52 protein-coding genes, 1 tRNA gene and 1 pseudogene (1 of these 54 running past the window's edge) are annotated in these 57,671 nt (G+C 41.6%); 9 read left to right on the plus strand and 45 right to left on the minus strand.

Going from position 1 to position 57,671, the window contains the following annotated elements; genetic code table 11:
* From DXB43_RS11900 to DXB43_RS11950, 13 genes are all read right to left on the minus strand, one after another.
* Positions 1 to 380 (minus strand): T7SS effector LXG polymorphic toxin (locus DXB43_RS11900; protein ID WP_147343692.1); only part of this gene is annotated, 380 nt, incomplete at its 3' end.
* A 450-nt stretch (positions 381 to 830) separates the two neighbouring features.
* The gene (locus tag DXB43_RS11905) at positions 831 to 1,622 is read right to left on the minus strand and encodes a sporulation initiation factor Spo0A C-terminal domain-containing protein (protein ID WP_117698818.1); all 792 of its coding nucleotides are present in this window, start codon (positions 1,620 to 1,622) and stop codon (positions 831 to 833) included.
* Positions 1,623 to 1,736: 114 nt separating this feature from the next.
* A complete protein-coding gene (locus tag DXB43_RS15035) occupies positions 1,737 to 1,922 on the minus strand; it encodes a hypothetical protein (protein WP_147326048.1) in 186 nt (61 codons plus the stop codon).
* Positions 1,912 to 3,180: a Y-family DNA polymerase gene (locus DXB43_RS11910; RefSeq protein ID WP_117698836.1), complete on the minus strand. Its 1,269-nt coding sequence runs from the start codon at positions 3,178 to 3,180 to the stop codon at positions 1,912 to 1,914. The genes DXB43_RS15035 and DXB43_RS11910 overlap by 11 nt, the downstream gene beginning before the upstream one ends.
* A gap of 72 nt (positions 3,181 to 3,252) precedes the next feature.
* A complete protein-coding gene (locus tag DXB43_RS11915) occupies positions 3,253 to 3,759 on the minus strand; it encodes a DUF2798 domain-containing protein (protein ID WP_117698819.1) in 507 nt (168 codons plus the stop codon).
* A gap of 123 nt (positions 3,760 to 3,882) precedes the next feature.
* Positions 3,883 to 4,317 (minus strand): MarR family winged helix-turn-helix transcriptional regulator, encoded by a 435-nt coding sequence (locus DXB43_RS11920; RefSeq protein WP_117698820.1) that lies wholly within the window; start codon positions 4,315 to 4,317, stop codon positions 3,883 to 3,885.
* Positions 4,318 to 4,382: 65 nt separating this feature from the next.
* Positions 4,383 to 7,811 (minus strand): ABC transporter ATP-binding protein/permease, encoded by a 3,429-nt coding sequence (locus tag DXB43_RS11925; RefSeq protein ID WP_117947663.1) that lies wholly within the window; start codon positions 7,809 to 7,811, stop codon positions 4,383 to 4,385.
* A 333-nt stretch (positions 7,812 to 8,144) separates the two neighbouring features.
* Positions 8,145 to 8,288 (minus strand): hypothetical protein, encoded by a 144-nt coding sequence (locus tag DXB43_RS15320; protein ID WP_199535094.1) that lies wholly within the window; start codon positions 8,286 to 8,288, stop codon positions 8,145 to 8,147.
* Between the two features lie 33 nt (positions 8,289 to 8,321).
* Positions 8,322 to 8,753: a hypothetical protein gene (locus DXB43_RS11930; RefSeq protein WP_117947664.1), complete on the minus strand. Its 432-nt coding sequence runs from the start codon at positions 8,751 to 8,753 to the stop codon at positions 8,322 to 8,324.
* A gap of 318 nt (positions 8,754 to 9,071) precedes the next feature.
* A complete protein-coding gene (locus tag DXB43_RS11935) occupies positions 9,072 to 11,708 on the minus strand; it encodes a cation-translocating P-type ATPase (RefSeq protein ID WP_117947665.1) in 2,637 nt (878 codons plus the stop codon).
* Positions 11,709 to 12,069: 361 nt separating this feature from the next.
* On the minus strand, positions 12,070 to 16,338 hold the full coding sequence (locus DXB43_RS11940; RefSeq protein ID WP_117947666.1) for an EAL domain-containing protein: 4,269 nt from the start codon (positions 16,336 to 16,338) through the stop codon (positions 12,070 to 12,072).
* A 123-nt stretch (positions 16,339 to 16,461) separates the two neighbouring features.
* Positions 16,462 to 18,225, minus strand: a complete 1,764-nt coding sequence (locus DXB43_RS11945; RefSeq protein WP_117947667.1) for a S8 family peptidase — start codon at positions 18,223 to 18,225, stop codon at positions 16,462 to 16,464.
* A gap of 106 nt (positions 18,226 to 18,331) precedes the next feature.
* Positions 18,332 to 19,564, minus strand: a complete 1,233-nt coding sequence (locus DXB43_RS11950; protein ID WP_117841834.1) for a CapA family protein — start codon at positions 19,562 to 19,564, stop codon at positions 18,332 to 18,334.
* A 210-nt stretch (positions 19,565 to 19,774) separates the two neighbouring features.
* Between DXB43_RS11950 and DXB43_RS11955 the strand changes: the two genes are divergently transcribed.
* Entirely contained in the window at positions 19,775 to 20,341 is a 567-nt protein-coding gene (locus tag DXB43_RS11955; RefSeq protein WP_022244388.1) for an ECF transporter S component, read from the plus strand.
* 86 nt (positions 20,342 to 20,427) lie between these two features.
* On the opposite strand, the gene DXB43_RS11960 is transcribed toward DXB43_RS11955, so the two are convergent.
* The 4 genes from DXB43_RS11960 to DXB43_RS11975 all read right to left on the minus strand — a co-directional run bounded on the left by DXB43_RS11960 (position 20,428) and on the right by DXB43_RS11975 (position 23,215).
* Positions 20,428 to 21,210 carry a DUF4097 family beta strand repeat-containing protein gene (locus DXB43_RS11960; protein ID WP_117947668.1) on the minus strand — a complete coding sequence of 261 codons (783 nt, stop codon included), beginning with the start codon at positions 21,208 to 21,210 and terminating at the stop codon, positions 20,428 to 20,430.
* A complete protein-coding gene (locus tag DXB43_RS11965) occupies positions 21,207 to 21,899 on the minus strand; it encodes a DUF1700 domain-containing protein (protein WP_158564722.1) in 693 nt (230 codons plus the stop codon). The genes DXB43_RS11960 and DXB43_RS11965 overlap by 4 nt, the downstream gene beginning before the upstream one ends.
* Complete coding sequence (locus DXB43_RS11970) at positions 21,896 to 22,219, minus strand: PadR family transcriptional regulator (protein ID WP_117841831.1); 324 nt, start codon at positions 22,217 to 22,219, stop codon at positions 21,896 to 21,898. Before DXB43_RS11970 ends, DXB43_RS11965 begins: the two co-directional genes overlap by 4 nt.
* 354 nt (positions 22,220 to 22,573) lie before the next feature.
* The gene (locus tag DXB43_RS11975) at positions 22,574 to 23,215 is read right to left on the minus strand and encodes an HAD family hydrolase (protein ID WP_117698828.1); all 642 of its coding nucleotides are present in this window, start codon (positions 23,213 to 23,215) and stop codon (positions 22,574 to 22,576) included.
* 128 nt (positions 23,216 to 23,343) lie between these two features.
* Here DXB43_RS11975 and DXB43_RS11980 point away from each other — a divergent pair, with 128 nt between their 5' ends.
* On the plus strand, positions 23,344 to 23,583 hold the full coding sequence (locus tag DXB43_RS11980; RefSeq protein WP_022244383.1) for a hypothetical protein: 240 nt from the start codon (positions 23,344 to 23,346) through the stop codon (positions 23,581 to 23,583).
* A 1-nt stretch (position 23,584) separates the two neighbouring features.
* Positions 23,585 to 24,835: an HlyC/CorC family transporter gene (locus DXB43_RS11985; protein WP_022244382.1), complete on the plus strand. Its 1,251-nt coding sequence runs from the start codon at positions 23,585 to 23,587 to the stop codon at positions 24,833 to 24,835.
* Between the two features lie 32 nt (positions 24,836 to 24,867).
* Here the strand turns inward: DXB43_RS11985 and DXB43_RS11990 are convergent, their stop codons facing one another.
* From DXB43_RS11990 to DXB43_RS15325, 9 genes are all read right to left on the minus strand, one after another.
* Positions 24,868 to 25,647, minus strand: coding sequence for a hypothetical protein (locus tag DXB43_RS11990; protein ID WP_117947669.1), 780 nt, complete (start codon positions 25,645 to 25,647; stop codon positions 24,868 to 24,870).
* 77 nt (positions 25,648 to 25,724) lie between these two features.
* Positions 25,725 to 28,391 carry an InlB B-repeat-containing protein gene (locus DXB43_RS11995; RefSeq protein ID WP_118705048.1) on the minus strand — a complete coding sequence of 889 codons (2,667 nt, stop codon included), beginning with the start codon at positions 28,389 to 28,391 and terminating at the stop codon, positions 25,725 to 25,727.
* Positions 28,392 to 28,401: 10 nt separating this feature from the next.
* Positions 28,402 to 29,037 carry a hypothetical protein gene (locus tag DXB43_RS12000; protein ID WP_117947671.1) on the minus strand — a complete coding sequence of 212 codons (636 nt, stop codon included), beginning with the start codon at positions 29,035 to 29,037 and terminating at the stop codon, positions 28,402 to 28,404.
* Positions 29,034 to 29,477 (minus strand): hypothetical protein, encoded by a 444-nt coding sequence (locus tag DXB43_RS12005; protein ID WP_117947672.1) that lies wholly within the window; start codon positions 29,475 to 29,477, stop codon positions 29,034 to 29,036. The genes DXB43_RS12000 and DXB43_RS12005 overlap by 4 nt, the downstream gene beginning before the upstream one ends.
* A gap of 5 nt (positions 29,478 to 29,482) precedes the next feature.
* Complete coding sequence (locus DXB43_RS15155) at positions 29,483 to 29,626, minus strand: hypothetical protein (protein ID WP_156454680.1); 144 nt, start codon at positions 29,624 to 29,626, stop codon at positions 29,483 to 29,485.
* A gap of 116 nt (positions 29,627 to 29,742) precedes the next feature.
* Positions 29,743 to 30,117, minus strand: a complete 375-nt coding sequence (locus DXB43_RS12010; protein ID WP_117698834.1) for a hypothetical protein — start codon at positions 30,115 to 30,117, stop codon at positions 29,743 to 29,745.
* An 8-nt stretch (positions 30,118 to 30,125) separates the two neighbouring features.
* Positions 30,126 to 31,388, minus strand: a complete 1,263-nt coding sequence (locus DXB43_RS12015) for a hypothetical protein (protein WP_117947673.1) — start codon at positions 31,386 to 31,388, stop codon at positions 30,126 to 30,128.
* Entirely contained in the window at positions 31,375 to 32,457 is a 1,083-nt protein-coding gene (locus DXB43_RS12020; RefSeq protein WP_330408398.1) for an ATPase, T2SS/T4P/T4SS family, read from the minus strand. Before DXB43_RS12020 ends, DXB43_RS12015 begins: the two co-directional genes overlap by 14 nt.
* 11 nt (positions 32,458 to 32,468) lie before the next feature.
* Complete coding sequence (locus DXB43_RS15325) at positions 32,469 to 32,636, minus strand: hypothetical protein (protein ID WP_022244373.1); 168 nt, start codon at positions 32,634 to 32,636, stop codon at positions 32,469 to 32,471.
* Between the two features lie 233 nt (positions 32,637 to 32,869).
* On the opposite strand from DXB43_RS15325, the gene DXB43_RS12025 reads away from it, so the two are divergent.
* Positions 32,870 to 33,742: a DegV family protein gene (locus tag DXB43_RS12025; protein WP_117841824.1), complete on the plus strand. Its 873-nt coding sequence runs from the start codon at positions 32,870 to 32,872 to the stop codon at positions 33,740 to 33,742.
* 244 nt (positions 33,743 to 33,986) lie between these two features.
* Here the strand turns inward: DXB43_RS12025 and aspS are convergent, their stop codons facing one another.
* The 5 genes from aspS to DXB43_RS12050 form a co-directional block, all read right to left on the minus strand.
* Positions 33,987 to 35,810: an aspartate--tRNA ligase gene (aspS, locus tag DXB43_RS12030; RefSeq protein ID WP_117699154.1), complete on the minus strand. Its 1,824-nt coding sequence runs from the start codon at positions 35,808 to 35,810 to the stop codon at positions 33,987 to 33,989.
* Between the two features lie 64 nt (positions 35,811 to 35,874).
* Positions 35,875 to 37,131, minus strand: a complete 1,257-nt coding sequence (gene hisS / locus DXB43_RS12035; protein ID WP_117947674.1) for a histidine--tRNA ligase — start codon at positions 37,129 to 37,131, stop codon at positions 35,875 to 35,877.
* A gap of 108 nt (positions 37,132 to 37,239) precedes the next feature.
* A complete protein-coding gene (gene hemZ / locus DXB43_RS12040) occupies positions 37,240 to 38,733 on the minus strand; it encodes a coproporphyrinogen dehydrogenase HemZ (protein ID WP_117947675.1) in 1,494 nt (497 codons plus the stop codon).
* A 9-nt stretch (positions 38,734 to 38,742) separates the two neighbouring features.
* Complete coding sequence (locus DXB43_RS12045; protein WP_117947676.1) at positions 38,743 to 39,375, minus strand: MBL fold metallo-hydrolase; 633 nt, start codon at positions 39,373 to 39,375, stop codon at positions 38,743 to 38,745.
* A 70-nt stretch (positions 39,376 to 39,445) separates the two neighbouring features.
* Complete coding sequence (locus DXB43_RS12050) at positions 39,446 to 41,761, minus strand: RelA/SpoT family protein (protein WP_117699158.1); 2,316 nt, start codon at positions 41,759 to 41,761, stop codon at positions 39,446 to 39,448.
* 172 nt (positions 41,762 to 41,933) lie between these two features.
* Between DXB43_RS12050 and DXB43_RS12055 the strand changes: the two genes are divergently transcribed.
* The gene (locus DXB43_RS12055) at positions 41,934 to 42,308 is read left to right on the plus strand and encodes a DUF3783 domain-containing protein (protein ID WP_158565790.1); all 375 of its coding nucleotides are present in this window, start codon (positions 41,934 to 41,936) and stop codon (positions 42,306 to 42,308) included.
* Between the two features lie 126 nt (positions 42,309 to 42,434).
* On the opposite strand, the gene DXB43_RS12060 is transcribed toward DXB43_RS12055, so the two are convergent.
* Genes DXB43_RS12060 through DXB43_RS12070 form a run of 3 tightly spaced genes read right to left on the minus strand, consistent with a single transcriptional unit; the run spans position 42,435 to position 43,847 of the window.
* A complete protein-coding gene (locus tag DXB43_RS12060) occupies positions 42,435 to 42,764 on the minus strand; it encodes a hypothetical protein (RefSeq protein WP_117947678.1) in 330 nt (109 codons plus the stop codon).
* Positions 42,748 to 43,341 carry a M48 family metallopeptidase gene (locus DXB43_RS12065; RefSeq protein WP_117699161.1) on the minus strand — a complete coding sequence of 198 codons (594 nt, stop codon included), beginning with the start codon at positions 43,339 to 43,341 and terminating at the stop codon, positions 42,748 to 42,750. Before DXB43_RS12065 ends, DXB43_RS12060 begins: the two co-directional genes overlap by 17 nt.
* Positions 43,342 to 43,397: 56 nt before the next feature.
* On the minus strand, positions 43,398 to 43,847 hold the full coding sequence (locus DXB43_RS12070; protein ID WP_117947679.1) for a hypothetical protein: 450 nt from the start codon (positions 43,845 to 43,847) through the stop codon (positions 43,398 to 43,400).
* Between the two features lie 111 nt (positions 43,848 to 43,958).
* Here DXB43_RS12070 and DXB43_RS12075 point away from each other — a divergent pair.
* Together DXB43_RS12075 and DXB43_RS12080 are read left to right on the plus strand one after the other, a co-directional pair.
* Positions 43,959 to 44,031 (plus strand) — tRNA-Gly (locus DXB43_RS12075).
* Positions 44,032 to 44,161: 130 nt separating this feature from the next.
* A complete protein-coding gene (locus tag DXB43_RS12080) occupies positions 44,162 to 46,285 on the plus strand; it encodes a hypothetical protein (protein WP_117947680.1) in 2,124 nt (707 codons plus the stop codon).
* A 23-nt stretch (positions 46,286 to 46,308) separates the two neighbouring features.
* Here the strand turns inward: DXB43_RS12080 and DXB43_RS15800 are convergent.
* From DXB43_RS15800 to hisA, 6 genes and pseudogenes are all read right to left on the minus strand, one after another.
* Positions 46,309 to 46,425: pseudogene (locus DXB43_RS15800) on the minus strand (SpaA isopeptide-forming pilin-related protein); the annotation flags it as partial.
* Positions 46,426 to 46,493: 68 nt separating this feature from the next.
* Positions 46,494 to 46,964: a helix-turn-helix transcriptional regulator gene (locus DXB43_RS12085; protein ID WP_330417882.1), complete on the minus strand. Its 471-nt coding sequence runs from the start codon at positions 46,962 to 46,964 to the stop codon at positions 46,494 to 46,496.
* Positions 46,965 to 47,299: 335 nt separating this feature from the next.
* Entirely contained in the window at positions 47,300 to 48,514 is a 1,215-nt protein-coding gene (locus tag DXB43_RS12090; RefSeq protein ID WP_117841815.1) for an LL-diaminopimelate aminotransferase, read from the minus strand.
* Positions 48,515 to 48,570: 56 nt separating this feature from the next.
* The gene (locus tag DXB43_RS12095) at positions 48,571 to 49,119 is read right to left on the minus strand and encodes an ANTAR domain-containing response regulator (RefSeq protein ID WP_117698948.1); all 549 of its coding nucleotides are present in this window, start codon (positions 49,117 to 49,119) and stop codon (positions 48,571 to 48,573) included.
* A gap of 33 nt (positions 49,120 to 49,152) precedes the next feature.
* A complete protein-coding gene (gene glnA, locus DXB43_RS12100) occupies positions 49,153 to 50,481 on the minus strand; it encodes a type I glutamate--ammonia ligase (protein WP_117947681.1) in 1,329 nt (442 codons plus the stop codon).
* A gap of 19 nt (positions 50,482 to 50,500) precedes the next feature.
* On the minus strand, positions 50,501 to 51,280 hold the full coding sequence (gene hisA / locus DXB43_RS12105) for a phosphoribosylformimino-5-aminoimidazole carboxamide ribotide isomerase (RefSeq protein WP_022244358.1): 780 nt from the start codon (positions 51,278 to 51,280) through the stop codon (positions 50,501 to 50,503).
* Positions 51,281 to 51,482: 202 nt separating this feature from the next.
* Here hisA and guaB point away from each other — a divergent pair, with 202 nt between their 5' ends.
* Positions 51,483 to 52,940 (plus strand): IMP dehydrogenase, encoded by a 1,458-nt coding sequence (gene guaB / locus DXB43_RS12110; RefSeq protein WP_117947682.1) that lies wholly within the window; start codon positions 51,483 to 51,485, stop codon positions 52,938 to 52,940.
* 125 nt (positions 52,941 to 53,065) lie between these two features.
* Here the strand turns inward: guaB and DXB43_RS12115 are convergent, their stop codons facing one another.
* The 3 genes from DXB43_RS12115 to spoVAD form a co-directional block, all read right to left on the minus strand.
* On the minus strand, positions 53,066 to 53,446 hold the full coding sequence (locus DXB43_RS12115) for a hypothetical protein (RefSeq protein WP_197420834.1): 381 nt from the start codon (positions 53,444 to 53,446) through the stop codon (positions 53,066 to 53,068).
* Positions 53,447 to 53,525: 79 nt separating this feature from the next.
* Entirely contained in the window at positions 53,526 to 53,882 is a 357-nt protein-coding gene (gene spoVAE, locus DXB43_RS12120) for a stage V sporulation protein AE (protein WP_117947683.1), read from the minus strand.
* Positions 53,883 to 53,952: 70 nt separating this feature from the next.
* Positions 53,953 to 54,966, minus strand: a complete 1,014-nt coding sequence (spoVAD, locus tag DXB43_RS12125; RefSeq protein ID WP_117698952.1) for a stage V sporulation protein AD — start codon at positions 54,964 to 54,966, stop codon at positions 53,953 to 53,955.
* Positions 54,967 to 55,034: 68 nt separating this feature from the next.
* On the opposite strand from spoVAD, the gene DXB43_RS12130 reads away from it, so the two are divergent.
* A complete protein-coding gene (locus DXB43_RS12130; protein WP_022244353.1) occupies positions 55,035 to 55,928 on the plus strand; it encodes a hypothetical protein in 894 nt (297 codons plus the stop codon).
* A gap of 360 nt (positions 55,929 to 56,288) precedes the next feature.
* On the opposite strand, the gene DXB43_RS12135 is transcribed toward DXB43_RS12130, so the two are convergent.
* On the minus strand, positions 56,289 to 56,813 hold the full coding sequence (locus tag DXB43_RS12135) for a SpoVA/SpoVAEb family sporulation membrane protein (protein WP_117841809.1): 525 nt from the start codon (positions 56,811 to 56,813) through the stop codon (positions 56,289 to 56,291).
* Between the two features lie 111 nt (positions 56,814 to 56,924).
* Positions 56,925 to 57,671, minus strand: the 3' portion of a protein-coding gene (locus DXB43_RS12140) for an iron-containing alcohol dehydrogenase family protein (protein ID WP_022244351.1). 315 nt of this gene lie beyond the right edge of the window; only the last 747 of its 1,062 coding nucleotides appear in the window; the start codon falls outside the window, past its right edge; it ends in the stop codon at positions 56,925 to 56,927.

The raw sequence follows: 57,671 nt of genomic DNA on the forward strand, positions 1-57,671 counted from the left end.
CTCTCAATATCCGCCACTTCCTCTGCTACCGCATCAAAGTCTGACCTGGCTCCCTGGATATTTTCCTCCAATCCCTCCATGGAATCCTGGGACATCTCTGCCATCTGGTCAGAATCAATGTTATAATACCAGTCTGTATAGAGTATAAAGCTGCTCCGGTAGGTTTCTATCGTATCTTTTATCATATTTGCAAGATTCATATGATAATCCCACATATAGCTTCTTACATGCTCTGCTGCCTCTCCATGCATCTCCGACATGGCAGCAATCTCTACAATACTGCTTCTTACCACATCTATCTGTTCTATCCACCGGTCAAGCTGTGCCAGAATCAGTTCCCGAATGCTGGTAATTTCTTCATACTTTACCTGAAATCCCATAACTTTCTCCACTTTTATTATTCTGTTTTTATCCTGTCTGTTATCTATTTTTCCCCTTTTCCATTCGACTTTCAAGGAAAAATATTCGACTTATTTTTGTCTGAAATTCGACTTTTCAGCACCCTATATTCGACTTTTATGCCACTCTTATTTTTATTATTTTTTCTTCCAAATTCCTTGTTTTATGCTGTTTTTCTCAAAATTTCCTTTACCGCTTTCCAGCAGATTCAAGGTCGAGCCAAAAATTTTTTAAGTCGAATTATATATAAAAACCGGTTACACTCATGCACGAAGTACGAATTGGTTGTGCATTTTTACCAATAACTATAACCACAATTTCTTACAATGCAGGGCAACTACGAAAAGCACACTTCGTGAGTTTCTCGCGTAAAAAAAAGAAATCTGAATCTCCTTAGAAATTCAAATTTCTTCTATTTTGTAAGTATTTATTTAATGTAAAACATTCCGCAATCGTCTGACCACACACTGAATATACTCTGTATTCGATGGTTTGTTCTGTATTGAGCCTCTCCATTCTGGATTCTTGAGGTATGATGTCTCCTTATCTGGCTTTGACCATACCCGTTCTATTACATTTCGAATTGATTTTTCCACACCACTTACTGATGTCTGATATACTTGTGCAACCTGCGGATAAACATCATTCGTTATCTGGATTGACGTACCATTGGGAACAGCCAACAGAATCCCAATTGCTCTTGCAAGATATTTGGTTCCTTTTCGGTCCGGCTCAAAACCGCTTTTTATCAGTTCACCCCATGCCAGTACATACTGAATTTCGGTTTCTTCCTGTTCCGTATAGATTACCTTTCTTCCATTATGATATTCGCTTTCTACATCTGCAGTCGTTGGTGCGGTCAGCTTAATTATTTCAATAATTTTCTTTGGTGAAAATAATTCGTTATTTTTCTTATAAACCAAATCTATATCTAACTTATTGATGCTATGCAGAAAATGCTCCGAACCATAATTTGTTGTTACGATAATTTCCGGATGTTTCTTTAACTTCCGTTTCATCTCTATAATGAGATGGATTCCGTCACCTTCTTCTAACTCCAAATTTACAATTACTGCATCTACTTCCTGTTCTGTCAGAATATTGATTGCATCACTCTGCCGCCCCGTTACCGCTACCAATGCAAATTCTTCATCCCGGGCTATTTCTAATGCATATTCCTTGCACAAAAGTTTATCACCTTCTACAAGCATGATTCGAATCATTCTTTCTTTTCCTCCCTCAGCATTCCGATTCAGCTTCCTAGCTGTTTTGTGGAATCTACTCCCTGTATCTATACAATGCTACAGATATATATTTATATCATTTTGTCAAAAAAATCAATACCCTTTCTCTTTTTCCTTCTTCCGCAGTGCTTCCTTAAAGCCCTTCAGGGCATCGAAGGGCATAAACTGCTTGGCACGGTCTTCGATGTCCATTTTCTCTCTTCTCAGATTCTCTCTCTCATTCCAGCCGGATGCGTTTTCCTGCTGTCCGGCTCCCATGGTGTCTCTTCTATACGCCACTCTTATGCCCTCCAATCTGACCGTTTCGTTCTATTGTCGTTGCACTCTCTTCCAAATTCATTCCCTTTAAAATAGCATTCTTACCGTAGCGCTGCTTGATGGAGATTGCTGCACGCTGTGCCTTCACATCCTTCTCTGTCTCTTCCGGATTTGAAAACAAATCAAATTGCTGATAATCTTCTGCCATTACGCCGGTATAAGTCAATGTAATCCGCCGGATATATGCTCCCGGTCTTACAATTCTCCGATAAAGCTGCTCTACATAAGACAGCAGCCGGCGGTTGGAGCTGGTTGCACTGCGCAGCGTTGTGCTTCCCTTCGCCGGTTCAAAGCATTTCTGATTGCTGTAACCGATTACCAGACTGATATGGGATGTTACAAGACCCTGGTCTACCAGGTCAAGGCACAATAAATCTGCCATCTCTTTTACCACCAGTACACCTTCCTCATACTCATAATCCCGCGGCAGCACCTGACCGCTGGAAAAGGATGTATTCTTCGGCCGATATGCCTTGATGTCCGCTATCGTTACCGGTTCTCTTCCCCATGCGTGATCAATTAACAGCTCTGCATCTATGCCAAAAGACTTATATAATAAAGACTCTCTGGCATGGGCAATCTCTTCCATTGTGCAGATGCCCATATTCGATAGACGCTCTACCGTTCCACGCCCCACCCGCCAGAAATCAGTCAGCGGTTTATGTTTCCAGAGTTTCTCCCGGTAGCGTGCTTCATCCAGATAGGCAATCCGGTCTGTCTCATGCTTTGCCATAATATCTAAAGCAACCTTCGCTAAATAGAGATTGGTTCCTACACCACAGGCAGCCGGAATCTTCGTGGTATCTAAAATATCCTGCATGATTGTCCTGCCCAGTTCCACTGCTGTCATCTGGTAGAGATGCAGATAATCCGTCACATCCAAAAATGCTTCATCAATGGAATAGACCTGAATATCTTCTTTTGCAATATATTTTAAATATACGCCATAGATTTCCGCTGCATAATCAATATATAGCTGCATACGGGGTGGTGCCATCTTATATGGAATTTCTTTGGGAATCTGAAAGACACGACACCGGTTGGGAACTCCCATCTGCTTTAACGCCGGTGATACGGCAAGACAGATGGTTTTCTCTGAGCGTTCCGGGTCTGCGACCACCAGCCTGGCAGTCAGCGGATCCCATCCCCATTCCACGCACTCCACCGATGCATAAAAAGATTTTAAATCAATACATAAATAGATTTTATTTCCATTCATATCAATGCCTTTCAAGAACATTTGTTCTTGTTTTATATTAGCACATATGTTTGGATTTTACAAGAGGAATTCTTATACAGGATTTCCACTTTCTGCTTCTAATAATACGGTTCCAACCGGAAATGCTGTCCGAAAAATCTTTCTTACCAACGGACCTGCAATCAGAAGCTGAAACGGCAGTGCCATAATAAAATTCTTTGGAATATTGGTAAGCCAGATAATCAGAAGCATATTCCATGCTCCGCTTTTTACGCAGGCTTCCAGTCCACCGTATAAGGACATGAAAATTACCATCGGAACTACCATACAGCAGGAAACTGCAATCACTTTTTTCGTTGTGCTGCTTTCCGGTTTTACCAGAAAACGAAATGCAAATCCCTTTGCAATTTTAGATACCAGAAACCAATCCAGACACATTGCGCATACATATGCCAGTGGGAATCCCAGCCAGCCTTCTCTTATTACTTCCATATTCAGTGTTCCCATATGCAGTGCTACATTATACATACTCATCCATAACACCATGGAAAAACACATTAACACCGTATAAATCAAACTTTCTCTCTTATGCATTGGCATAATCATTACCTCCATTTTTTATTAAGTCGCAAAGCTACCTATTAGTTCAAAACGAAAGTGAAATCAGAAAAGAAAATTTACACGGTAACTTCCTCCTCTTCCGATTTCACTTTTATTTTATGCTTAGGAAATATTCTGTAACATCATCTCTGTCATTTGCAGAAATGTTTCCATCTGCTCCGGTGTAAAATCCTTACACATTTCTTTTACAACCAGTGCTTCCTTCTTCGCAATCTCCTTATGAATTCCACGGGATTTCTCCGTACAGGATATTTTCTTATAACGCCGGTCATTCTCACTTGGTGCACAGATTAAAAATCCTTTTGCCTCAAGCCTTTTTATAATTCCCGTCATTGTCGGATGTGTCACCTGCTCGATATGTTCTAAGTCCTTCTGATTTACTTCTTCCACTCCATTATCTTCCATCAGACTGACTTCTCCTAATACCCGAAGCTGGACGGCAGTAATTCCGATTTCTTCTGCCCATTCATCCATTTTGCGACGGAATGCCCGGTCTATAATTGCAATCCGAAGTCCAAGCGGCATCTTCACTGCCATAATTTCACTCCTTTTAGGTAGCTTTGCTACTTATTATAAATGTTTTTCAAAAAATGTCAACCTCATTATTCCGTCCGGAGTGCTGTTACCGGGTCACTCTTCGATGCTTTCTTTGATGGGATCAGACCACCCAGAAGTGTCAAAAGGATACTGAGTAAAATCAGCACCAGTGCCGGAACTACCGGAAGCACCGCACTTACATCGGTTGTATTTGCAAGATTATGGATAATCGCATTGACCGGAATAATCAGAAGCAGTGTAAATCCGATTCCAATCAGTCCGGCACACAGTCCGATAATAAAGGTCTCTGCATTAAATACCTGGGAAACGTTCCGCTTCGATGCTCCGATAGCTCTTAGGATTCCGATTTCTTTTCTTCGCTCTAGCACACTGATATAAGTAATGACACCAATCATAATTGAAGATACCACCAGCGAAATTGCCACAAATGCAATCAGTACATATGTGATAATATCCACAATATCGGTTACGGAAGACATCAGCGTTCCTACCATATCGGTATAGGTTATCACCTGCTCGTCCCTGCCTTCCTTTTCCATGCGGTTATTGTATGCATCTAAAATTTCTACCACATGCTCCTTGCTTTCAAAATCCTTCGGATAAATATTAATTCCGCTTGGCACTGCAAAATCCACATAGCCTAATTTCTTTAAGTTATTCTCATAGGTTGTTCCGGTTGCAGAACCCATAGACATCAAAAGCTCTGTCAGCTCATCCTCATTCATATTAATCTGAAATGCATTTAAAAATGCTTCTTCATCCACCTGCATGCCGGATGCCATGGCACTTTGCAGCTTGTTTCCCATCTGTGTCACTGCCTGCTGCATATACTGCTGTATTGCCGTCATCATCTGCTGCTGTACTGCGTCCACATTCATAACATTCGAAAGTCCGGCTGCAATTCTCTGCTGACCATCTGCTGTATTCAGATATGCCGCAAAAGAATCTCCCAATTTTGCCGGGTCAGGTAATCCATTATTCTGTGCATAAGTCTGATAACCTGCAAATAATTCAGAAGACAATTTCTGCATCTGCTCCTGCGTAATCTCAATATTTCCACTACCTGTAAATATCTCAGATGCCCACGCTGTTATGATCCCCTGGGCTTCCTCTGTCTGCAAATATTCTGCTAAGTACTCATCAAATTTCTCCGGGTCGGTATAACCATGGTCTATGACATATTGCTGATATCCACCCATAATCTGCTGGATGAGGCTCTGTATCTGCTCCGGTGTAATAGTTACCATGCCATTTGCCGTAATAATCTCTTTGATATTATCGGATAAAATTTTCCGGGCTTCTTCCGTATTTAAATAGTTCATAAAATACTGGGACAGATTCGAATAATCTGCCTGCGGATTATCCTTTGCATACTGCTGGTATCCCTCTAAGAGACTGCCTGCAATTGTCTGCATTTCTTCCGCAGAAATTGACTGACCCATGGAAGAAGCATCCATGGAAAATGCCCCGGACAAATCGGCACTTCCCATATCCCCCATAGAATTTTCCAACCCGCTTAAGGCACTTTCATCAAAGGAAAATGCTTTTTCCAATGCTTCACTGTCTACGGTAAACAATGACTGCATATCAAATCCGTTTTCCTTATCTACCTCACCAAACGCTTCATTGGTAAAGACATTTACGGATGGATTTGCAAGCTGCTGTTTTACTATCTCACTCTTTGCCGATTCCTCTGCCACATGCTTTGTCAGAGATTTTGGATATGCAATTCCTGCATTTAAGGATGCGGCATTACTTCCTTCTGCCGGCTGCACCACACCTACAATCGTAAGCTCTTCTCCGTCTGCCACCAGTTGTTTCATAAAGTCTTCATTATCCGACTTATCCTTCCAGACCTGATACTCTTCATCATAAGTATAATAATCCGCACTGTTCACCAGCTTAAACCGGATTCCTACCAGATCTTTATAAGTATAAGTTCCAAAATCAGATGGCGTCTCGATATTTTCCTCACTGGCAAACTGCTGTATCATTTCATCTAATTCCAGCGGGTCACGAAGACCTAATGTATACAGTAAAAAGTCACTAATTCCGCCATTGGAAGTAAGCACCACCACACACTCATTATAATTTTCCGGCCAGCGTCCTTCCTTAATATCATACTGCTTTTCATATAACTTACTGTTTTCCGGCATCTCATAAAAAACATCCGTGCTCATCATGGATGACATCAGACTATTGGAACCAGATGAAGTTCCAAGACCTACTGCATCAAAAGATTTGTCCGGATTTACCTGACGTATCCCGTCTTCATTTTCCTTAAAAATCTGCGGACTGATATTATAAGTATACTCCACCGCTGTAGTATACTGCTCAATTCCACTGTCTCCTTCATCAAGATACTTTTTCAAAGCCTCCAGGTCATTAGATGCCATCGTGGAAAACATATTGGTTACCATCTTAATGACTTTTACTTTATCCCCGGAATTTTCTTTATCTGTTTCGGCATTTTCGTCATCACTTTCCGTATTCTTTTCAGAATCTGCCATTCCAAGGCTCATGGATGCAAGGCTGAATCCCGTACTCTGAATCTGCAGCGGATACTCGGATAAGGTCTCTTTCTCTACATTTTTGATATATTTATTTACACCGGTAGAAAGAGATAATATCAGTGCAATACCGATAATTCCAATAGAGCCTGCAAAGGAAGTCAGCAGGGTTCTCGCCTTTTTCGTTTTTAAATTATTAAAGCTTAAGGACAATGCCGTAAGAAATGACATGGAGGATTTTCCCATGTTTTTATGCTCTGGTTCCTTCAGCATTGCCTCATCCACTTCATAAGGATTGGAGTCAGCACGAATTTTTCCATCACTTAATCTAACAATTCTGGTAGCATACTGCTCTGCTAATTCCGGGTTATGGGTTACCATAACTACCAGCCGGTCTTTTGCCACTTTCTTCAGCAAATCCATGACCTGCACACTGGTGTCACTGTCTAATGCTCCCGTCGGTTCATCCGCCAGCAGAATATCCGGGTCATTGACCAAAGCTCTTGCAATGGCTACACGCTGCATCTGTCCACCGGACATCTGGCTTGGCTTCTTGTGTAACTGGTTTCCCAGTCCCACCTGCTCTAATGCCGCAACGGCTCGTTTCTTCCGCTCTGCCTTACCGATACCGGAAATGGTCAATGCCAGTTCCACATTTGCAAGTACCGTCTGATGGGGAATCAGATTATAACTTTGAAACACAAAACCAATGGTATGGTTCCGGTAAGAATCCCAATCCCTATCCTTGTATTTCTTCGTGGATATTCCATTGATAATCAAATCTCCGCTATCATAACGGTCGAGTCCTCCGATTATATTAAGCAATGTGGTCTTTCCCGAACCACTCGGCCCGAGGATTGCCACGAACTCATTATCCCTTAAATTTAAGCTGACATCATCCAGTGCCTTCTGCACCAGACTTCCGGTCTTATATTCCTTATAAATGTGTTGAATCTGAAGCATATGATATTCTCTCGTTTTCCATTTTTTATTTTTCTATTTTACTTTTTCTTTCTCACTCTGTTTTTTATATTACCTTATTCCGAACATTTTTACATCTCACTTTCGAAAAATATCATGATTTTCATAAAAATTTTAGAAAATGCATAACAAAGAATGTGCCTTGGCACATTCTCGCGCCTGCGGCGGTCGCTTGCGACATCTACCTTATACGCCGCAGTGCACATCCTCGCGGAGCGTTTTTTACTTTGCAGGAAAGCAATTTCCTGTAAAGTAAAAAAAGGACTCTGTTTTCTGACCTGCCGCCAGATTCCAGAATCCTCTTTTCTTTATCTTCTAATCAAATAATCCAATGTGATATTTTACCTTCCGGCCAATCTTCCATACCAGAAGTACCGGCATTGCCAGTACCAGATAAGCACAGGAAAGAATTCCTACTCCACCACCTAAGATTATCATAATCCAGATAAAAATATTCATTTCTTACACCTCGCATATTATTATTTTATGTATTTAATATGCGGGTGCCAATGCTTCCTTCTTTCCGTCCGCCTTCCGCTCAAACCTTGCTAACATCAGGCTCCTTAGTACATTATCGCCATGCTTCTTCCGGTTCCTCTGAATGCGTCCCATAAAAAGCTGTGGCAGTACCACCAACAGCAGCCAGAACATCATTCCAATATTTCTCCTATGGTTCGCCAGTCTACCGCTGCAGCCTAGTGTCAATGCCGCAATGCCTGTATTCTGCATCTGCTCCTCTCTGGATAACATCTTATCCGGAGTATCTAAAAGACGGACATTCTTTAATTCTATGTAATTTACTGCAAAGGCTTCTTTCTCTGCCGGGGAAACCTGTTCTGTTCTGGTGGATGCGCCTGCAATGGCTACCAGAAACAGGATGCTCCACAACAGTGCCAAATGCCTGATTATCTTTTTCCGATACATCTGTCTCATTCCTTACCCTGTGATTAAGCTTAGTATATGTCGCAGGACAGCTTCCGTCAAGAGTTGATGCAGCCAGATGGGCTAAGGACAGAGAAAAAAATACAAGCACAAATTTGCAGCCGGTGTCCGGGAAGAAATTTTTGATGAAATGCGTTATCGTTCTTGAAAGTGTTTTTTCTGATAATAAATTGTCTTTCCGCTGCTTTGACTGCTCACCCCATCTGTCCGTCGGAAGCGGATGCGAACTGGAATCTGCAAGGGCACATAAGAATTTCGATATTGTGTTTGATTTCGGCTGGCAACCGGCGCAAATTTGGCTTATTTTTTTAACTCTCTCACTCCTCTGACCATCTGGATGACAACGGTCGGAAGTGCTGCCAGCAGAATAATCTCAATCACAGCAGGACCAGACAATGATTCTACTGAAAATAATCCCCGGAGCAGCGGTACAAAAAGCACCAGTCCCAGCAGCACACTTCCAGACACAAATGCAAGGATACTGTATGGATTTCCGGTAAAGCCCAATGCAAAAATGGTCTTGTTTCCACGACAGTTAAATCCATGGAAAAGACGCGCCAATGTCAGTGTTGCAAATGCCATAGTGGATGCCATTGCCGCACCCTTTCCATTTCCGATATAAAATGCTGCCATGGTGGATGCCGCAATACATAAGCCCTGCAACATAATTCGCCGGAATGTCTCTCCAGATAAAATTCCTTCCGATGCCTGCCTTGGTTTTTCTTCCAATAAACTTTCATCCTGCGGTTCCACGCCAATGGCAATTGCCGGAAGGGAATCTGTCAGCAGGTTAATAAACAGTAAATGCACCGGAGCAAATGGAACCGGAAGCCCCAAAAGGGATGTATACAATACAGATAAAATTCCTGCCATGTTGCCGGAAAGTAAAAATAAAATAGCATTTTTTATATTACGGTAAATGTTTCTTCCGTTCGTTACTGCTTTAATAATCGTAGCAAAGTTATCATCTGTTAATATCATGGCTGCCGCATCCTTTGCCACTTCCGTTCCGGTTATTCCCATGGCTACTCCGATGTCTGCCTGCTTTAATGCCGGTGCATCATTTACACCGTCTCCGGTCATGGAAACGATATTGCCCCTCTTCTGCCAGGCTTTTACAATCCGTATCTTATGCTCCGGTGACACTCTCGCATAAACAGATATTTTATCAATCTTTTCTTCCAGTTCTTTTTCCGGGCAGGCATCCAGCTCTGTTCCGGTTAATGCCAGATCCCCCTCTTCATAGATTCCAATACGCTTTGCAATCGCAACGGCTGTGATTTTGTGATCTCCGGTAATCATTACGGTGCGGATTCCCGCCCGCTTCGCATCTGCTACTGCCTGTATGGATTCTTCCCTTGGCGGGTCTGCCATGGCAGCTAATCCTAAAAAGGTAAGTCCATTTTCATTTTCCACCGTCAGTTCTCCCCCGGACTTCTTACATGCAAATGCCAGTACCCTGAGTCCCTTTTCAGAAAAATGCTGATTCTGCTTCTGGATTTTTGCGATTTCTACATTATCCATCGGTCTTATCTCTTCTTCATATGCCACATTTATGCAACGGTTTAAAAGGACATCTACTGCTCCTTTTGTAAAAATAATTTCTTCTTCGCCATGCAGCCGGTATTTACTGCTCATGCATTTCCGTTCAGAATCAAATGGAATTTCTTCTAATCTCGGAATCATATTTCGAATCGTTTCTTCCTGTATGGTAAGCTGCCCTACATTTTCCGTTCTGTCCTGATTCAGGCGGACTTCGTGGAACATTTCCAACAGGGCAGATTCTGTCGGATCTCCCAGTACTTTTCCATCCGTTATGCTGGCATCATTATTTAAAATAGCATTGTATAAAAAAAGCCTTTGCAGGCTGGACTCCAAGGTCATCTCATCCGGTTTACAAGTCATACCATTCAGATAAACCTCTTCCACATGCATCTTATTCTGTGTCAGTGTTCCCGTCTTATCGGAGCAGATTACCGATACACAGCCTAAGCTTTCCACAGCTTTTAATTCTTTGACAATGGCGTGCTCCTTTGCCATTCTCCTGCTTCCCATTGCCTGCACAATTGTAACGATGGAGCCTAATGCTTCCGGTATTGCCGCTACTGCCAGTGCAACAGCAAACATCATGGCATCAATGACCGGCATCTTCCGGTAAATGCCAAGACAAAAGACCAGTGCACAGATTGCCATAATCAGTATTGCCAGCTTTTTGCTGAAAGAATCAAGACTTATCTGAAGCGGAGTCTTCCGCTCCTTCGTCTGATTCATCAACCCGGCAATCTTTCCTAATTCCGTTTCCATTCCTGTTGCTGTTACAAGTACCTCCGCTCTTCCATATGTTACAAAGCTTCCAGAAAATACCATATTTTTCCGGTCTGCCAACGGTACTTCTTCCGGCAATACTTCTTCATTTTTTTCTACATTGACAGACTCTCCTGTCAGTGAGCCTTCATTGACCTGCAGGGAATAATTGCGAAGAATTCTTCCGTCTGCCACAATCATGTCCCCTGCTTCTAAGATTACATAATCCCCGGGCACAATCTCTTTGGATGCAATCTCCTGACGTTTTCCATCCCGGATAACCCGGGCCGCTGGTGCCGCCAAATCCTTCAAACTATCCAGTGATTTTTCTGCCTTCCTATACTGTATCGTACCAAGAACAGCATTCATAAGTAATACCAGAAAAATTACGATAGTGTTCTCAACATTTCCGGAAAACATGGAAATAATTGCTGCAATAATCAGGATTATGACCATCAAGTCACAAAACTGACTTAAAAACACCTGTAACAGACTCTTATGTCTGCCCTCGCTCAGCCGGTTTTCGCCTGTCTCTTTTCGTATTCTTTCTACTTCTTCTTCTGTTAATCCTTTTTCCCGAAAGCCAAACATTTCTTCCAACTGCTCTTTCGTACAATTCCAATATGCTTTCATATACGCTTAACCTCCTGCTTTTTATGTTACCGGGTATCAACTATGCATAACAAAGAATGTGCCTTGACACATTCCCGCGCCTGCGGCGGTCGCTTGCGGCATCTACCTTATACGCCGCAGTGTGCATCCTCGCGGAGCGTTTTTTACTTTACAGGAAAGCAATTTCCTGTAAAGCAAAAAAGGAACGAGCACTTTTACCGCATCAAAATAATACGGTAAAAGTCTCGTTCCTCTGCAGTGTATATTCCGGTTATCCCTCTTCAGATAACGTGATGACGAAAAATACAACACCGGCTATCCGGTGCGAACTACTCCCTGATACGCCATCATCATAACATATACCTTTTGTCTCCGTCAATGCCTATTTTTCTGACTCTTCCCAGTAACAACAGGTATCCTTTCCTTTATGCTTCGCTGTATACAAAGCTTTATCTGCCTGCCTGATACTGTCTTCATAGTTATAGCTGTCTTTTCTAATCAGGGTGATTCCAACACTACAGGATACCGGAGTCGGAAGCTTCTCCCGCAGCTGTTCCTGCATCCGAACCAGTCTCTTATCCAAGGTTTTCTTTGAGCCAAATCCTTTAAACAATACTACAAATTCATCCCCACCAAGTCTTCCTATATAATCGGTACAGCGGAAGCTTTCATGAATGGTATCCACAAAAGTACGCAATACTTTATCTCCATATGGATGTCCCTTGGTATCGTTAATCTGTTTAAAATTATCAATATCCAATATAAGAAGTGCACACACTTCCCCTTTCTTTGCTTCTTCTAATACATAATGGCTGGTATATTGTTCAAATATCCGCCGGTTCAGTACGTTCGTCAACGGATCGGTATTGGCTGCACGCTCCTGTTCCTGCTGACGGCGTTTCTGTCCATCTATATCCTTAAGATACAGCAGTGCATACATATTTTCTGTTACCTGCTCCTGAAATACATGTACGGTAAGCTCCATCCAGTGGTAACTTCCTCTTGCCATCCTTCTGCGAAGCTGATAATTCACAGTAGCCGTTCCACTGTTATAATTATAAACCATCTTTTCCTGCTCTAATACATCATAGCATCCAAACTGGTCTTCCTCTAATACCAGTTCATCAATATGACGGTTGAAAACCTTCATATAATTTAATGCTTCCCGCTCGCCCTCTGCTACGTAATCTTTCCAGAGTCCACCACTGCTTTGAATCTTACCATTACTCAGGTCTACCTCAGCATATGCCACGGTCTCCGACAGCATTGCCTGATAAAAGTCCTCTCTCTGTAAATATTTTAACTGGATATTCTGATGATCTTCAATCTGATAAATAGTAACTATCCTCAAATTTTCATCCTGTTTCTGGTCTCCGATTTTACAGATATCCAGACGGAACCATTCAAACTCATCCTGCTTGTTTTTTAAAAGAATTTCTAATACCTGATCCTCTTTTCTATATTCTACACCGGTAAACGCTGCATGAAATACATCCCGGAAATGGGGATGTACCATTCCATCCTCCCAGCTTTCCGGAAATCCAACCTCTTTTAGCTGATTTCCCTTTAACATAGAACGATTTGTATGGAAATAAATGGTATGTTTCTTCTCATTATACTCCATACGTTCATATTCCTGACTCTTTAAAAATTTTTTCCGAATCATATCATTATTGATACGATGATATCCTTTTAATGTATAGACACCATTTTCCTGATGACCAAGCACTCCAACACAGCGTACTGTCACTTTTCCACGTTCCGGATGATTCCAGGTATATTCCATCTCAATAATCTTTCCGGTTGTAATAATATCATGTAATGCATTCTGTACATAATCGTAATAACCATCACTGATGTTATCATACCAGAACCTGAAATATTCCTCGCTGTTCATAATGTCGTCTATGCCCAGAATGCTGCGCATGCTCTTATCCACATACAGACGGTTCTTTCCATTGACCGTATCCAGTTCCAGCGTCCACAGTCCCAGTTTTACAGACTGTAATATATTTTCTTCCTTCAGCATACCCGTCATACGGGCTATCATTTCACTCTTTACATCCATCATTCCGTCACGAATCAGTATATTTGAAATAAAAGGACGTATTCTGGCAAGAAAAGTCTTATCATTTGGGCGGTATTTCGGATTATCCACACCAATAAATCCAAATAAATGACCTTCATTTAACAATGGAAGAAGCATCAGCCTGCGTATTTCCTGATGCACTAATATTTTCCACAAATCCGGTGCTGACTCCCGATACATATCCACATCTTTGATAATAACCGATCTGTCTTCCTTCAGACTGCCAATCACCAGTTTTACCCGGTCACCCGGTACTGATGCGAGGTAAAGCTGCTGGCTCTGAATCTCATTTTCACACCACTCACAGACATTGCTCCAGCTATCTGCCTCTTTGGAATATAAAAAGATATAGCAGCGGTCTGCCTGATAAAATTCCCCGGTATGATGAAGAAGTTCACTGATGATATCAGCTTCATTTTCTTTTTCTTTCGCCTCTTCCAAGGCTTTCACAATGCCCTTTTCCACTTCTAACTGTTCTTCCAGCCTGCTCATGGAAATATTGATGGTATTCATGTCAATACCTATCTGAAGGCGTGCTGCCTTATTGCCCCAGTTTACTAATTTATCCTTCATCAACATCTGGGTTCCTAAGAATTCATTATTTGCATATCTGGTCAAAAACTTCTTATGCTTTAATTTTGCCATATTACAATCTGGGCACGGTTCTTCCCTGCCCTCTAATACCTGATAACATTTCTTGCCGGCATAATCACTGACGCCGCTGATTCGTTGTCCGGCAGAGTTCATATAATATAACTCATAGCTTTCCGCATCTATGACATAGACCATCTCTTCTAACTGGTCTAATATTGCTTTATAATCGGTACCATCTCCTGCTTCCGGCAGAATCACTGTGCTATTCCCACAATCTTCCTGCCACCGTTCTTCCTCTACATGTCCAAAAATATACTGTTTTTCAAACAGCTCTTCTTCAATCGGTTTACTGAAATAGAACCCCTGTAAAACTTCAGGTGCAAGCTCTGCAAGTGTCTGTAATTCCTCCGGTGTTTCTACCCCTTCACATACTACCCGGATCTGTGCACTTCTTGCCAGTTCCAAAATATTACGAAGAAGCCGGTAATTGTATGCACTCATATTAATCCGGCTGACAAAGCAGCGGTCAATTTTAATCTCATCAATTGCCAGACTCTTAAGATAACTTAAGCTGGAATATCCGGTTCCAAAATCATCCATGGAAATCTGTATACCACGCTTGCCCCACTGATAAAATAACTGATTGTATTTGGTATAATCCTGTAACTGCATGCTTTCTGTCAGTTCCAGAATAATAGCTTCTCCGGGAATTCCTTCCTGTTCTAATAAATCATAAATGTACTGGCTTAAATCCGGCTGCTGTAACTGTATATAAGAAAGATTAATACTCATACGGAATTCCGGATTATAACGCCGCCACTTTGCACACTGGGCAATGGCTTCCTTTAATACCCATTTTCCCACCTGCACAATCATTCCGCTCTGCTCTAATATTCCAATAAAAAGATTTGGTGACACTACCCCATGATATTTTGAGCGGAAACGGAGCAGTGCCTCTGCTCCCACTACTTCATAATTACTCATCCCAATCTGTGGCTGGAAGAGAAGATAAAATCCATCACACTGGTTGCGGATACTCTTTCTGATTTCTTCTGTTAAGTCAATAACCGACAACTGTTTCTCATAATCTTCTGCTGAGAAAAGAATCAACCGGTTCTTACCGCTCTTCTTGGCACGGTCCAGAGAACTTTCCGCATAGTTAAACAGTGTATTGGCATCCTTGATTCCGGACATCGGATAGCAGACTGCACCTGCTGAAAAGGTACAGTTCTCCATCATCTTCATCTGTATATTCTGGTATACCTCACGCACAGCCTCCATATCATATCCCACAAAATTAACTGCAAACCGGTCACCATCCAGACGATAAATTTTTATGTTTTCATCAATACTATTTTCCAGAAGAGCCGCAATCCTCTTTAAAATAAAATTACCATGGCCTCTTCCATATTTCGTATTGATATTTTTAAAATTATCCACACCAAGAACAAGTAAAACACCTTCTTTTCTGCTGTTCAGCATTTCATCCAGATGTTCCATTAATTTAGTACTATTAAAAAGTCCGGTAAGTGAATCTGTCTTTCCCAAAAGGACAGTATCTGATGTTCTTCCCACCATTACATAAGGAATCCCGGTCTCATCCAGTTCAGCTTTCCCACGACAGCTGATCCAGACCAGATTGCTGTTTCTGTCTACCAGCCGGTATTCCAAATCATGTATCAGGCTTCTTCCAGAGCAGATAGATTCCATATCATTAACCCACTGGTTTAAGTCTCTTTCATATACAATATCTTTCCAGTCATCTATGCCGCAGCTGTTGTTTTCATCCATGCGCAATGCATATCTCTTTGATATATCATTGCTGGCGAAATAAAATTTACCCTCTTTTAAATCTGCCAGAAATAAATAATCATCGGTACTTTCACTTAATAACTGCAGAGTCTGGTAACATTCCGCAAATCCTTTTTTCCCTTTAAACAATTCATCCAGCGTATTCTTCTCCTGCATAGCCCCTCCAAAAAATATATATTTTTCTGTCTATACATTCCTTCCTGCATTTTTTAATTGTACATCAAATTATCGTTTTTTACAATATTTATTCAGAAAAGTGTCATAAAAGTACAACCGTATTCATCCAGCATCCGATGGCAGACTGTCCGCTGCACACAATACACCCCAGCCCAGCCTTGGATTTGGGAAAAAGGAATATCCCGGCAGTGGTCTTGCTCCCCGGATGAGATATGCTTTTATTTTTTCCCCATATAAAAAAGCATCATGTTTCTCTACAATTCCCCATTGCATAAAAAGTGCTGCCGTCCCGGTTACAAATGGCGTTGCCATTGAAGTTCCACTTCGTACGGTATAACCGCCGCCTGGTGCACAGGATTCAATGTCCACCCCTGGCGCACAGATGTCCGGTTTCACCTGATTGGTCTCTCTGGTGAACCCTCTCCCGGAAAAGGCTGCCACCTGATTATATCTTGCATCATAGGCCCCCACCGAAATTACCTTATAGGCAGTGGATGGAATTGTAAGCGTTGTCTCTTCTGTGGGATATAAAAATCCGGTTGCTTCTCCGATGACCGCAAGGGAAGGCAGCCACATATTATAGACCCCGGTTACAATCTTTTCCGGTATCAGCGTTATTTTATAGATTCCGCTGTCGATATAATTTTCCACCGGAAGAAAATCAAAATAGATTTCCTGAAAAGGACTGAAAGGGCTTGGTTCTCCAAAATATAATAAAATCTGCGTTCCTTCGATAGTAAATCTCTGGGGGCCCTGCAGCTGCCGGATAATCCCCACCGTTTTCCCACTGGGATGTGTCATCCGGATGGAAAAAATATCCGCATAGGATTTCCAGATTTGTAAGCTTAACGCAGGCTCATATTCTCCTACTGCAAATTCCACTTCCTGTTCTCTTCCCATTACAAGCTGCCCGGAGGTATGCCCTCTGGCACTGCCTTCATTTCCGGTGCCAATCACCAGAACCGATTTCCAGTAATTTGCCATATCAGATAAATAGGTTTCAAGAAGAGAGGTTCCATCATGGGAACCATAGGTATTGCCAAAGCTTATATTTACTGCCACCGGCTGCTTAAGTTCCAGTGCTTTCCGGAGAATATAATCCATTCCAAGCATCAGCTCTGTTGTCCTTGGAAAAGAATTTTTTCCCGGTGTGCCAAGCTTTACCACCAGCAAATCACTTTCATATGCCACGCCCCGGTTTCTTTCATTGGATGATCTTCCATTTCCCGCTGCGATTCCTGCCACATGGGTTCCGTGCCCGGATAAATCCCGGCTGGGGCAGATACGGTACCCCTCCTGTATATCCTCCTGCTGCAATGCTTCATTGATTATGTCCCGGTCGTATTCCGTTCCAAGCCTGAATCCCGCCGGTGGATTTCCTGCAATGGTCTGATCCCAGATTGCCAGAATCCGGCTGCTTCCATCTTCCTTTCTAAAATCCGGGTGTCTGTAATCGATGCCACTATCTAAAAATGCCGTTATCACACCTTTCCCACTCAATCCCGTTCCCCCTAACCCCATTTTTCTTGTATAAAGGGACGTAATGCAGGAGGCTCTGATTCCCTGCTGTACAGAGAAAAAGAGCCTCTTTGGTTTTTCCATATATTCAATTTCTGTCCGGTCTGTTACCGCATCCATCAAAGCCTCCGGCAGCCGGATAACTGCATATTCATTGCTCAGTTCTGTAACTTCAATATCCGGAAATATCTCCTCTAATTTTCTGAGACTTCCGGTATATTTTACAATGACTTCCCATGTGTCCGTTTCTTCCTGATATCCTACATTTAAGTTTAAGGACTGCAGTCTTTCCTCTTCCGTTGCATCCAGTGCCAGATTCAGTAAGTTTTCCCGTTTCGAACTGTTCATTCCATCTCCCGGCAATTTCTTTTATTACTACTCTATCGCAATCCTGTATTTTTATGCACTTCTTTTCAGCTTATTGTACCAATACTGTTTCATACTCTGCTGTCTCTTATTGTGGTGTTACGGTTCCGTCATCCTGCACCGTTACGCCAAAGGAAATGCTGTTGATATAGTCATTCAACTGCTGCTGTTCTAATTCATTCATCTGTCTGGTCTTTCCATTTTCTGCCTTTGCTCCCACCAGCTTATAAGAAATTGCACCATCCTTATCCACTACCATTTCCACTGCCATGGTGCGCTCAATGCTGCTGCCAAAAACAAAATTGCCAAGGCTGTAAAACACCGGCTTTCCGTCGATATATTCAATGCCCTGCAGACAATGGGAATGTGCACCAAACACTACATCTGCACCGGCTTCAATATATTTCTGTGCCAGTGTTCTCTGATATGCCTCAGGTTTTTCCTGATGTTCCAAGCCCCAGTGGACATAAACCACCAGCACATCACACTGACTGCGCGCTTCGGCAATGGCATTGACAAACCGCGTTTCATCATAAGTAGAAAGGACTCCCGGTACTGCGCTTTCTACATTCCAGCCGGCAACCGGAAGTACACGGGATGCTGCAAGAAATCCATACTTTTTCCCATTTACTTCTATTACCTGCACTTCCTGCGCCCGCTCTACGCTGTCCCCTGCTCCGGCATATAAAATGCCCTGTCCATCTAATGTTGTAAACGTATCACTCAATGCTTCCCTTCCATAATCGAGGATATGATTATTTGCCAGAGTGACCACGTCCACGCCCATTTCCTTTAATGCTGCTGCATAGGATGGGTCTGTGCGGAAGGTATACTGCTTGTCCTCCATCTGGGTGCCCCGGTTACTAAACGGAAATTCTTCATTTACCATGGTAATATCTGCATTTACAAGCAGCTCTTTCATGCCATTATCTATGACAGCATCTATGCCTCCGGCATCATAGTTTGTTTTAAAAGAATTGGCAAAAAGTACGTCTCCGGTAAACATCAGTGTTGTATCTTCTGTTACATCTGTTGTTTCTTCATTTTTTTCCGTATTCTTATCTGCATCTTCAGAAGCTGCATCCTTTCCGGCTTCCGCATCATTTTTACCGTCAGTTTTATCACTGGTCTTTAAATCGGATTCTCCATTTTTATCCTTGCTGTCTTCTGCCGCTTCTGTCCCTGCTGTTGCGGCAGTCTGCCGGCTGTCCTTCTGGCGGATGCTTCCACCGTGATGGGCTGCATATATCATTGCTGCACCCAGCAGAATCACACACACTATAGAAACTATATATAATGCAATCCGAACTTCTTTCTTCATTATTTTATCTCCTTTTTTGTAGTCATGTTTCCGTGACTATTTTACCAATGAATGAGCATTTCGGCAATCGTTAAAATTTGTATACTCCTTTTGCCTTTAAACTGGCATGGTCATATTTGTTATATCTGGCTATTTTAATCAAACCACATTTTGCATATGATAGGGAAAACGATTTGCAGATCACATACCAAAGAAAGGATTTACTTTATTATGAAAAATACAAAGAAAATGGTTACTGCGGCCTTGCTTGCTGCATTTACCTGCATTGCAACTATGATTATTAAGATTCCTACACCAACTTTTGGATATATTCATTTAGGAGACGGACTGGTACTCCTATGTGGTATTATCTTAGGACCTGGAATTGGTGCACTTGCCGCTGGTATCGGCTCCATGTTTGCTGATATTTTCTCCGGCTATATGACCTGGGCTCCTGCCACTTTAATCATCAAGGCTCTGACCGCATGCATCGCCGGACTTCTGTTCCACAAACTGCGTCTTAACATTTCTTCCAAAGCTAACCGCAGTGTCCGCGTTGTTATCGGCGGTATCGTAGGTGAGGCTCTTATGGTACTTGGCTACTTCCTGTTTGAAGCAGGTCTTGCTGCATTTGCCAGCGGTTCTTTCTCCTCCGCTGCTCTTGCTACCGGAATTGCTTCTTCTGCTGCAGGTATTCCATTCAATATCGTCCAGGGTGTTGTCGGCATTATTCTCTGCCTGATTCTGCTCCCGGTTTTAAGTAAAATCAATGATGTAAATGAGTGGGTTTCCAAGTAAATAATTTTATAAAAAATGATAGCAGGCAATGTCTTTTCACATTATCTGCTATCATTTTTATGCTGGCAGCCCGCAAAGGGTGTTTCTCATCGTTTTTCAAAAATCACATCAATATTTCCCACATCACAACTTACATCCATATCATAATCTGCGTCATTGTCGATTTCTTTTTCTCTGCCAAGTCCGGAAACGGAAATATCTCCTACTTTTATAGAACCAACATCACAGCTTAAACTATAATTGTAATCCTGCTGCTCTCCGGTTAATTTCAATTCCATATTTCCCACATTACAATTGGCGTCTAAATCACCTTTTACTTCACCGGCAAAATCAAGATTTCCGGCATCCACATCCAAGCTTGCATATGCTGTCGTCAACAGTCCTTCTTTTATATCAATATTTCCTGCTCCGACTTCAACTGAAAGTTCCTCTAACTCAAGCTGTTCCGGCACTTCAATAACCACCTGTAAACGATGCACTCCATCTCCCCAATATGCTGCATGGGAATTTTCGCTGATTGTTAATGTTCCGTCCTCCAATACAGTCTCTATCTCTGCATTTTTAGAAGTTGTTATTACCTTAATCTCTTTGCCTTTTCCTTTGACTACTTTCAACATTCCTGCATCCATATCGATATCAAGTGATTTCACATCTTCCGGTGCAAATGCAGTCTCTTCTGTACTGGCTGTTCCTTTATCCTGTCCTTCCCAGTCAGTTATATCCCAATGAAATGCAAATTTATTATTTTGCACTGCTTCTACAAATTCCCGCATGGTTCCACCGGTTGCAATTCCAATTCCTAATACCACGCAGCCTAAAAGAAAGCAGCCTAATGCAATACCAAAAATAATTTTTAATGCTTTTTTCATGCGCAAGCGCCCCCTTTCTTCTTAAATAATGACTGCCATAAGTTTGCAATTCCTTTTGCCAACCATGGGAGAAACTTTCCACATACCAAAACCAGAAGTCCGGCTGCGCATAATCCGATTGCAAGCATCAGAAGTCCGGCTGCCATAGAAATAAGACCTAGGGAAATTGTGCCTGTTACCAGAATTGTAATTGCTACACCTGCTACCGCTATTCCGCCGATTACACAGCCGACTGCAATTCCAAATAGTCCTCCGGTAATTCCCAATAAAGTTCCACCAATTGCCACTAAAATACTTCCCCAGATTGGTGAAGTAATCACCAGCAGAATAATCAGCAAAATATTTCTTGTAGTATTGTCTTCCTTCTGGATCGTTCCGTTATAATTCTGCTGCCCCATATTCTGGCTTGCACCGTTATAATTCTGCTGTCCCATACTCTGGCTTGCACCGTTATAATTCTGCTGATTACCGGAAGATGCTGTCTCACTATTATTGCATCCTGGGAAATCTGCCCGGATGGTTGCTGCCACTTTTTCCGGAGATTCTAATTCCCGGATTATCTTCTCTTCATTTTCTTCTCCTGCATCCTCAAAGTAGCTGGTATAGTATGCAATTGCTTCCCGTTTTTCCTCTTCCGGAATTCCTTCTAATAACTGCTCCAGCCTTCTCATAAACTCCTGTCTGTTCATATCTTCTCCTCTCTGGAAAATAATTCTGTTATTTTCGAAGAATAATTTTCCCATTCCTTCCGATAATATGTTAATCTTTCATTTCCATTCCCAGTTATCTTATAATACCTTCGATTTCTGCCCCCACATTCTCTGTCGTATACTTCCAGACAACCGTCCTTCTGCAATCTTCGCAACACCGGATACAGCGTTGATTCTGACACTTCAATGGCTTTCCGCACATCCTGCGTAATCTTATAACCATAAGTACCTTCCTCATCCTTTGATACTACAGCTAAAACAATTGCATCCAGAAGTGCCGCGCCTGTATTAAATACCATGCAATCACTCCCTCCAGATTTTCATAAATATAATATTATTTTTAATGCATTACTATTTTATATTCAATACTATATATCATATAATATTATTTGTCAACCTATAAAACCTGTCACTGGCAGCCTTTTACGAATGCGGGCAAGAAAAAAGAATGTGCCTTGGCACATTCCCGCGCCTGCGGCGGTCGCTTGCGACATCTACCTTATACGCCGCAGTGCGCATCCTCGCGGAGCGTTTTTTACTTTACAGGAAAGCAATTTCCTGTAAAGCAAAAAAAGAGCCTTGCTTCGTTCTTTTCAAACAACCAAGACTCTTTTTCTCTTATTTCTACATTCGTTTCCTGTTTTCTATTTTAATTATTTTCCGGCAAATACTTTTTCTACCACTTCCGGAAGCTGTGACAAATTTTCAATTTCCGGTACTTCATCATCAATTGTGCCAAATCCATATGCTGCATGGATAAAAGCGACTCCTGCCTTTTTGCTGGATTCGTAATCGCTCTGGATATCTCCCACATACACTGCATCGGTAAGTGCATTCCGGGATACTACCAGGGCTATATTATCTTCTTTCTGTTTTTCATTATTTCCATAGCATTCTATATCCGAAATATATTTTCCTAAGTTATAATAAGAAAGAAAAGCCTCGATATATCCGCTCTGACAATTGCTTACGATATAAAGTTCATATTTTTCCTTCAGCTTTGCAAAGGTTTCTTCCACACCCGGATATAACACCGCACCATGCCCGGACAGATATTCATTTTCATATTCGCCACATTTATCTAAAAGTTCCATCCGCTCTTTTTCCGGCATATCCGGGAAAAATTTTGCTGCAATAACATCCATTGTTTTTCCCATGATTCCACGAAAATCCTCTACAGTCAGAGGTGTACGGTTCACTTTTTCCTGTTTTAATATTTCATTCCAGGATTCTGCCACACCGACTGTAGAATCCCACAGAGTTCCATCCATATCAAAAATTATTCCCTGCTTCATTTTTCTTTCCTTCTTCTATTTTTCTGTTTTCTATTAGTTTTCTATTAGTTTTTGAATTTTTTGTTCAATTTTATTCCTACATGGTGTATAATACCATTATTATAAAAAAAATTGCAAGGAGATTTCTTATGAGTCAGGAAAAAGTTGACCGTTATAAAGAACAAAAGAAAAATCGTAAAAAAATAATGAAACAGGAGAAATGCAAGCGTTATCTGGGTTATACCGCTACCGTTGTTGTCATTGCACTTATCATAGGCTGGGCAGGCTTCTCCATTTATAAAAATCATGAAGCAAATAAACCGGTATCCTATACAGAGGTAGATTTAAGTGCTCTTACGGATTACTATTCCAATCTGCAGGTGGACTAATTTGAGTGGAACAGATATCATCCAATTAGTAAGTCTTGTCATACTGATTCTTTTATCAGCATTCTTTTCTTCTGCTGAAACCGCCCTTGTAACCGTTAACCGGATTAAGATGCGGACCTTGGCAGATGAAGGAAATGTAAGGGCAAAGCGCGTGCTTGCTATCACGGATCATTCATCTAAGATGTTAAGCGCTATTTTAATCGGAAATAATATTGTAAACTTATCCGCCTCTGCTATTTCTACAGCACTTGCCATCCGCATTTTCGGAAGTGTTGCTGCCGGAATATCAACTGGAATTTTAACTGTTTTGATTCTGATTTTCGGTGAAATCACTCCAAAAACAATTGCTACCATACATTCCGAAAAACTGGCATTGGCGTACTCCGGAGTTGTCAGCTTTCTTATGAAGGTTCTTACTCCTGTCATCTTTATTATTAATATGCTTTCCCATGGCTTCTTAAAGCTCCTGCATATTAATCCTGATGCCAAGAAGCAGACCATGACAGAAGCCGAGCTTCGTACTATCGTAAATGTCAGTCACGAATCCGGTGTTATTGAGAATGAAGAACGCAATATGATTAATAATGTGTTCGATTTAACTGATTCTGAAGCAAAAGAAATTATGGTTCCCCGCATAGATATGACTTTCGTAGATGTCAATGCCAGCTACGAAAAATTATTAGAGATTTTCCGGGAAGCCAAATATACAAGATTACCAGTATATGAAGATACCACGGACAATGTCATTGGTATTTTAAATGTAAAGGATTTATTGCTCTATGATGACCGGACGAATTTTTCCATCCGCTCTATTATGCGGGAACCGTTCTTTACATATGAGCATAAGAATACTGCTGAATTATTAAAAGAAATGCAGGCTTCTTCCCTCAACATTGCTATCGTATTAGATGAATATGGTGCAACTGCCGGTCTTGTTACTTTAGAGGATTTATTAGAGGAAATTGTAGGCGAAATTCATGACGAATATGATGCCAATGAAGAAGCTGATATTACTGCTTTAAATGAAAAAGAATACCTGGTCAATGGTTCCATGAACCTTTATGATATGTGTGAAAAACTGGGGATTCATTTGGAGTCAGAAGATTATGATTCCATTGGCGGCTATATCTTAGAACATTTAGACCATCTTCCGGACGAGGGAGAATCCATTACCACAGAAAATGGAATCCTGCTCCGGGTTGAAAAAATGGATAAGAACAGAATCGAAAAGGTATATCTGAAAACTCCTTAGGGAGTTTTCGATATACCTTTCTTTTTCTATCATCAGTCATCTGCATACGGAATATGATAACTGAATTTACTTAATCTTACATGATATGCGCCATCATAATTTCCCACAAAAGTTGTACTTACCAGTCTGGTATAATGTAATTCATACAATTCCTTGTCCACTCTTACTGCATCTGCAATATCATAATCCATCGGCCAGTAATATCCCATAGTTCCATCATCAAAACTCATCACTGTCCAAAGCGGATACGGGCATGGATTTGCTGGTTTTGTTTCCTCTGCCGGCTGTTCTGTCGGTGTTGTTGCCGGAGTTTCTGACGGTGTATCTGATGGTGCTGCCGGAGTTTCCGACGGTGTATCTGATGGTGCTGCCGGAGTTTCCGATGGTGCATCTGATGGTGCTACTGGAATTCCACCGACAGGTTCCTGTCCCCCGGATGTCGTTGCGTTTTTCTGAGCTGAAGGGGCCGGCCCTCCTGCAGTTGATGCCGGCTCTGTTGGTTCCTTTCCCGGTGTCACTTCCTGTGTTCCCTTTTTATCGGTTTTCTCATTCTTTCCATCGGATTCATCCGGCACTTCCTGCTTTGCCAACAGAACCTCTTCTTTCTTCTGCTGAAATACCTCCTGCAATGCTTCCGTCTTACATACCACAACTCCTGTTGCAGTATGCTCCTCTGCTTCGTGGAATTTTCCTATGGATGTTTTGTTTAAAACATGATTACTGCTCTTCTGTACGAAAAATGTACCACCAACTACAGCTGCCACTGTAAGCAGACAGCCTGATAAAATCAATATTTTTTTCTTTGGATTCAATTTTTCATAACTCCTTTCACTTTTCTCCAACTATACCATAAGTCATTTTTATTGTGCAACCAATTTCTTCTTTCTTTCTAAATTTCGGCATATTCACCGATACAATGGATAAATTTGTTCCGAAAACGCTCTATTTCCGTCATTTTCCCAGTATTATGCTGCAATTCATATTCTTTCATCTCATTCATCTGTTGATGTGATAAATTCCAGACTTCTAAAGCCGTATTCCTTTGCAATGCCTCTTCTAACTGTCTGTAATTTTCTTCTCTCCTCCAAATAGAATCCTGTGTTATGGTATCAAGATATTTTTCACTGATAAATCGAAACGTTTTTCCTTTGTCCTCCACCTGTTGCGAAGTAGTATCCACCAGATAAACGGTAACCTGTTTTCTGCTGACATTGCCAACTGCATCTTTTGCATAATAAGTAATCGTGGTGGTTCCTTCATGCGCAAAGTTCTTCCACTCTTCTTCCGTATAATCTTCCACGCAAAAAACAGTATTCTTCTCTTCATCTACTCCGCTCTCTAAGATACCTTCCGGATTATCTTCTGAGCTGTTTTCTCTGTCCTTTGCACATGCCTGCTGCAAAAGTATTTCCTCTGTAATCCTGCCGCTTCTTGCATCCGTCAAACTATAATACTGATCTTTTGCCTCAATAACAGGACTCTCATCCCACTGTGCATATAATCTCTGTTCCCCTGCATGGCAAAAAACATCTTCTTCCCCGATAAGTTCTTTTTCCTGCCATATTACATCCGGCTTTTTATCTTCCTCTTTGTCCTGTTCTGTATCCGGCTCTGTGCTCCATCCTAAGAAAAGGAAGTTCTCCCGCACGGCGTCTGGCATTTCTCCATAGGGTGTCCCATAATATCGGCTCTCCTGCTTTGTCTCTTCTCCATCGATCAGGCCTCCATTTCCATCAAAAATGATTGGAAAGCAATAGCAAAAATCCGTATCTGCTGTTGCATAGCCATCCAGACTGTCATATGCATAAATTGAAATCAGATGCCTTCCATATTCATTCTTATGTTTTACAGCAGAGGTATAATAACGGTAATTATAGTTTTGCCCCTCTATAAAATAGTCCCCTTTTTCTCCTAATTCTGACATCTGCCATTCTGCCGTCAAATCATCCTGCCCCTGGTTTTCACTCCACACCGCAAAAGCAGTCTTTTTAATTCCATCTCCGCCATCCCGCACAAAGACATATGTATAGAATCCATCCGTTCCATTCTGAATCGATATCGTCCGCTCTATAACCGGTGGCTTTGATTTCTTCCAGATGGCATAAAAGGTCTGATTCTCCGTTACCACTACCTTATCTCCTGAATTATATACCGGCTCTTTAGCATATTTCCTGTCTGCCCAGCCGGCAAACGCATACCCACTGCGCTTTGCAGATGGAAGTATTACTTCTGCATCCTTCCATTGTGCCTTTAATAGAACCTCTCCCTTATGCTTTGAAGATAAATTTAATACCTGTGCCTTATCTTCGTATACAGAAAGTTCCGATAACGCTTCCGGCACACCGATTGTGCCTATTCCCTCTCTATGCTCATTATATCCATGATTTATCCAATGTAATAAATATGACTCACGCCGGCTGCCAAATGCCTGTTTTAAATCTTCCCCTCCATATTTCATATAATCCGTCAATCGAAAATATGGACTGGATATTCTTCGTTCCCTGCCCTGTATCACATACTGATAGAAATGTTTTACTAATGCTGCCTTATTAAACCCGAAACTTTCCAGTAAATCCTGATTTGCTTTTGCATAACAGGGGGCATCAAATGCATACCACGGAAATTCTATTCCGTTATAATAAAAACTGTTATGATCTTCCCACCCGGCAAAGGTGCTTTCCGCGGTAAGTTTCTCTGCCTCAGATGTTCCACCATTTCCATCCAAGGTTACTGTATACTCTTTCTTATACTGATTCTGCTGTAATTGAATCGGTTTTCCATACAGCACATCCGGTTGAGAAGCAACAGTTCCGCTGGTAGCCCCATTTCCATCATAATGAATGGTATAACGATTTTCGAGATAATTTACTTCGATATTATCATTATGCCATGCGCCATCATCTCCCCAGGGTGTCATTCCACATCCGTTGGTGTCCACCACAAAACTACAGGTTTCCTCTTCCATACTCTCAAAGTATGTCTGATAGCAGTTGCTGGTAGACACTCCTTCAAAATGATGCCCCAGCTCCGGCAGACGAAACGTAACCGGAAGATGATATTCCCTTGCTCCTATTTCAGAAGTTGCATTATCATGTCTGGTATAATATTCCCTATCTTCTAATGTAATGCCAAGCTCGTCTCCCCCAATCAGATACATTTTATAATAGATTCGATAATTAATCCCATTGGAATGACGTTCCCCTATATTACAGTCAATCCGGTAACGAGCTGTTCTTCCACCTGCATTGTCACGAACTATCAATATGAAATACCCGGAAGTTTCCGGATACCAGGTCTGCGCACTTCCGTAAACAGATGAAGTCAATTCATCCGGCATTTCTTCCAACTGCTTGGTTTCTTCTGTTTCTAATACTTCTGTTTCTAATACTTCTGCTTCTAATACTTCTGCTTCTAATACTTCTGCTTTTTCAGATTCTGCCACCTCAGTTTCTTCTACCGTTTCCGCACTTATCATCTGAATACTGCACGGACTCATAAAAAGAATCATGCATCCGCAAAGGAAACGGCATACTCCCTTTCGCACCTTCTTTTTCATGCTTACCCCCCTATTCAAATACTGCATAATATGTCTGATTTTCTTCTACACACTGTGTAAAATCCGCGAGATAATCCTTGCTGTCCCGCCACTCTAAAAACTTCTTTTTCAAATCATCACAAACCGGTTCTGCCGGAGAGGTACAGTAATCCCCCTTTTGTATTTCCAGCTTCTTATAATAAGATTTTCCCTGTTCCATTTCTTCCCTGGAGCGATAAAAGATTACCGTCTGCATTGCCACTTCTTTTTCCCCTTTCTCCGTTTCTTCGCCATCCCCATCGTCATCTGTAAGAATTGTACGGCAGCACTTTATACTGCCCATTTTCCCACCCGGATACGAAAAATACTCTTCCACTTCCACAGAAAGTAATCCTTTTTCTGCATCTGCTGCAAGCATCCGAACGGTTAATTCTGAATTGGAATTCATCTGTGGAACCAGATTTCGAATCAGTAATGTCCTCATATCTTCGGAAGTATAATCTCTGTCTGCATCCGCCTGTACCATCTGCAATGTTGTTTCCATTGCTTCGGTAAGACTCTGTTCTAATTCTTCTTTTCGTACATTTTTATGCTGCATGGTCAGCAGAACTACCACAAATAAAACAACAATTCCTCCGGATAATACCCCCAATACCATATGTTTCATACACCGCCTCCATTTACCGGAATCCGGAAACGGGAAACCGTCCGCTTTTCATATGCATCTTCTGCCCGCACCTCTATTTCATAGATTCCTGCCTTTTCATAAATATCTTCTACTGTTTTTCCTGCCTGATTTCTGATATCAGTTATCTCAATCTTAAGTTCCTTTCCATCTGCATCCACTGCGTGAAACAGTTCTGATAACGCTATCTTATCTGCAATCGTTAAGATGCGATGATCTTCATAGATAATCACCGGAACCTGACGGCTATGAATATCTTTTAACATTTTTCCGTCCATATTATTTCCAACATCTGCACCGGCTGCCGGACGTTCCATCCCACTTCCAATTATGCGAAATCCCCATAAGCATAATATCAGTAACATTGCCGCCACTAATACGGTAATTACTGTCTGTCCATATTCTTTCCATAATGTTTTCATTTGTTTTACCCCAATGCCCCCTGTGCCCTGCTTATCATTTCATAAAGATAACCTCCCTGTGAAAACAGTCCAAATAAAATTCCTGTCATAACAATGACTGCCAGAACCGCTATCACAAGTCCACCATATTCTTCCATAAAAAAATGCATTTTTATCCCCTTACCGGACATAACCAATCAAATACCACAACACTCCGATACAACCACTTCCAAGTACTGCATAGATGATTGCCTGTCCATAATCCTCCATAATTTTTCTCATAAATCTACCTTCCAAATCCCCGGATACTATGCTCCGTTTTACTGTGAAATGGTCCCATCCGGTATGCGTAATGCAATATCACCTCCGCCATGGTTACCTCCTTTTCCACGGGCGGCACGTTTCCATTTTCACATACAGTTATAGCTCCGGAATCCTCATATAAATTAACCTGCAGCTGATAGCCCAATTCATCAGCCTGCTTTATACAGGCATTTATTACTTCCCGGTTATAATTGCTGTTTTCCAGTTCCACTACCACATCCGATTTAAAATTTCTTGCCTGACAAATCTGCGCTTCTGCTGCAACAATACCTATTCCAACTGTTGACAGCAGCATCATCAGAAATATTCCAAGATATGTTTTTATTACCTGTTCCATCTAATCCCCTATCTATGTACGCTTGCTAAAAATACCACCAGAAATGCCGTCATATCAATCATCATTTTTCCTGCTCCAGTCAATGCCGGGGCTAAAAACAATGCATATAATCCAGCCAGTGAATCCTGATTTTGTTCTCTTTCTGCCTTATCTAAAAGTTCCTGATTCCGTTTTAAAATCTGACTTAACTGCTTTTCACTGTTTCCATATCCGCCGTTGGATAATGCATACAACATCCGCATAGCAGAATGCACATCCGGTAAATCATAATCTTTTAAAAAATTAAGATATGGTTCCAGACTCTCCGGATTCTGTGAAAGTTCTTCCAGCATATCATCCACTGCCGGTCTTAGAACCTCCGGTGTCTGCGGCCGGATACGATAGAATGCCACCTGCACATTTTCAGTCTGAAGCAATAAAGAAATGTCCATTAACCACTGCGGAAATTCCGTTTCCATTTTCTTTCTCAGATACTTCCGGTAGAAATTACTGCGCACTCCTTTATGGGACTGCACATAACGATATTTCTTTTCATCCCCTTCTCCATAAGATTCCCTTTCCTTCAACCAGTTGCGACAGGTACGCTTCATTGCCCGGAAGCAAATCAGCATATCCAGGGACAGAAAAAGAATTGATGCAATCTGGCAAACCAAAAGTTGCGATAATTCAATATCTTTTGGCAGCAAATGATTCGTTATTGCACATACCAGAATGGATAAACCCACCGCTAAGAATACATTTCTTCGATATTTCTTACAGTCCTGCTGATGCAGTCTGACCCGTTCCATCCACTTCTGCAAATCCTCCAAAAGCAATTCCACCGTTGTCTCGTATGCTCCGCCATACTGTTCTACCATCAGAAAATACGCATGAATCTCTTTCATTCTGCGATTTTCATACTGCTGCTCAATCGCATCTAACTCTTCTTTCATATTGCTGTCATATTCTTTTCGTAAATGAAAGATTGCAGTTTCTATCTGTTTTCGCATGGCTCCCGGTTCAAACAATGCACAAACTGTCTCCAGTGCAGATAAGATTTTCGGATTCTGCAAAAATGCATACAGCATCTGCTCCATATACAATTCTGCTTCCTGCAGACGGGTCTGTTGCTTCTTTTCTTCCTTCAACACTTTATCCATACGCCACATAACAAGAACAAATACAATACTGCAGCAGATATATCCCTGCCACTTAAGCTGTAATAAGAATGCTGCCAGCAGCAATAATCCATAACAGCCTCCATAGGCAACGAAACGCTCATTCTTTTTCATATTCTTCTCCTTCCAGACGATGTTGTATCATCGGATTATCAAATGGCTCGGAAATTCCATGCCGCTTCATACGCGCAATCAGCCCTTTTGGAAGTTCTCTCACCATAAGATTACCATCCACCACCTGCATATGTATTTCATTTCTTCCTTCTTCTCTTACAAAGAAGCAGACCTGATCTATATAACGGTACAATTTTCCTTCTGCACTCATTTTCTTCCGCAGCAGAATTCCAACATCAACATAGCTGTATACATCATTTTCCATGCGGTCTGCATCCATACGGCTCTCCATCATATTCAAAATACGGTCCGGAATTTTACGCACATCATCCGTATGAAGCGTGGTAAATCCACGGATTCCGGTAGACCAGCATTCCAGTAAAGACTTTACTTCCGTAGAACGTGCCTCCGATAACATAATCCAGGATGGGTTCTGTCTGAGACATGTCTTAATGGCTTTGGTATAATCAAAATCCGGATTAATTCGCAGTTCCACACAATCTTTTCCGGGATTAATCTGACTGTAATGCCATTCTGGATTATCCTCTATCGTAATGACACGCTCTCCTGCCGGAATAAACTGCGAGAAAAATTTTGCACATTCTGTCTTTCCCGCCCCCGGTTCTCCGCAAAAAACAAAATTCATTTTTGCAGCCACACAATTGGTCAGCAATTCCAGTACCGGAACAGCTACATACTCATCCTCCACCATCCTTTTTACCTGCATACGCAACATTGGCATTGACTTACGGATACAGATACTCCTGCCGGATATGGCAACAGATTCATGCACAATACTGATACGCAGCGTGTTGGTCTCCGCCTCCAACAAATTATTTTTCTTGTTAAAAGGCTTGCTCACTTCATTGGCAATCCGATGGGAAAACTGCTCTACAAACTTCTCTGTAATGCCATGACTTCGAATCAGATAGCGTTCATTTTCTACATCTGTAATCCACAACTGGTTTCCGTTATAGTCAATATCTGTAATCTTATCATTCCGAACATAACGCCAAAGGGGGCCAAAATAATCCGGCTCCATCCGGATACCCAGTTCCTGTCTGTCCAAGTCATCCCCTCCTATGGTGTTCCGATGTTATTTCCAAAGTTATCAATTAAGTTCTTAAATGCATCATAAACGGGGCCACTGGTTCCATTTCCCATAATTGCTGTCACAAGTGCTGCTAATGCTGCAATCGCAACTACTGTTATAATTACCCCACCATACTGTTCAAAAATTTCTTTCAAATAAGAAAACCCCTTTCCATACTGAATTTCGTTTCACTGTTTGGAATATTTGGGAGGAAACTCCCGGATAAAAAAAGATAAATAAGATGGCTCTAATCATACCTGCTTTTTCTTTTTTTGTAAATATATTTTTTCATTTTTATAAAAATTTTACATTTTCATTTTTCATTATGCTATAATAAAAAAGGTATGATTTTATGCCACAATTTTATATAAGAACTACAGGAGGACACATGAATAAATTTATTATTACCACCGACACTACCGCAGATTTGCCGGCAGATTATGTAGCAGAACATAATCTTGGCATGCTGTCACTCACTTATACTATAGACGGCAAAACCTATGACTGGGAACATCCAATGGATGTCAAAGAATTCTATGCAAAGATGCGCTCCGGCTCTCTGCCTACCACCTCTCAGGTCAACCCGGAAACTGCCCGCGAAATCTTTACAAAAATTGCCACGGAAAATGACTGTGATATTCTTCACATTGCCTTTTCCAGCGGACTCAGCGGCAGCTACTCCAGTACAAAAATTGCTGCAAGTGAAATGGAAGAAGATAATTTCCCACATAAAGTCGTTGTCGTAGACTCTCTCTGTGCTTCCATGGGAGAGGGACTTCTGGTTCACAAAGCTGTCCAGATGAAAGAAAATGGTGCCACTTTAGAAGAAACCGTAAAATGGCTGGAGGAAAATAAACTACATCTGGTACATAACTTTACGGTAGATGATTTGTTCCACCTTCACAGAGGCGGACGTGTTTCTAAAACCGCTGCGGTTCTTGGTACCATGATTAACTTAAAGCCGGTGCTTCATGTAGATGATGAAGGTCATCTTATTATGGTTTCCAAGGTTCGTGGACGTAAAAAATCCCTGATTACCCTGGTTGACAATATGGAAAAGCAGATGGGCTCCTACCGTGACCAGAATGATATCGTATTTATCAGCCATGGTGATGCTTTAGAAGATGCACAGTTTGTTGCAAATCTTGTAAAAGAACGTTTTGGCATCGACAGCTTCTTAATCAATTATGTCGGTTCAACCATCGGTGCACATTCCGGTCCTGGAACGATTGCATTGTTCTATATGGGTGAATATCGATAAAACACCGGCAGATACAAAGCTGTCAAAGCAGCTTCTTACGGATGTCTGGCAAAATATCTGACAACTACGAGAAACACGCTTTGCGAGTTTCTCGAGTTATCGCGGTGCTCGCCAAATCTGCATGCAAGCATGCGATTTTTCTCGCTACTCGCGTAAATCAAAAAAGAGTTATTGTACCACGGTTTAAAATTCTGTGATACAATAACTCTTTTATTTATGTAAGAAACATGCTTTATCTGTTTCTTTATTTTTCTGCAGCTTCTTCTGCTTCTTTTTCTTCTACTTCTTTCTCATCCACTTTGATGCACAGTTCCTCTAACTGCTTCTCATCTACGATATCTGGGGCATTGGACATAAGGTCGGATGCATCCTTTACTTTCGGGAATGCGATGACATCACGGATGGAATCTGCATGTACCATATGCATAACCAGACGGTCAAGACCATAAGCCAGTCCTGCGTGTGGTGGTACACCATAGGAGAATGCATCCAGAAGGAATCCAAACTGCTCATGTGCTCTCTCTTTTGTAAAGCCAAGAACCTCAAACATTTTCTCCTGAATATCACTCTGGTGGATACGGACAGAACCACCGCCTAACTCGGTACCATTTAATACGATGTCATATGCTTTGGCACGTACTGCACCCGGATCTGTATCAATCTTATCCCAGTCCTCTTCCATTGGCATGGTAAACGGATGATGCATTGCCATATAACGATTCTCTTCGTCTGACCACTCCAACAATGGGAACTCTGTAATCCAGAGGAAATTATACTGGTTCGGGTCTAAGAGGTCTAATTCTTTGGCAATTTCAAGACGAAGTGCACCTAATACATTCCATACAATTTTATTCTTGTCTGCTGCAAATAAAAGCAGGTCTCCCGGCTTTCCGTCCATTGCTGCTACCAGATTCTTCAATTCCTCTTCTGTCATGAATTTTGCAAAGGATGATTTATAGCTGCCATCTTCCTGTACAGAAAGATAAGCAAGTCCTTTTGCTCCATAGCCTTTTGCAAACTCTACCAGCTTGTCAATCTTCTTTCTTGGCATTGCGCCCTGTCCTTCTGCATTGATACCACGGACAGAACCACCCTGCTCTAACGCACTGGTAAATACACCAAAACCGCAATCTTTTACAATATCAGATACATCCTTTAATTCCATTCCAAAACGGGTATCCGGCTTATCAGAACCAAAACGATCCATTGCTTCCTGCCAAGGCATTCTCTTAAGTGGAAGTTCTACATCTACGCCGATGGCTTCTTTGAAAATGTATTTTAACAGACGCTCATTGACATCTAATACATCATCAATATCTACAAAAGAAAGCTCCATATCTGCCTGGGTAAATTCCGGCTGACGGTCTGCACGTAAATCCTCATCACGGAAACATTTTGCAATCTGGAAATAACGGTCATATCCGGATGCCATCAGAAGCTGTTTGAAAAGCTGTGGTGACTGCGGCAATGCATAAAAGCTACCCGGATGTATACGGCTTGGCACCAGATAATCTCTTGCACCTTCCGGTGTAGACTTACAAAGAACCGGTGTCTCAATCTCTAAGAAACCTTCTTTTGCCATAAAATCACGCATCAGATATGCTACTTTACTACGCAGCATCAGGTTACGCTGGATATCCGGTCTACGTAAATCAAGATAACGATATTTTAAACGAATCTCATCTTTCGTCTGGCTGTTCTCTTCAATCTGAAATGGCGGTGTCTGTGATTCTGAAAGAATACGGATACTCTCAGCAATTACCTCAATATCACCGGTCTTTAAATTCTCATTAACTGCTGCAGAACGCTTCTGCACGGTTCCTTCGACTGCAATAACAAACTCGCTACGCAGTGTTCCTGCTTTGGCAAAGCCTTCGCTTCCTACCTTTGGCTCGTCGAATACAAGCTGCAGAATTCCGGAACGGTCTCTTAAATCTATGAATATAAGACTTCCTAAATTTCTTCTTTTCTGTACCCAGCCCATGACGGTAACTTTTTCTCCAATATTGGCATTGGATACTTCTGTACATCTATGGGTTCTGTGTAATCCCTGCATGGATTCTGACATTTTTTTATCCTCCTAAAAATCTTATCAAAATCATTCCATTTTCTGCTTCTTGCAGAAAAACAGACTATCTGTTAAAAAACTCCACAAATTCTTCATAACCCTCTGCCGTAAGCTTCTCCTTCTGGAACTTCTTGTTCTTATTCATACGAACCACTAATACCTGGGTTCCTTCGGAACGTTCCTTCTGAGCCTGTGCAATTACCTCCTGCAGCTTATCAGCCGGATATCCCTTTTCGATGAGATATGCCTTCTTCGCTGCCTGTCCCGGAATCTTAAATCCGCTCTCTAAGAGCAGAAGAATGATTCTTTCAAAACCGATGGAAAATCCACATGCAGGTACATCGTTGCCGGTAAATCTTCCAACCATCTTATCATAACGGCCACCGCCGCCACAGCTTCCGCCGAACTCCGGCATAGCTATTTCAAAAATAGTTCCTGTATAATAACCCATGCCACGCACTAAAGTCGGATCAAATACCATTTTAAAATCTGCTGCCTTGGTAGCTTCTACACTGTCGATAATCTCTGTCAGGTTCTGCTTTACTTCTTCCTCTAAGAATCCTGCCTCAATTAAGGTATCACATAAGGTAACCAGTCCGTTTTCGGTACCTTCTGCTTTTTCAAATAAGGATAAGTACTTATCGACCGCTTCTTCTGCAAAGCCTTCCTTTTTCAGTTCTTCTGCGACTCCGTCCAACCCAATCTTGTCCATCTTGTCTAAGATGATAAATACAAGGTCGTAGCTTTCTTCCGGAAATCCGCTGTAAGCTGCCATTGCTTTTAAAATACGGCGTTCATTGATTCGGATTTCAAAATTCTTAAATCCAATCCTGCCGAGGGTTGTAGTTGTTGCAAGAATCAGCTCAATCTCTGCCAGATTGGACGGCTCTCCTAAAATGTCAATATCGCACTGCATGAACTGACGATAACGCCCTCTCTGAGGACGGTCAGCACGCCACACATTTCCCATCTGTAATGCCTTAAACGGGGATGGGAGCTGGTTACTGTTATTGGAATAGAATCTTACCAGTGGAACGGTAAGGTCATAACGCATACCAAAGTCCACTACATCTTCTTCTTTTTCCGCTGTCTGTAAATTCAGCTTTTCACCACGTTTTAATACTTTGAAAATGAGTTTTTCATTTTCTCCACCCTGTTTGCTGGTGAGGTTTGCAATATTCTCCATACAAGGAGTTTCAATTGGTGTAAATCCAAAACTCCGGTAGGTCTCTTTAATTACATTCTGCACATAATCACGAATCTGCATCTCCTCCGGTAAAATATCCTTCATGCCTGTAACCGGCTTCTTACTCAATGCCATGAAATTTCCTCCATTTTCCGAGATAAGCATTTTATCTATTTTTCTTATTATATATTTGTATTCATACAGAACTATTATATTTTTCGTGTTCTGATATGTCAACCGCTTTTATTCCTTTGTAAAGAGCCGGCTCTTCCGTTCAATCATCTCATCAATCCTTGTGATATACTGTGCCACATCCTTGACATTCTCGGCACGTTCAATCCGGTGTGTGCCATCGGGATTTGGCTGTACCCAGACACGTTTCGTGGATGCACCAGCACCACAGGCTACAATACTCTGTTTCTCTTCCATAATAAGAACATTGTATACACCGGCTTTTCCCGGTGCTGCATAGCCTACGTTTTCAAAATTGCCTGCCATATTCTTCTGGCGGTATAAATAATATGGGAAAAGGCCCATTTCTTCTGCCACTTTCGAAGTCAGTGCGATATGGTCTGCGGTATTGACAATTTCAAAATCCTGATAACGCTCTCTTTGTATATTCAGCCTTGCTGCACGCTTGATGGCAAGTGAGTGAACCGTCAGATTATCCGGTGCTAACTTCCGGATTACTTCCATGGTATCTGCTACATCTGAAAGACTCTCTCCCGGAAGTCCTACGATTAAATCCATATTGATATTATCAAATTCAAGTTCTCTTGCCAGATTAAAGCTGTCTATTGTCTGCTGCACGGTATGATGCCGTCCAATCAGATCCAGTGTCTCCTGTTTCATGGTCTGTGGATTAATGGAAATTCTGCTGATATCATGATTGCGAAGCACCATAAGCTTCTCTTTTGTAATACTGTCCGGTCTTCCGGCTTCCACTGTAAATTCCACTAAATCAGATAAATCAAAACTACATTTAATTTTTCGAATCAATCTGTCTAACTGTTGTGGATTTAATGTGGTCGGTGTTCCACCACCGATATAAATGCTGTTTAATTTCTTAAGTGCAAATTTGACCGCTGTATAATCCAGTTCCTTTTCCAGTGCACTTAAGTAGTCATCCATGCGGTTTTTCCAGGCTGACATGGAATAAGAAGTAAAGGAACAGTAAAGGCAGGTCGTCGGGCAGAATGGAATTCCAATATAAAGGCTGTAGCCTTCTTCGTAGTCTAATTTGTGTAAAAGTTCCAACTCCCGCTCTGCAATTTCAATACTGAGCTTTATCTTCTCATCGGAAGTAAAATACGTTTCCTTCATATAGCGGGCAATTTCTTCCTCGCTCTTACCCTCTTCTAAAAGTGCCATCGGAATCTTGGTCGGGCGGATACCGGTAAGATTTCCCCAAGGAAGCTCCACTCCGGTATATTCTGACAATAACCGATACAGTGTCCGCTTTAAACTGTTCTTGGTCTCCTTGCGGTTTGTATAATCTACTGCTACACATTTTGTAATTCCGGTCTGATTCGCATTGTCTTCCGAAGCCTCCACCCGTTTCCAGGAAAAAATGATTTCTTCCGGTGCAAACTGTACATCCATGTGATAATGTACCGGCTCTTCTTTTTTCTCCTTATCCTTCGTGGAAACATATACCTCTTCCTTTGGATAAAATGCCTTCACCAGCGAATGGATATCATATTCAAATTCTGCTTTATCTAATAATACTGTTATCATGGTTCGTCCTTATAAATACGGATTATGCATCCGCTCATAGCCTATTAAAGTGCTTTCGTCATGTCCGGTATACACGGTCACATCATCCGGCAGCGGCATCAGTTTTTCTCTGATTGCCCGGATTAAATCCGATGCACTTCCTCTTGGGAAATCAGTTCTTCCCACAGATTCCTGAAACAGCGTATCTCCGCTGAAAAGAATCTTCTCATCTGCAATATAATAGCAGCATCCGCCAATGGTATGCCCCGGTGTAAAAAATACACGGATGGAAAATCCTGCAAGATTTAATACATCTTCGTCTTTTACGAAAACATCTGCACGATATACCTTATGCTCTCCTATCATCCCGCAAAGGTTAAGTCCCGGGTCTTCCAAGGTCTCCCTCTCTGCCTCATGGGCATAAATGGAAATCTGGTATTTATCTGCAAGCGCTTCTGCTGCTCCTGCATGGTCAAAATGTCCATGGGTCAGAAGGATTGCCACCGGTTTCGCTCCGGTTTTCTCAATCTGCTTTTCAATCAACTGTGCCTGGTCTCCCGGGTCTACCACAAGAAGTTCTCCTGTCTTATGATTTACCAGAAGATAGCAGTTGGTGCAGACTGGTCCCACAATATATCGTAATACTTCTGTCTGTTCTGTCATAATTTTCCTCTTCTATAATAACTGTCTTTGAATGCTTCATAAATCAGCAATTTATTTTGCTAATATTTTATCAGCCGGTAGTACGTTCAATATCAATCACGCTCTCTACCTGACGGATTTTTTCTATTAAGCTGCTCAATTCCTCTTTCCCTTTGGTATTAAAGGAAATAGAAATGGTCGCAACACCCTGTTTGCTGGTCTTGGAATTAATGGAACTGATATCAATTTCCCGTTCGGTGAAAATTCTGGTAATATCTACTAAAAGTCCGGTACGGTTATTACCAAATATTTTAATCTCAGCAAGATAAAGTCCATTGTCACCATGCTCTGCACCCTGCTGCCACTCTGCATCAATCAGACGCACTTTTTCCAGCTCGGAAAGGTTCATGATATTAATGCAATCGGTACGATGAATAGATACACCACGGCCTCTTGTGACAAATCCTACAATTTCATCTCCCGGCACCGGGCTGCAGCATTTGGAAAAATGCACTGCCACATCATAAAGTCCTTTTACAATGATACCACTCTTGGATTTCTGTGGAACTGCCTTATCCTTATTCTCGGAAGACACATTGTTCAATACATCCTCATCGGTAAGCTGGATTGGGTGGTCTTTCCGGTACTCCTCCAGCATCTTATTCACGACCTGACCTTCTTTCAGTCCGCCGTGTCCTAAGGTTGCCAATGCGGAATCCCAGTCATGGAATCCATATTTCCGCATAACCTTACTCTGATATTCCGGTTTGTTAATATCCGTAAGATTAATGGATTTTGCCTTACAATACTGGGCAATCAGTTCCTTGCCCTTTACGATATTTTCTTCTTTTAACTCACTCCGGAACCACTGGTTAATCTTATTTTTCGCCTGTGTACTCTTAACAATATTTAACCAGTCACGACTCGGTCCCTTGGAATTCTGGGACGTGATAATCTCAATACGGTCACCGTTCTGAATCTCGTAATCAATTGGAACTAATTTACCATTTACCTTGGCTCCAATCATCTTATTTCCAACTGCCGAGTGGATACTGTACGCAAAGTCTACCGGTGTGGAACCCGTTGGCAGATTCTTTACATCTCCGGACGGAGTAAAGCAAAATACGGTATCGGAAAAGAGGTTCAAATCACTCTTTAACAGGCTCATGAACTCTTTATTATCTGACATGTCTTTCTGCCATTCCAAAATCTGGCGCAGCCAGCTTAACTTCTCTTCCTCTGATTTGGTGGTAGCCACTGTGCCGCCGTTATTGGCAGCTTCCTTATATTTCCAGTGGGCAGCGATACCATATTCTGCGGTACGGTGCATCTCAAAGGTACGAATCTGAATCTCAAACGGCTGTCCGGTCGGTCCAATCAGTGTGGTGTGGAGGGACTGATACATATTCGGCTTTGGCATAGCGATATAATCTTTAAAACGTCCCGGGATTGGTTTATACATCTCATGGATGACACCCAGTGCTGCATAGCAGTCCTTGACATTATCCACGATAATTCTTATGGCAAATAAATCATAAATCTGGTCTAAGGTCTTATGCTGATTGACCATTTTCTTATAAATGGAAAAGAAATGCTTTGCTCTTCCGTCAATCTGTGCCTTGATTCCTGCATTTTCAATATGTTTACTCACTTCTTTTACAAGGCTCTGCACATAATCATCACGGACACTCTTACGAAGTGCAACCTTTTCTACCAGATCATAATATGCTTCCGGCTCCAGATACTTTAAGGAAAGGTCATCTAATTCGATTTTAATTTTAGAAATACCAAGTCGCTGTGCAATCGGCGCATAGATGTCCATGGTCTCTCTTGCTTTTTCCTTCTGCTTCTCCGGCGTCATATATTTTAACGTACGCATATTGTGCAGCCGGTCTGCCAGCTTGATTAAGATAACACGGATATCCTTTGCCATGGCAAGGAACATTTTTCTTAAGTTCTCTGCCTGAACCTCGACTTTATCCGCATCATAAGATAACTGACCCAGCTTTGTAACGCCATCCACCAAAAGGGCAATCTCTTCTGAAAACTCCGAAGCAATTTCCTCTACTGTCATGACGGTATCCTCTACGACATCATGAAGCAGTCCGGCTACGATAGTCTCTTTATCCAGCTCCAGTTCCGCTAAAATAATTGCCACACACAACGGATGAATGATATATGCTTCACCGGATTTTCGTACCTGTCCCTTATGTGCCGTATCCGCTGTCTTATATGCCTTTTCAATCAAAGAAATATCTGTCGACGGGTGATATTTCTTCACGCTGGCAATCAGCTCCTGATACAGGCTCTCCGGACTGACGAATTCCTGCATGGTCTTTATGTTGTCATCCTTAGACACCACTTCATTTTCTAATTCTTCTAATTCTTCTGTTGTAATATCTGCCATAATTCACACCAACTTTTTTGCGTTTTATCCCACTTTTAACTATGATTTTTCATTATAATAAAAAATATATAAAAATGCAATCTTTTATACTTGCCATTTTCCCCCGGAAACCTTATACTTTATGGCTGAATGGCAGATTTTTTCTACCTCTTTAAGAAAGGAGTTTTCCCTTATGCATCCAGTTTTATTATTTTACAATTTAGAAAACAGCAAAGGCAGAACATTAAAAATGCTCTGCCTCCGGTTAAAAATAAAAATCCGTATTATCACCAAAGAACAATATAACCAGACTTTAGGTGCCCTCGCAGGGATTGATGGCTTCCCTTTGAAAGAAGAGGTCTATACCGGCGATGGTTTCACCGACGAAATGCTGGTATTCAAAGGCTTTGATAATGCTCTTTTAGACCGTTTCCTGGTGGAATTAAAAAAGCTTCATCTTACCAGAATCGGTCTGAAAGCCGTTCTCACGGAGCACAATATCAACTGGGATTCCATTGCACTTCATGAAGAACTCTTAGCGGAAGATAAGAAAATGCATGAAAATTAATCTTCTCCTGCAATTTCTATGGTGTATGCTGCCCGGAAGCATGCACCCTGTGCTAACGCATGTCCCCATTCCCTTTCTTCCAAACTTCCGTTAAAATCCTCTTTATCGCATCTTCCAAACCAAGGTTCAATGGCTGCATATGGTACATTCTTCTTCTCTGCTGACCAGAGTCCAAATAACGTAGCTTCCGGGAAATACACATTTTTCCTTGCCGGTATTCTTAATGTTCCATGTGATTTCCAGTCTGTTGCCATTCATATGATAGATTAATTCCATCTCATAAGTCTTTTCCTGATAATGATAGACTCCGTCTTTTAAGCTTCCAACAATCGGAAACAGATTTGGTGCACTCCGTTTGTAATACTCCGGATTGCTGCACCACATGTACTCAATGTTACTTTTCTTTCCAAGCACAGATTTCAGTTCTGCCCCAAGAGACTCAACTTCCACCTTCATGCTCGCGTTTTCCATGGAATAACGCATATTCTCTCAACCTTTTTTCTCGTATTCTATGATCTGACATCACAGTATCCAGCACCTGATAAAATCGTCTGCTGTGATTTGCTTCTACCAGGTGTGCCAGTTCATGAGCAGCAACATATTCTGCGCATTCTAACGGAAGGTCTGCCAGTACTTTATTCAAAGTAATGGATGCCTTTGCCTTGCAGCAGCTCCCATAGCGGCTGGTCATGCTGCGGAATCTGACCGTTGGCATAGAAATATGATAAGCCTGAAACAATTCATACTCCCTCAGCAGTATATCTCTTAAATACTGCTCTTTCTGCCGGTTCCACTCCAGTGCATCCACATCTATCCTCTGCTGATTTGCAAGCTTCTTTTGCATCATGCGGATCCACTCCGCCTTGCTCTGCACAAATGCATCCACTTTCTTTTTGCTCATGCGATAGGGCATCGTTACTGTCACTACGCCATTGGCTTTTACCCGGATGATAATATTCTTTACTTTTTTTGGTGTCAGTTCATATTGTATTGTATTCTCCATTCCATTATTATAGCTTTCTGGTGCAGGCACTGACAAGCCTTTTTCTTGTTTTCCTTTTGCTATTTCTGTCGTATCATTTTATACTGTTACTCCGCCTCTGTCTCCGGGGCAGCCGCTGCTTTTCCCAGGGCATCATCAATGGCGTGAATCAGCACCATGGACGTATACTGGTTATCATCGGAATAGCTGAGATTATCCGTTGACTGATTTTCATATATCTGTTCTTTCAAATTATCCAGTGCCGGCTGCATCAACGGATACATTGCGGTTACAGTTTCATCGAGATTTACCAGCGAAATGGAATTGATTTTATTCTCATCCACCACAACCTCCACATCCACGGTTTTATCATTAAATATGATGGAAGACGTATATACCCCTGCCACATATTTCATGGTCTCCCGGCTCTCCTCATCTTTATCCGGAGAAAACATATAGACCAACAATAATACCAGTAATATTCCAAGTACCGCAAAAATTCCTGTGTAAATCAGTTCCTTCATATGAAGCACTACAATCTTTGTCTTTGCACTCAAGGGAGTCCTCCTGCTTTCTTGCTTATTGTATTTTATGTGAAAACTTTTCTAATATTACACTTGACAAACCCTTTTTCTTATAGTATAGTAAATTTCGTGTTCAGCACAAATGCGATAGTGGCGTAGTTGGTAACGCGCGACCTTGCCAAGGTCGAGACCGCGGGTTCGAGCCCCGTCTATCGCTCTACTTTTAAGAAAGGACATCCGATTGGATGTCCTTTCTTTTTACTTTACAGGAAACTATATGTTATAATAAATAATGACTATATTTCGTCTCATGTAAATGAGGACAAAAAAAACAGGAGGTGTTTCAAATGAAAACGATACATAGAAAACATGGTATCGGACGACTTGTAAGCTTTGTGCTTGCATTTAGTATGATATTTGCAATGGTACCGGCTACCGTATTTGCAGATGATACGACCCAGACTATATATATCGGGGGAAATGAATTAACGGTTAAGACAAATGAAGCATCGTATTGGAAGTATAATGAGGGGACCGGCGAAATTAAGGCATGTTCCGAGGCAGAGGCAAACGTGGTGATAAATGCAGAGACGAAACATGACCCTGCATCGGCAATCGTTGTGAACCTGCGAAATGTAAAGATTTACAGCAATAGTGGAGGTGAATCGGAAGATTGTTTTAATTCAGGTATTTACTGTCCAAATACCTTCTTGGAGCTACGGATTAACGGAGACTGCAGCATTACCGGTGCCAGATATGGAGTATATGTAAACCAGATTCGTATTACACCATTTGATACAGCAGCTAAGCTTACCATTACAGGGGACAACAATCGTGCTTCCATAGGGACTTATTTTCCGGAGGCATGTGCCTTGTATTCGTCAGGATTAATTTGGTTTAATCCGGGTTGTGAGCATACGGATTTTTCTGTGATCTTGCGAAGTAGTACGAAAACTCTGAAGCAAGGAAAAGGAAAATTTTTTTATAACGGTTCAACAGCATCTATTCTTACCAGTTCCAATATGCTCGGCGGTAATGCGACAGAATATTTTCCGGATGAAAACGGCGACTTTAATCTTGGAGATACGAGTCAGGTGATGTATATGGAATATAAGGTTGGCTCGCGGGTGTTTGACCGTGCGGAGATTACTGGAGCAACGTTACAGTTTAATGACGGAGATGCTCCGGTATTTACGGCACAGGTTGCTGCCGGAGAAGAGGGCAAATATCTTATCGACTCTGAGCAATGGAGTGAGTTGGATGAAAACGGGAATAAGGTGAAGTGGTGTTCTTCAAATAAATATGATAATCCGCAGGATGAAAGTCAGTTGTTAAAAACCTTTGAAGCAGGAAAGACCTATTATTATTCTGTAAGAATTATACTTTCTATGATGACAGTTGACAGCTTTACAGAAAAGATGCCAGTAATTATTAACGGAGAATCCTTTCCGGTCACCAATACTCAACCAATATCAGGCGATTATATGACTGTTTATGCTACAAATATTAAGAGCATGACGTTACCGAGCAGACAAGTGCCGGAGGACATTAAGACGATTGACGTTACGAATGCGACACTTACCTATCATGCAGGAGATGCACCAAAAGCAACCGCAGCCTTAAGTGGTGAAAATGCCACCAAGTACAAGATTGTATATGAATACTGGGAGGAAATGGAAAAACAGAGTGACGGCACTGTGGTACCGGTAAGATTCTGGTATTCGGATGCAGCAGAAAATGCAAAACTGGCAGACAGCAAAAAGATAACCGCCTTTAAAGAAGGCAAAAACTATATGTACTGCATTAAGCTGGAGGCGGTCGATGGAAACTTCTTTGCAGATGTAGATACGGGACTGACTATGACCTTAAATGGGGAAACAGTTGATGCATCCAAAATAACAGTCGATGAGGGATGTGATTCCTTATATGCTATGGAACTTAAGACCATGCAGCCGACAGTAGCACAAAGTACCTATAAGTTCCTGGAGGGAGAAAATGTTTCATGGTCGCAAGGCGGCAACGGTACATTAAGATTCCGTGTAAACGGAGAAATCAGCAAATTTACAGGAGTAAAGGTTGACGGTACTCTGGTTTCGGCTGATAATTACACAGCACAGTCCGGTTCCACAATCATTACATTAAAGAGCGGTTACTTAAAAGACTTATCTGTCGGTACCCATAAGATAACAGTCATTTATACAGACGGCGAATGCAGTGCGGATTTTGAGATTAAACGGGCAACAGGCGGTACGACCACAGAGACAACTACTGAAGGCGGAAAGAGTAGCTCAGAAGCAGCCACGGCTACAACTACGGCTACAGCTACAACGGAAAGTACGACTGCTACAAACGCACCAAAGACAGGGGACGACAGCAATCCATTGGTTTGGATAGTATTGCTGGCAGCTGCCTGTGGCGGAATGGCAGTTGTTGTAAGGTATAAATCAAAATATCTAGAAAAAAAGATGTGAGCGTATTTCCAAGTGATGGATACCTTCTGGATTTCTGCTGTCTCCTTTACTTCAAAGGTTACATCACTAGCTGCCTTATATCCATATAGTGCAGATTTCTCTCTGAGCGTGTACTTTCCAACAGGAAGGCTCTCAATCATGTGAGCCTTCCTGCTGTTTCATCCTCTTCTTTCGATTCTTCAACTCTCTTCGCAAAGCTTTTCATATTCTAACTGCCAAGCTTCTGGTTCCGCCATTCATTGGCAGACATTCCTTCCTGCTTCTTAAATACACGGGAAAAATGTGCCAGATCCAGGAATCCTACTGCATCAGAAATATCCCCGATGCGAAGGGACGGATTCTCTAACAGCTTCTTGGCATGTTCAATTCGACAATGATTTAAAATATCAGAAAAACTCTGACCGGTATGACGGTTTAATAATTTACTCAAATGCCACTGGCTGACATAGGTTTTCTCTGCTACTTCACACAAGGTCAGCTTCTGATTATAATTGGATTCTATGTATTTTAGTGCATTCTTTACAATAAAACTGCTGGATGCACTTTCATGTGGCTGGGCTGCTGCATCATCCGAAGACGAAGCACCGCCGTTATTGCCGGTTGTGGCATAATTTGCATAATATTGTGGTGCTGTCGTATTAACAGGCAATTGGGAAAGAAATAAGAAAATTTTTTTCATGTCTGGATATCGAAGAACATCTGGATTTTGCACTGAAATACCGTAATTCTAAAATATCGGTTTTGCTTTTGACTATTAAAACAGTCTTTCCAATGTTTGACAAAGGCACTGTATTGTTCGTCAAAGCAACGGAAAGACAGTTTACCATCAAGCAAAACCGATATTTAAGAACTGCTGGCATTCCAGTACATATCATCCAGATGTTCTTCGTTATCCAAACTTTTTAAAATAAATATATTTTTCTTCCCAATTGCCTGTTATATCGGATGCCAAAAAGGGACAGCAATTAAAATCGCTGTCCCTTCTATATTTTCGTATATCCTTATGGTACTGACTTATAATGCCTTAATTCTCTCTAATGCTGCAACTGAATTCTCATATGTTCCGAATGCTGTCAGTCTGAAGTATCCTTCTCCGCTTGGTCCGAATCCGGATCCCGGTGTTCCTACTACATTGGCATTTTCTAAGAGGTAATCAAAGAAATCCCAGGATGTCATCTGCTCCGGTGTCTTTAACCAGATATATGGTGCATTTACACCACCGAATACTTCGAAGCCTGCTTCTTTCAGACCGCTCTTAATTACGCTTGCATTTTTCATGTAATATGCAACCTGTTCTTTTAACTGTGCTTTTCCAGCTTCGGAATATACTGCTTCACCGGCACGCTGTACGATATAAGGTGCGCCGTTGAATTTGGTGCCGTGACGTCTTGCCCACATATCATGTAAAGATACGCCATTGCATTTCAAATCCTTTGGTACTACAGTATATCCAAGACGTACTCCGGTAAATCCTGCATTCTTTGAAAAGCTCTTAATCTCGATGGCACAGGTCTGTGCTCCTTCACATTCGTAAATGGTATGAGCCACATCTGCTTCTGAAATGTATGCTTCATAAGCACCATCATAGATAATCAGTGCGCCTTCTTTATTGGCATAATCTACCCATTCCTGTAACTGTGCTTTGGTGATGGTTGTTCCTGTCGGGTTATTTGGCAGGCACAGATAAATTACATCCGGTGTCTCCTTCGGGAATTCCGGCACGAAATTATTTTCTCTGGTACATGGCATATAAATTACATTGCTCCACATCTGGGTATCCGGGTTATATGTACCGGTTCTTCCAGCCATAACATTGGAATCCACATATACCGGGTATACCGGGTCACATACAGCAATTCTTACATCCGGTCCGAATAATTCCTGAATATTTCCAGAATCACTCTTTGCTCCATCGGATACGAAAATTTCATCTGCTTCGATTGCACATCCTCTTGCCTGATAATCATTTTTTACAATAGCATTACGCAGGAAATCATATCCCAAATCCGGTGCATATCCATGGAAGGTTGCAGGATCTGCCATCTCATCAACTGCCTTATGTAAAGCCTCAATAATTGCCGGAGCGATTGGCTGGGTAACATCCCCGATTCCAAGACGGATGATGTTCTTATCCGGATTTGCCTGGGTAAATGCATTTACCTTTTTGGCAATGGTACTGAATAAATAGCTTCCTGGTAATTTCTGGTAGTTTTCATTAATCTGATACATAATATCTCCTTTTCTTCTCTCTAAATAATCTACTATATTTAACCTATTTTTCATACTTATGCATGCATAAGGCTCAAAATCATCTGTGCCGTCTCGATGAGTCCGGTTCCATTATCCATACTCCGTTTCTGGATATACCGGTGTGCTTCTTCTTCACTCATGTTATTCCGTACCATCAGAAGTTCTTTGGCATCCTGTAACATGCGTTTTTCCTCTTCGCTCCGTACCTTCGGTTCCATACGCCGTTTCTTACGCATTCTGGTAATAGTATAAGACATGGTCTCTACCGTCTGTATCAGTTCGTGCACCTTAAGCGGCATGGAAAGGCACATAATATCAGCAACTTCGTGCTCATTGCAGATATCCGGCGAAGCAACGAGAAGCATCTGAAATGTAGCAGGAATATATTCATGCAGTTCAGTATACATCATGTCCACAAATCTTGGACTGCAGACCAATATACCTCCATCTAACGAATTCGCATACTGCAATGCCTGAGCCCCTGTTGTGACTGCTGCATCTACATGAAATCCACTGCGCACAAGTATATTTTTTATACTTTTGGCGTTTTCTATCTTAGGGAATGCAACAATAACATTAATCAAGTTCTTATCTCCTGTAGCATTTTCTTACATCAACTAAATCTTATACAGATACTCATCAATCTCCCACTGTGTCACCTGGGCTCTGTAGTCCGCCCACTCAGCCTTCTTGGCTTCTGCATATTTCTCTGTAATATGTGGTCCTAAAACCCCTTTGATATAATCATCGTGTTCGAACTCTTCGATTGCTTCCATTAAATCTCCCGGAAGTGATTCAATACCCTTTTCCACTTTCCTGGAAAGTCTCATTTCAAATACATTTTCTCTTACCTCTTCCGGCGGCATAATCTTATTTTCAATTCCATCTAAGCCTGCTGCAAGGCATACTGCCAATGCCAGATATGGATTGGCTGCCGGATCCGGACATCTTAATTCCACCCTGGTTCCTGCTCCTCTGGATGCCGGAATACGAATCAGCGGACTGCGGTTCGTTGCAGACCATGCAATGTAAATCGGTGCTTCATAGCCCGGAACCAGTCTCTTATAAGAATTTATCAGTGGGTTGGTGATAGCGGACATACCTTTCATATGTTTCATTATTCCGCCAATGAAATAATATGCTTCTTTGCTCAAACCAAGTTCACCGGATGGGTCATCAAATATATTTTTTCCATTCCGGGAAAGTGACATATTAATATGCATGCCGGAACCGTTGATTCCATATTTTGGCTTTGGCATAAAGCTTGCAAATAAGCCATGACGCTTTGCAATGGTCTTAACTGCCAGTTTAAAAGTCATAATCTTATCGGCTGTTGCCAATGCTTCATCATAACGGAAATCAATTTCATGCTGTGCCGGTGCTACTTCATGATGGGATGCCTCGATTTCAAATCCCATATCCTCTAAGGTCAGCACCATATCACGTCTTGCATTTTCACCTAAGTCTACCGGTCCTAAGTCAAAGTATCCTGCTTTCTCATGGGAAACGGTTGTAGGCTGGCCATTGTCATCGGTATGGAATAAGAAGAATTCGCACTCCGGTCCTACATCAAAGGTATAGCCCATCTTTGCTGCATGTGCAATCTCTTTCCGCAATACATATCTTGGGTCTCCTTCGAAAGGTGTTCCGTCTGCACAATAAACATCACAGATAATTCTTGCAACTTTTCCCTGCTGTGGTCTCCATGGGAAAATAGTAAACGTATCTAAATCCGGGTAGAGATACATATCGGATTCCTCAATCCGGACAAAGCCTTCTATGGATGAACCGTCAAACATACACTGATTATTCAGTGCCTTCTCTAACTGACTTCGTGTGATTGCCACATTTTTTAAGGTTCCAAACATATCCGTAAACTGAAGCCGGATAAATTCCACATCTTCTTCATCTGCCATACGGATAATATCCTGTTTTGTATACTTCATACTGCCGCTCTCCTTTTCCTTATACTTGATTTATATACTGCAGAACCTCTTTATATGCCATTCTGCCGCCAAACAGGTCTAATGCACTGCCTATCGTCACATTAAGCCTGCCTTTTCCATGTTCTTTTAACTGCTTTAAATCTTCAAAACTGCCGACTCCTCCGGCATATGTAATTGGAATTCTGCCCCAGTCTCCTAACATTTCTGCCAGTGGGACTTCAATGCCGGATGCTTTTCCCTCTACATCTACTGCATGTACTAAAAATTCATCCGCATATTCCTTTAATTTATCTAATAACTCCGGCGTGATTTTCTCTTCGGTAAATTTCTGCCAGCGGTCTGTCACTATATAGTAGTCACCATCTTTTTTCCGGCAGCTCAAATCCAGAACCAGATGCTCCTTTCCTACTGCTGCAAGAATTTTCTCCAGATTATTATAATTTACTTTTCCATCCTTAAATACATAGGATGTTACAATTACATGACTGGCTCCTGCCTCAATAAATTCTTTGGCATTCTCTGCATGAATGCCGCCGCCAACCTGCATACCGCCCGGATAGGTGTGAAGTGCAAGCAGTGCCTGACGTTTCGTTTCTTTATAATAGGAACTGTCTGACGGATTCAGCAGAATGATATGTCCGCCACGAATCTTATCTTTTTTATAAAATTCTGCAAAATAAGCGGCATCCTGTTCCGCCACAAAATTCTCTTTTGCCTGATTTCCTTCATCCTTAAGACTTCCGCCCACAATCTGCTTGACCTTGCCATTATGGATGTCTATGCACGGTCGAAATTCCATCCTTTTTCCCCCTCTGTTTGAAAAAAGGACAACGTTCACCCTTGGTTGACCCCGTTGTCCGTCTAAAAGAATAACATATTTTTGTATAAAATGGAATAGTTGTTTTAACAATTGACAGTATATTATTTTTTTGCTAGAATTGAGAAATTAAAGGCTTTATTATATTACACACTTTTTAATAAGAAAGAGAGGAAACGAGAAAATGGGTAAAATTATCGGTGAAGGAATTACATTTGATGATGTTTTGCTGGTTCCTGCATATTCGGAAGTTACTCCTAATATGATTGATCTTACCACTTACCTGACTAAGAAAATCAAATTGAACATTCCAATGATGAGTGCTGGAATGGACACAGTAACTGAACATCGCATGGCAATAGCTATGGCAAGACAGGGTGGTATCGGAATCATCCACAAAAATATGTCTATCGAGGCTCAGGCGGAGGAAGTGGACAAGGTAAAACGTTCCGAAAATGGAGTTATCACAGACCCATTTTTCTTATCCCCAGATCATACATTAGCTGACGCAGAAGATTTAATGCACAACTTCCGCATTTCCGGAGTTCCTATTACAGAAAACGGAAAATTAGTCGGCATCATCACCAATCGTGATTTGAAATTCGAAACAGATTATACAAAGAAAATTAAAGAAAGCATGACTTCCGAAGGTCTTATTACTGCTCCGGAAGGAATCACATTAGACGAAGCGAAAAAAATTCTCGCTAAGGCAAGAAAAGAAAAGCTTCCAATTGTAGATAAAGATTTTCACTTAAAAGGCCTTATCACAATCAAAGATATTGAAAAACAGATTAAATATCCATTATCCGCAAAGGATGACCAGGGCAGACTGCTTTGTGGTGCTGCTGTTGGTATTACTGCTAACATGATGGACCGTATCGATGCACTGGTAAAATCCCATGTCGATGTAATCGTTGTAGATTCCGCACATGGACATTCCTTAAATATCTTAAATGCAGTTAAGAAAATCAAAGCTGCTTATCCTGATCTTCAGGTTATCGCTGGTAATGTAGCAACCGGCGAAGCAACCAAAGCCTTAATCGAAGCTGGTGCTGATGCTGTTAAGGTTGGTATCGGACCTGGTTCTATCTGTACTACCCGTGTGGTTGCAGGTATTGGTGTTCCTCAGATTACTGCTGTCATGGATGCCTTTGCAGTTGCAAAAGAATATGGTATTCCAATCATCGCCGATGGTGGTATCAAGTACTCCGGAGACATGACCAAGGCTTTAGCTGCCGGCGGTAATGTATGTATGATGGGAAGTATGTTCGCAGGATGTGACGAAGCTCCTGGAACCTTCGAATTATATCAGGGAAGAAAATACAAGGTTTACCGTGGTATGGGTTCTCTTGCAGCTATGGAAAACGGAAGCAAAGACCGTTACTTCCAGGAAGGTGCTAAGAAGCTTGTTCCAGAAGGTGTTGAAGGACGTGTGGCTTACAAGGGAAGTCTTGAGGATACCGTATTCCAGTTAATCGGTGGTATCCGTTCCGGTATGGGTTACTGCGGATGTCCTACTATTCCAGAATTACAGGAAAGAGGCCGTTTCGTTAAGATTACTGCTGCTTCCTTAAAGGAAAGTCATCCACATGACATTCATATCACAAAAGAAGCACCAAACTACAGTATTGATGACAAATAAGTTTTTCACCAAGAGAAACAATTTTATATGAGTCATCGTGGTACTCATATTATACAAAACAGGATTGAAAACTTTTCATTGAGTTTTCAATCCTGTTTTTTTCATTTAAAAATCTTTATTCAAAACTATCTTGCTGTTTTTGCATTATTACCATTTCCATTGGTTCCGGTTGTTGCATCATCCACAGCATCTTTAATTCCGGTTCCGGCATCATCTACTGCATCATCCACACCATCTACAATATCTTCTGCACCATCTACTACTCCGTCTGTCACATCATTTACCACACCGTCGCCATTATCTCCATTGTTTGTGGTATTGTCACGATTATTCTTGTCATTTGTGTTATTCTTATTGTCTGTGTCATTCTTATTGGTAGTATTGTTACTTCCTGCTCCGTTTTCCGTGGTATTTTCCTCATTTCCATTTCTATTACCACAGGCTGCCATGCTGCCAAAGAGGCACACTACCATCATGGTCAACACCAGTTTTCTTAATTTCTTCATGTTCAATATCTCCTTTTTATTGATTTCAAGTTTATTGTTTCCAACCTATCCTTTTCTATGCATCTTCTGTGTGGATTTTCTACTTTCTCATCTTTGGTTCAAATATCAGGGATGCCAGATAGGCAAATACCAATGCAGCAGAGATTCCTACCGCCGTTGCCGTAAATCCACCCATGAAGATTCCGATAAATCCATTGGTATCAACTGCTTCCTTAATTCCCTTAAACAGCGTATTGCCAAAGCCTAACAATGGCACCGATGCTCCCGCCCCTGCAAATTCCACGAAAGGCGGATATACACCGATTGCTCCCAAAACAGCTCCGGAACATACCAATAGCACCATAATCCGTCCCGGCTGCATTTTCGTCTTTTCCATTAAAATCTGGCAGAGGGCACATATCAGGCCTCCTACCCAGAATGCATTCACATAATCCATGTGTTCTTTTCCTTTCTTCCATCATTCTTATCAAAACTATTATTACTTTTTATTATCTACCAGGCTTTTGTTACGGCACATACTCAAGCATTACTCCATGGGCAATTCCCGGTACATTTTTTCCTTCGTTATAACTTACTGTGGAAAGCAATGCTCCGGTTGGCACAAATAACACCTTTTTCCATTCCCCTGAAATAATCTTCGGAAGATAATAGGCAGATAAAACAGAAGCACTGCAGCCACAGCCACTTCCACCGGCATCCGTATCCTGTTCTTTTGCATCAAAAATTTCGATTCCGCAATCTGAATGATTGTTCTCGATGTCATAGCCCTTTTTCTTTAGCAAATCAAATAGGATTTCCTGTCCGACAGTTCCTAAATCCCCTGTTATAATACGGTCATATTCTTCCGGCTTGCTTCCAAAATCCGTAAAATGTGCTGCTATGGTATCTGCTGCTGCCGGAGCCATCGCTGCTCCCATATTTAAGGAATCATGAATTCCATAGTCCACAATTTTTCCGGTGGTGATTCCACTGATTTTTACATGAGTCCGTTGGGTGGACAATACATAGGCACCACTTCCGGTAACCGTCCAGGTAGCCGACATGGGACGCTGATTCCCATATTCCAGCGGAAATCGGAACTGTTTCTCCGCGCTGGCAAAATGACTGGATGTAATCGTCAGGACATTTTCTGCAAATCCTGCCGCCACGCACATTGCTCCAAGTGACATGGATTCCCCTGCCGTGGAGCAGGCGCCATACACTCCAAACAACGGAATTTCAAAGTCGAGAAGTCCAAAGGATGTTGCTATAGTCTGACCCAACAGGTCTCCTGCAAAAATATAACGGATTTCTTCCGGCGTAAGCCCAGATTTTCCCAATGCCAGGGTTGCTGCTTCCTTCTGCAAGGTACTTTCTGCTTCCTCCCATGACTCACATCCAAATTTGTCATCATTTCCAATCACATCAAAATACTCTCCCAGTGGTCCTTCTCCTTCTTTCTTTCCGACCACCGATGCCGAATTTAAAATAAAAGGAGTCTTCGCAAAGCGAAGACTCTGTTTTCCCTTTACCTCAGACATGTCATCACTCCTTTTTGTGATTAGCATGTCCAGGTTCTGGCATTTTATGTATTTTTCAGAAATTTTTCATGTTTCTTTTCTTTACTTCTATCTACGGTTATGCTGTAATAAATCCATGGCAGCAATTAATTTCAACATTTTTCAATATTTCCATTGAACTTTTTGAGAAAGGAGAAACTGACATCTATAATAAACTATTATCTCATTATAAGAATCTTACGGAGCAAATCTCTGCCATTCAGGATGAACTTTCCACTCTGCCACCCGGCACTCTTTATTGTACCCACAATGGCAACTATACCAAGTGGTATCATCAACTTCTATCCCAACAGTTTTATATTCCCAAGAAAGAGAAAAATTTTGCTCAAGTCATGGCCCGGAAAAAATATTTAGAACTAAAACTGCAGTCCCTCTCTTTTGAGCGACAGACAATCCGCACCTGTATTGACACCCTTGCCTCACATCCTTCTAAAATTGAAACTCTTTTTCAAGAATCTTCTCCCTATTGTGAATTATTTCACACTGTCCTCCAACCCATTTCCACAGAATTAAATCAATGGATGAATGCTGATTTTGAATACAATATCAAATACCCGGAACAACGGATTCACAAATCTGCTTCCGGTCTGATGGTCCGTTCCAAATCAGAAGCACTGATTGCAACACTGCTCTCACATAACCGTATTCCTTTTCGTTATGAATGTGCACTGTGTTTAGGCGAAACTACCCTGCACCCTGATTTCACGCTTCGTCATCCTAAAACAGGAGCATTTTATTACTGGGAGCATTTTGGTCTGATGGATTTTCCTTCTTATCGAAAGAATGTCTTTTCCAAGCTTCAGCTTTACACCGCACATAACATTATCCCATCCATTCAATTAATTACTACTTATGAAACAAGTGAGCATCCCTTTGATTCTGCTTATGCCGAGCAATTAATTCATTACTATTTTGGGGATTAGCGGGAAGCTGACTTTGTGAATTTGTTTTTCTTCTCCTTTTGGGCAAAACTCTCTTGTTTCTCAACGATTTTGCCCAATTTACCGCGGGACACGGCTCCTCTTCCTTGATAAAATCTTGCTTTTCTACTTCTTTTGGGCAAAACACTCTTGTTTCACAATGATTTTGCCCAATCTGCCTCCGGGCACGGCTCCTCTTCCTTGGTGAAGTCTCTCTTTTCTTCTCCTTTTGGGCAAAATTCTCTTGTTCCTCAACGATTTTGCCCAATTTACCGCGGGACACGACTCCTCTTCCTTGATAAAGTCTTGCTTTTCTACTTCTTTTGGGCAAAATTCTCTTGTTTTTGAACGATTTTGCCCAATTTACCTCGCTATCAGCTGATATATCCAGTATATGACCCCAAGTAGCCAGCTTGTAAAGATTCCATAAAGGATTACCGGACCCGCAATGGTAAAAATTTTGCAGCCAATCCCAAAGACCTGTCCTTCCTTTTTGAATTCGATGGCAGGAGCCGCCACTGAATTGGCAAATCCGGTAATTGGAACGAGGGCTCCTGCCCCGCCAAATTTTGCAATTGATGGATAAATATTAAGACCGGTAAGAATTACGCTCATGAGGACAAGGATCATACTGCACCAGCCGCCGGAAGTATCTTTATCCAGTCCTGCGTTCTGTGCAATATTTAAAATCACCTGGCCAATACAACAAATAATTCCGCCGGTCACAAATGCTTTTAACATTTTCAGGGCAAGATTATGCGTTGGTGTTACCTGCTTTACATATTCGTTATATGCCTGGTTTCTTTCCGCAACATCCTGCTCCTGTACTGTTTTATTCAGATTTTCATTTTTTTGCCGCATATCTTTTTCTGATTCACTTTTTGCCATGCTAAAACCTTCCTAAATAATATAATATTTTTCTCTTAGTATGGCAAAAATTGTTTCTTTTATACATACACCGGCAGCTTCTTACGGATGCCCGGCAGTTCCTTATGAATGTCAGTCAACCAATATACGATTTAAGATTTCATCTTCTCTCACCAGGCGTTTTGCTTCTTCCCGGTATTTTTCTTCGTGAAGGTAAGTGTGACGGAATGGCTTAATAGACGGTGCCAAATCAATTGCCGCAAGGAAATCGCTCTTTTTCATCTGAAGTGTTGCTGCAAAATCAAAAAATCCGGTCTCTTCCAATACGGTCTGTACCCGCACATATCTGTGATTGTGCACCTTGCTCATGATATAGGTTGCAATGCCGACCTGAATACCGTGTAACTGTGGTGCTTCCAATAATTTGTCCAGTGCGTGGGAAATCAAATGCTCGCTTCCACTGGTCGGTGCGCTGCTTCCGGCTATTTCATTGGCAATTCCGCTCATGGCTAGAGAATCCACCAGTTCTTTTAAAAACAATTCATCCTTTATGCTCTGATATGGAGTCCGGACAAAACTGTTCACCGCTTTCTTCGCTATCATAACCGCAAAATCATTTACCGTAGAGTAACCACATTTTTCCTCATAAATCCAGTCATATAATGCTGTGATTTTTGAAATCATATCTCCGATACCGGAATAAATAAATTTCTCCGGTGCCGTGCGGATAATCTGCGTATCCACCACAATGCCATAAGCCAGTTTTGCCGGAACCGAAGTTCTCTTGCCATGCACCAAAAGGGAGGCGCTGGCACTAGAAAATCCATCACTGGAGCTGGAGGTCGGTACGCTGATAAATGGAATATTTCTTAAAAATGC

The organism is Roseburia sp. OM04-10BH (assembly GCF_003462605.1).
Taxonomy (GTDB): Bacteria; Bacillota; Clostridia; order Lachnospirales; family Lachnospiraceae; genus Roseburia_C; species Roseburia_C amylophila.

Coding starts and splice junctions, on each gene's coding strand:
- DXB43_RS11905 (WP_117698818.1), bottom strand. CDS start 1,622: ATGATTCGAATCATGCTTGTAGAAGGTGATAAACTTTTGTGCAAGGAA.
- DXB43_RS11910 (WP_117698836.1), bottom strand. CDS start 3,180: ATGAATGGAAATAAAATCTATTTATGTATTGATTTAAAATCTTTTTAT.
- DXB43_RS11915 (WP_117698819.1), bottom strand. CDS start 3,759: ATGCCAATGCATAAGAGAGAAAGTTTGATTTATACGGTGTTAATGTGT.
- DXB43_RS11920 (WP_117698820.1), bottom strand. CDS start 4,317: ATGGCAGTGAAGATGCCGCTTGGACTTCGGATTGCAATTATAGACCGG.
- DXB43_RS11925 (WP_117947663.1), bottom strand. CDS start 7,811: ATGCTTCAGATTCAACACATTTATAAGGAATATAAGACCGGAAGTCTG.
- DXB43_RS15320 (WP_199535094.1), bottom strand. CDS start 8,288: ATGAATATTTTTATCTGGATTATGATAATCTTAGGTGGTGGAGTAGGA.
- DXB43_RS11930 (WP_117947664.1), bottom strand. CDS start 8,753: ATGTATCGGAAAAAGATAATCAGGCATTTGGCACTGTTGTGGAGCATC.
- DXB43_RS11935 (WP_117947665.1), bottom strand. CDS start 11,708: ATGAAAGCATATTGGAATTGTACGAAAGAGCAGTTGGAAGAAATGTTT.
- DXB43_RS11940 (WP_117947666.1), bottom strand. CDS start 16,338: ATGCAGGAGAAGAATACGCTGGATGAATTGTTTAAAGGGAAAAAAGGA.
- DXB43_RS11945 (WP_117947667.1), bottom strand. CDS start 18,225: ATGAACAGTTCGAAACGGGAAAACTTACTGAATCTGGCACTGGATGCA.
- DXB43_RS11950 (WP_117841834.1), bottom strand. CDS start 19,564: ATGAAGAAAGAAGTTCGGATTGCATTATATATAGTTTCTATAGTGTGT.
- DXB43_RS11955 (WP_022244388.1), top strand. CDS start 19,775: ATGAAAAATACAAAGAAAATGGTTACTGCGGCCTTGCTTGCTGCATTT.
- DXB43_RS11960 (WP_117947668.1), bottom strand. CDS start 21,210: ATGAAAAAAGCATTAAAAATTATTTTTGGTATTGCATTAGGCTGCTTT.
- DXB43_RS11965 (WP_158564722.1), bottom strand. CDS start 21,899: ATGAACAGACAGGAGTTTATGAGAAGGCTGGAGCAGTTATTAGAAGGA.
- DXB43_RS11970 (WP_117841831.1), bottom strand. CDS start 22,219: ATGGTATTTAATACAGGCGCGGCACTTCTGGATGCAATTGTTTTAGCT.
- DXB43_RS11975 (WP_117698828.1), bottom strand. CDS start 23,215: ATGAAGCAGGGAATAATTTTTGATATGGATGGAACTCTGTGGGATTCT.
- DXB43_RS11980 (WP_022244383.1), top strand. CDS start 23,344: ATGAGTCAGGAAAAAGTTGACCGTTATAAAGAACAAAAGAAAAATCGT.
- DXB43_RS11995 (WP_118705048.1), bottom strand. CDS start 28,391: ATGAAAAAGAAGGTGCGAAAGGGAGTATGCCGTTTCCTTTGCGGATGC.
- DXB43_RS12000 (WP_117947671.1), bottom strand. CDS start 29,037: ATGAAACATATGGTATTGGGGGTATTATCCGGAGGAATTGTTGTTTTA.
- DXB43_RS12005 (WP_117947672.1), bottom strand. CDS start 29,477: ATGAAAACATTATGGAAAGAATATGGACAGACAGTAATTACCGTATTA.
- DXB43_RS15155 (WP_156454680.1), bottom strand. CDS start 29,626: ATGCATTTTTTTATGGAAGAATATGGTGGACTTGTGATAGCGGTTCTG.
- DXB43_RS12010 (WP_117698834.1), bottom strand. CDS start 30,117: ATGGAACAGGTAATAAAAACATATCTTGGAATATTTCTGATGATGCTG.
- DXB43_RS12015 (WP_117947673.1), bottom strand. CDS start 31,388: ATGAAAAAGAATGAGCGTTTCGTTGCCTATGGAGGCTGTTATGGATTA.
- DXB43_RS12025 (WP_117841824.1), top strand. CDS start 32,870: ATGAATAAATTTATTATTACCACCGACACTACCGCAGATTTGCCGGCA.
- aspS (WP_117699154.1), bottom strand. CDS start 35,810: ATGTCAGAATCCATGCAGGGATTACACAGAACCCATAGATGTACAGAA.
- hisS (WP_117947674.1), bottom strand. CDS start 37,131: ATGGCATTGAGTAAGAAGCCGGTTACAGGCATGAAGGATATTTTACCG.
- hemZ (WP_117947675.1), bottom strand. CDS start 38,733: ATGATAACAGTATTATTAGATAAAGCAGAATTTGAATATGATATCCAT.
- DXB43_RS12045 (WP_117947676.1), bottom strand. CDS start 39,375: ATGACAGAACAGACAGAAGTATTACGATATATTGTGGGACCAGTCTGC.
- DXB43_RS12050 (WP_117699158.1), bottom strand. CDS start 41,761: ATGGCAGATATTACAACAGAAGAATTAGAAGAATTAGAAAATGAAGTG.
- DXB43_RS12055 (WP_158565790.1), top strand. CDS start 41,934: ATGCATCCAGTTTTATTATTTTACAATTTAGAAAACAGCAAAGGCAGA.
- DXB43_RS12060 (WP_117947678.1), bottom strand. CDS start 42,764: ATGAAGGTGGAAGTTGAGTCTCTTGGGGCAGAACTGAAATCTGTGCTT.
- DXB43_RS12080 (WP_117947680.1), top strand. CDS start 44,162: ATGAAAACGATACATAGAAAACATGGTATCGGACGACTTGTAAGCTTT.
- DXB43_RS12085 (WP_330417882.1), bottom strand. CDS start 46,964: ATGAAAAAAATTTTCTTATTTCTTTCCCAATTGCCTGTTAATACGACA.
- DXB43_RS12090 (WP_117841815.1), bottom strand. CDS start 48,514: ATGTATCAGATTAATGAAAACTACCAGAAATTACCAGGAAGCTATTTA.
- glnA (WP_117947681.1), bottom strand. CDS start 50,481: ATGAAGTATACAAAACAGGATATTATCCGTATGGCAGATGAAGAAGAT.
- hisA (WP_022244358.1), bottom strand. CDS start 51,280: ATGGAATTTCGACCGTGCATAGACATCCATAATGGCAAGGTCAAGCAG.
- guaB (WP_117947682.1), top strand. CDS start 51,483: ATGGGTAAAATTATCGGTGAAGGAATTACATTTGATGATGTTTTGCTG.
- DXB43_RS12115 (WP_197420834.1), bottom strand. CDS start 53,446: ATGAAGAAATTAAGAAAACTGGTGTTGACCATGATGGTAGTGTGCCTC.
- spoVAE (WP_117947683.1), bottom strand. CDS start 53,882: ATGGATTATGTGAATGCATTCTGGGTAGGAGGCCTGATATGTGCCCTC.
- spoVAD (WP_117698952.1), bottom strand. CDS start 54,966: ATGTCTGAGGTAAAGGGAAAACAGAGTCTTCGCTTTGCGAAGACTCCT.
- DXB43_RS12130 (WP_022244353.1), top strand. CDS start 55,035: ATGTTTCTTTTCTTTACTTCTATCTACGGTTATGCTGTAATAAATCCA.
- DXB43_RS12135 (WP_117841809.1), bottom strand. CDS start 56,813: ATGGCAAAAAGTGAATCAGAAAAAGATATGCGGCAAAAAAATGAAAAT.